44 protein-coding genes, 1 tRNA gene and 1 pseudogene (1 of these 46 running past the window's edge) are annotated in these 56,115 nt (G+C 39.5%); 18 read left to right on the forward strand and 28 right to left on the reverse strand.

Going from position 1 to position 56,115, the window contains the following annotated elements:
• The 3 genes in view from D0T50_RS01440 to D0T50_RS01450 are tightly spaced (each overlapping or abutting the next) and all read left to right on the forward strand, a layout consistent with a single transcriptional unit that may run on beyond the window.
• Positions 1-409, forward strand: partial view of a DUF3805 domain-containing protein gene (locus D0T50_RS01440; protein ID WP_370520851.1) — the final stretch only. Its footprint begins 419 nt before the window's first position; only the last 409 of its 828 coding nucleotides appear in the window; its start codon lies off the left edge, out of view; its stop codon occupies positions 407-409.
• Positions 409-2,271 carry an ABC-F family ATP-binding cassette domain-containing protein gene (locus D0T50_RS01445; protein WP_163221203.1) on the forward strand — a complete coding sequence of 621 codons (1,863 nt, stop codon included), beginning with the start codon at positions 409-411 and terminating at the stop codon, positions 2,269-2,271. Before D0T50_RS01440 ends, D0T50_RS01445 begins: the two co-directional genes overlap by 1 nt.
• The gene (locus D0T50_RS01450) at positions 2,268-3,119 is read left to right on the forward strand and encodes a histidinol-phosphatase (RefSeq protein WP_163221204.1); all 852 of its coding nucleotides are present in this window, start codon (positions 2,268-2,270) and stop codon (positions 3,117-3,119) included. Before D0T50_RS01445 ends, D0T50_RS01450 begins: the two co-directional genes overlap by 4 nt.
• A 12-nt stretch (positions 3,120-3,131) precedes the next feature.
• Here the strand turns inward: D0T50_RS01450 and D0T50_RS01455 are convergent, their stop codons facing one another.
• Positions 3,132-3,893 carry a glycerophosphodiester phosphodiesterase family protein gene (locus tag D0T50_RS01455; RefSeq protein WP_163221205.1) on the reverse strand — a complete coding sequence of 254 codons (762 nt, stop codon included), beginning with the start codon at positions 3,891-3,893 and terminating at the stop codon, positions 3,132-3,134.
• 170 nt (positions 3,894-4,063) lie between these two features.
• Between D0T50_RS01455 and D0T50_RS13710 the strand changes: the two are divergent.
• Positions 4,064-4,180: pseudogene (locus tag D0T50_RS13710) on the forward strand (cysteine synthase A); the annotation flags it as partial.
• A gap of 321 nt (positions 4,181-4,501) precedes the next feature.
• Here the strand turns inward: D0T50_RS13710 and D0T50_RS01460 are convergent.
• The 4 genes from D0T50_RS01460 to uxaC all read right to left on the reverse strand — a co-directional run bounded on the left by D0T50_RS01460 (position 4,502) and on the right by uxaC (position 8,500).
• Positions 4,502-4,574, reverse strand: a tRNA-Lys gene (locus D0T50_RS01460).
• Positions 4,575-4,685: 111 nt separating this feature from the next.
• On the reverse strand, positions 4,686-5,525 hold the full coding sequence (locus D0T50_RS01465) for an MBL fold metallo-hydrolase (protein ID WP_163221206.1): 840 nt from the start codon (positions 5,523-5,525) through the stop codon (positions 4,686-4,688).
• 90 nt (positions 5,526-5,615) lie between these two features.
• Positions 5,616-6,983, reverse strand: coding sequence for an MFS transporter (locus tag D0T50_RS01470; RefSeq protein WP_163221207.1), 1,368 nt, complete (start codon positions 6,981-6,983; stop codon positions 5,616-5,618).
• 110 nt (positions 6,984-7,093) lie between these two features.
• A complete protein-coding gene (uxaC, locus tag D0T50_RS01475) occupies positions 7,094-8,500 on the reverse strand; it encodes a glucuronate isomerase (RefSeq protein ID WP_163221208.1) in 1,407 nt (468 codons plus the stop codon).
• Positions 8,501-8,706: 206 nt separating this feature from the next.
• On the opposite strand from uxaC, the gene D0T50_RS01480 reads away from it, so the two are divergent.
• The 5 genes from D0T50_RS01480 (at position 8,707) to D0T50_RS01495 (ending at position 16,467) form a co-directional block, all read left to right on the forward strand.
• On the forward strand, positions 8,707-10,146 hold the full coding sequence (locus D0T50_RS01480) for a tagaturonate reductase (RefSeq protein WP_163221210.1): 1,440 nt from the start codon (positions 8,707-8,709) through the stop codon (positions 10,144-10,146).
• A 242-nt stretch (positions 10,147-10,388) separates the two neighbouring features.
• Positions 10,389-10,646 carry a hypothetical protein gene (locus D0T50_RS13600; RefSeq protein WP_203558156.1) on the forward strand — a complete coding sequence of 86 codons (258 nt, stop codon included), beginning with the start codon at positions 10,389-10,391 and terminating at the stop codon, positions 10,644-10,646.
• A gap of 171 nt (positions 10,647-10,817) precedes the next feature.
• Complete coding sequence (locus D0T50_RS01485) at positions 10,818-12,419, forward strand: CTP synthase (protein ID WP_163221212.1); 1,602 nt, start codon at positions 10,818-10,820, stop codon at positions 12,417-12,419.
• Positions 12,420-12,459: 40 nt separating this feature from the next.
• On the forward strand, positions 12,460-14,307 hold the full coding sequence (yidC, locus tag D0T50_RS01490; RefSeq protein WP_163221318.1) for a membrane protein insertase YidC: 1,848 nt from the start codon (positions 12,460-12,462) through the stop codon (positions 14,305-14,307).
• Between the two features lie 96 nt (positions 14,308-14,403).
• Positions 14,404-16,467, forward strand: coding sequence for a prolyl oligopeptidase family serine peptidase (locus D0T50_RS01495; RefSeq protein WP_370520852.1), 2,064 nt, complete (start codon positions 14,404-14,406; stop codon positions 16,465-16,467).
• Here the strand turns inward: D0T50_RS01495 and D0T50_RS01500 are convergent.
• The 6 genes from D0T50_RS01500 to D0T50_RS01525 form a co-directional block, all read right to left on the reverse strand.
• A complete protein-coding gene (locus tag D0T50_RS01500) occupies positions 16,464-17,222 on the reverse strand; it encodes a creatininase family protein (protein ID WP_163221221.1) in 759 nt (252 codons plus the stop codon). The two genes, D0T50_RS01495 and D0T50_RS01500, sit on opposite strands and share 4 nt — an antisense overlap.
• 64 nt (positions 17,223-17,286) lie before the next feature.
• On the reverse strand, positions 17,287-18,168 hold the full coding sequence (locus tag D0T50_RS01505) for a helix-turn-helix domain-containing protein (protein ID WP_163221223.1): 882 nt from the start codon (positions 18,166-18,168) through the stop codon (positions 17,287-17,289).
• A 366-nt stretch (positions 18,169-18,534) separates the two neighbouring features.
• Complete coding sequence (locus D0T50_RS01510; protein WP_163221225.1) at positions 18,535-20,862, reverse strand: TonB-dependent receptor; 2,328 nt, start codon at positions 20,860-20,862, stop codon at positions 18,535-18,537.
• A gap of 72 nt (positions 20,863-20,934) precedes the next feature.
• Positions 20,935-21,405 carry a GAF domain-containing protein gene (locus D0T50_RS01515; RefSeq protein WP_163221227.1) on the reverse strand — a complete coding sequence of 157 codons (471 nt, stop codon included), beginning with the start codon at positions 21,403-21,405 and terminating at the stop codon, positions 20,935-20,937.
• 6 nt (positions 21,406-21,411) lie between these two features.
• The gene (locus D0T50_RS01520) at positions 21,412-23,139 is read right to left on the reverse strand and encodes a bifunctional UDP-sugar hydrolase/5'-nucleotidase (protein ID WP_163221229.1); all 1,728 of its coding nucleotides are present in this window, start codon (positions 23,137-23,139) and stop codon (positions 21,412-21,414) included.
• Between the two features lie 12 nt (positions 23,140-23,151).
• Positions 23,152-25,113, reverse strand: coding sequence for a HAMP domain-containing sensor histidine kinase (locus tag D0T50_RS01525; protein WP_163221231.1), 1,962 nt, complete (start codon positions 25,111-25,113; stop codon positions 23,152-23,154).
• A 119-nt stretch (positions 25,114-25,232) separates the two neighbouring features.
• Between D0T50_RS01525 and D0T50_RS01530 the strand changes: the two genes are divergently transcribed.
• Complete coding sequence (locus tag D0T50_RS01530) at positions 25,233-27,365, forward strand: Tex family protein (protein WP_163221233.1); 2,133 nt, start codon at positions 25,233-25,235, stop codon at positions 27,363-27,365.
• Here D0T50_RS01530 and D0T50_RS01535 read toward each other — a convergent pair.
• Positions 27,337-28,272, reverse strand: coding sequence for a CPBP family intramembrane glutamic endopeptidase (locus tag D0T50_RS01535; RefSeq protein ID WP_163221235.1), 936 nt, complete (start codon positions 28,270-28,272; stop codon positions 27,337-27,339). The two genes, D0T50_RS01530 and D0T50_RS01535, sit on opposite strands and share 29 nt — an antisense overlap.
• 94 nt (positions 28,273-28,366) lie before the next feature.
• On the opposite strand from D0T50_RS01535, the gene D0T50_RS01540 reads away from it, so the two are divergent.
• Complete coding sequence (locus tag D0T50_RS01540) at positions 28,367-29,407, forward strand: leucine-rich repeat protein (RefSeq protein WP_163221237.1); 1,041 nt, start codon at positions 28,367-28,369, stop codon at positions 29,405-29,407.
• Between the two features lie 213 nt (positions 29,408-29,620).
• Here D0T50_RS01540 and galK read toward each other — a convergent pair whose 3' ends face one another.
• The 3 genes from galK to D0T50_RS01555 are packed head-to-tail and all read right to left on the reverse strand — an operon-like array spanning position 29,621 to position 33,442.
• Positions 29,621-30,778 carry a galactokinase gene (gene galK / locus D0T50_RS01545; RefSeq protein ID WP_163221239.1) on the reverse strand — a complete coding sequence of 386 codons (1,158 nt, stop codon included), beginning with the start codon at positions 30,776-30,778 and terminating at the stop codon, positions 29,621-29,623.
• Positions 30,779-30,809: 31 nt separating this feature from the next.
• Complete coding sequence (locus D0T50_RS01550; RefSeq protein WP_163221241.1) at positions 30,810-32,300, reverse strand: MFS transporter; 1,491 nt, start codon at positions 32,298-32,300, stop codon at positions 30,810-30,812.
• Positions 32,301-32,344: 44 nt separating this feature from the next.
• Entirely contained in the window at positions 32,345-33,442 is a 1,098-nt protein-coding gene (locus D0T50_RS01555; RefSeq protein ID WP_163221243.1) for an aldose epimerase family protein, read from the reverse strand.
• Positions 33,443-33,694: 252 nt separating this feature from the next.
• On the opposite strand from D0T50_RS01555, the gene D0T50_RS01560 reads away from it, so the two are divergent.
• Positions 33,695-34,663 carry a type I phosphomannose isomerase catalytic subunit gene (locus D0T50_RS01560; RefSeq protein WP_163221245.1) on the forward strand — a complete coding sequence of 323 codons (969 nt, stop codon included), beginning with the start codon at positions 33,695-33,697 and terminating at the stop codon, positions 34,661-34,663.
• Positions 34,664-34,669: 6 nt separating this feature from the next.
• On the opposite strand, the gene D0T50_RS01565 is transcribed toward D0T50_RS01560, so the two are convergent.
• From D0T50_RS01565 to D0T50_RS01575, 3 genes are read right to left on the reverse strand one after another with little or no spacing between them, the layout of a single operon-like run.
• A complete protein-coding gene (locus tag D0T50_RS01565; protein ID WP_163221247.1) occupies positions 34,670-34,927 on the reverse strand; it encodes a hypothetical protein in 258 nt (85 codons plus the stop codon).
• A gap of 3 nt (positions 34,928-34,930) precedes the next feature.
• Entirely contained in the window at positions 34,931-35,287 is a 357-nt protein-coding gene (locus D0T50_RS01570; RefSeq protein ID WP_163221249.1) for a phage holin family protein, read from the reverse strand.
• Positions 35,288-35,322: 35 nt separating this feature from the next.
• The gene (locus tag D0T50_RS01575; RefSeq protein WP_163221252.1) at positions 35,323-35,553 is read right to left on the reverse strand and encodes a YtxH domain-containing protein; all 231 of its coding nucleotides are present in this window, start codon (positions 35,551-35,553) and stop codon (positions 35,323-35,325) included.
• Positions 35,554-35,790: 237 nt separating this feature from the next.
• Here D0T50_RS01575 and D0T50_RS01580 point away from each other — a divergent pair, with 237 nt between their 5' ends.
• Positions 35,791-36,630: a patatin-like phospholipase family protein gene (locus D0T50_RS01580; protein ID WP_239058178.1), complete on the forward strand. Its 840-nt coding sequence runs from the start codon at positions 35,791-35,793 to the stop codon at positions 36,628-36,630.
• 127 nt (positions 36,631-36,757) lie between these two features.
• On the opposite strand, the gene D0T50_RS01585 is transcribed toward D0T50_RS01580, so the two are convergent.
• The 6 genes from D0T50_RS01585 to D0T50_RS01610 all read right to left on the reverse strand — a co-directional run bounded on the left by D0T50_RS01585 (position 36,758) and on the right by D0T50_RS01610 (position 43,495).
• Positions 36,758-37,540, reverse strand: a complete 783-nt coding sequence (locus D0T50_RS01585) for an N-acetylmuramoyl-L-alanine amidase-like domain-containing protein (RefSeq protein WP_163221254.1) — start codon at positions 37,538-37,540, stop codon at positions 36,758-36,760.
• Positions 37,541-37,564: 24 nt separating this feature from the next.
• Positions 37,565-38,422 (reverse strand): alpha/beta hydrolase, encoded by an 858-nt coding sequence (locus tag D0T50_RS01590; protein ID WP_163221256.1) that lies wholly within the window; start codon positions 38,420-38,422, stop codon positions 37,565-37,567.
• Between the two features lie 10 nt (positions 38,423-38,432).
• A complete protein-coding gene (locus tag D0T50_RS01595; protein WP_163221258.1) occupies positions 38,433-40,421 on the reverse strand; it encodes an OPT family oligopeptide transporter in 1,989 nt (662 codons plus the stop codon).
• Positions 40,422-40,970: 549 nt separating this feature from the next.
• The gene (locus D0T50_RS01600; RefSeq protein WP_163221260.1) at positions 40,971-41,366 is read right to left on the reverse strand and encodes a DUF1573 domain-containing protein; all 396 of its coding nucleotides are present in this window, start codon (positions 41,364-41,366) and stop codon (positions 40,971-40,973) included.
• A 66-nt stretch (positions 41,367-41,432) separates the two neighbouring features.
• Positions 41,433-42,032, reverse strand: a complete 600-nt coding sequence (gene yihA / locus D0T50_RS01605) for a ribosome biogenesis GTP-binding protein YihA/YsxC (RefSeq protein WP_163221262.1) — start codon at positions 42,030-42,032, stop codon at positions 41,433-41,435.
• Between the two features lie 5 nt (positions 42,033-42,037).
• Positions 42,038-43,495, reverse strand: coding sequence for a sodium:solute symporter (locus D0T50_RS01610; RefSeq protein WP_163221322.1), 1,458 nt, complete (start codon positions 43,493-43,495; stop codon positions 42,038-42,040).
• Positions 43,496-43,579: 84 nt separating this feature from the next.
• Between D0T50_RS01610 and recR the strand changes: the two genes are divergently transcribed.
• From recR to D0T50_RS01625, 3 genes are read left to right on the forward strand one after another with little or no spacing between them, the layout of a single operon-like run.
• On the forward strand, positions 43,580-44,197 hold the full coding sequence (gene recR / locus D0T50_RS01615) for a recombination mediator RecR (RefSeq protein ID WP_163221264.1): 618 nt from the start codon (positions 43,580-43,582) through the stop codon (positions 44,195-44,197).
• A 15-nt stretch (positions 44,198-44,212) separates the two neighbouring features.
• Positions 44,213-44,665 carry a hypothetical protein gene (locus D0T50_RS01620; protein ID WP_163221266.1) on the forward strand — a complete coding sequence of 151 codons (453 nt, stop codon included), beginning with the start codon at positions 44,213-44,215 and terminating at the stop codon, positions 44,663-44,665.
• Positions 44,666-44,676: 11 nt separating this feature from the next.
• Positions 44,677-45,204, forward strand: coding sequence for a GNAT family N-acetyltransferase (locus D0T50_RS01625; protein WP_163221268.1), 528 nt, complete (start codon positions 44,677-44,679; stop codon positions 45,202-45,204).
• 23 nt (positions 45,205-45,227) lie between these two features.
• Here D0T50_RS01625 and D0T50_RS01630 read toward each other — a convergent pair whose 3' ends face one another.
• Positions 45,228-45,815: a YqgE/AlgH family protein gene (locus tag D0T50_RS01630; protein ID WP_163221270.1), complete on the reverse strand. Its 588-nt coding sequence runs from the start codon at positions 45,813-45,815 to the stop codon at positions 45,228-45,230.
• Between the two features lie 84 nt (positions 45,816-45,899).
• The gene (locus tag D0T50_RS01635; protein ID WP_163221272.1) at positions 45,900-47,216 is read right to left on the reverse strand and encodes a pyridoxal phosphate-dependent aminotransferase; all 1,317 of its coding nucleotides are present in this window, start codon (positions 47,214-47,216) and stop codon (positions 45,900-45,902) included.
• A 153-nt stretch (positions 47,217-47,369) separates the two neighbouring features.
• Here D0T50_RS01635 and D0T50_RS01640 point away from each other — a divergent pair, with 153 nt between their 5' ends.
• Together D0T50_RS01640 and D0T50_RS01645 are read left to right on the forward strand one after the other, a co-directional pair.
• Entirely contained in the window at positions 47,370-48,305 is a 936-nt protein-coding gene (locus tag D0T50_RS01640) for a UDP-glucuronic acid decarboxylase family protein (protein WP_163221274.1), read from the forward strand.
• Between the two features lie 14 nt (positions 48,306-48,319).
• Positions 48,320-49,447, forward strand: coding sequence for a response regulator (locus D0T50_RS01645; RefSeq protein ID WP_163221275.1), 1,128 nt, complete (start codon positions 48,320-48,322; stop codon positions 49,445-49,447).
• Positions 49,448-49,798: 351 nt separating this feature from the next.
• Here the strand turns inward: D0T50_RS01645 and D0T50_RS01650 are convergent, their stop codons facing one another.
• Positions 49,799-52,666, reverse strand: coding sequence for a PD-(D/E)XK nuclease family protein (locus D0T50_RS01650; protein ID WP_163221277.1), 2,868 nt, complete (start codon positions 52,664-52,666; stop codon positions 49,799-49,801).
• A 12-nt stretch (positions 52,667-52,678) separates the two neighbouring features.
• Positions 52,679-55,861, reverse strand: coding sequence for an exodeoxyribonuclease V subunit beta (locus D0T50_RS01655; RefSeq protein ID WP_163221279.1), 3,183 nt, complete (start codon positions 55,859-55,861; stop codon positions 52,679-52,681).
• Positions 55,862-56,115: the final 254 nt, after the last annotated feature.

Raw genomic sequence — 56,115 nt, forward strand, 5'->3', positions numbered from 1 at the left:
TGGGGTTAAGTATCCTGCTGAGACTATTCCTGTGCGAATAGCCGAAATCTCTCTTATTGATGAAAGCTATCGGTGGACAACTGAGTTGGTGAAAGCTACTTTGAAGAAAGATTTTCAAGGAGCGGAAGAAGATCTACCCAAATTGCAATCTGTCATTGATAACGGCAACATAAATACTAAAAAACGCGATGCCTGGAATGCCATCGGTATTACCCTGTGTGTTATTATCGCTAATGAAATAGAAGGAATGGAGTGGGTAACTCTCATTGACGGAAATCGTGAAGCTCCTGTGTTGTGTTATAAAAACGAACAACAAATAGACCCCATGAAATTGGTGTGGAGCAAGGTTAAAGCAGGTGAAATATGCGATGTGGTTGAAGCATACAAAAACGTAATAGCTAATCTGTAATGGTAAACCTGCAAATAGATAGCCTTACTAAATCTTTTGGCGATCATATACTTTTTGAGAATATTACATTTAGTATTCTCGAAGGACAACGCATCGGACTCATAGCGAAGAACGGAGCAGGTAAAACTACTCTCCTTAATATTATAGCTGGCAAGGAAGGATACGACAGCGGAGAAGTTGTCTTTCGTCGCGATATCACCGTGGGGTACTTGGAGCAAGACCCTGTTTATCCCGAAAATCTGAACGTACTCGAAGCATGTTTCTATCATGGTAACCACCTTATTGAGCTGATTAAAGAGTACGAACTTGCCATGGCAACCGAAGGTAATCCCGGGCTGGAAGCATTGCTCACCCGCATGGAATACGAAAAGGCGTGGGATTACGAAAGAAAGGCGAAACAAATCCTCACGCAACTTAAGATAACAGATTTTACACAACCTGTCAACCAACTATCGGGTGGGCAGCTCAAGCGCATTGCTTTGGCAAACGCATTGATTACTGAGCCCGATTTATTAATACTTGACGAACCTACCAACCATCTCGATTTAGATATGATTGAATGGTTGGAGGGATATTTGCAAAAGTCAAACCTTAGTCTGCTTATGGTAACGCACGACCGTTATTTCCTCGATAGGGTTTGTTCCGAAATTCTTGAGATAGACAATAAACAGATATACAGTTATAAAGGGAACTACAGCTATTATTTGGAGAAACGCGAAGAACGTGTGGATGCCAAAAATCAAGAGATAGCTCGTGCCACAAATCTGTATCGCACGGAACTGGAGTGGATGCGTCGTATGCCACAAGCACGTGCACATAAAGCAAAATATCGCGAAGACGCTTTTTATGATTTGGAGAAGGTTGCCAAACAGCGTCAAAACAACGATACCATTCAGTTGAATGTGAAGTCTTCGTACATTGGTTCTAAAATATTCGAAGCCGAACACGTATATAAAAGCTATGACAATGTAAAAATACTCGAAGACTTTTCGTACATCTTTGCCCGTTACGAGAAAATGGGAATTGTGGGCAATAACGGAACTGGAAAATCTACTTTTATCAAGATACTGCAAGGTGAAGTTAAGCCGGATAGTGGAACGATTGAGGTTGGTGAAACGGTTCGTTTCGGATATTATTCGCAATCGGGTTTGCAGTTTAATGAAGAGATGAAGGTGATTGATGTGGTACAAGATATTGCTGAAGTAATAGAACTGGGTAATGGAAAGCAACTATCGGCTTCGCAATTTCTACAGCATTTCCTCTTTACGCCCGAAACGCAGCACAATTACGTGTATAAGTTGAGTGGAGGTGAGCGTCGCAGACTTTATCTCTGTACAATCCTCATGCGCAACCCCAATTTCTTGGTGCTGGATGAGCCTACCAACGACTTGGATATCATTACATTAAATATTCTCGAAGAGTATTTGCAAAACTTCAAAGGCTGCTTAATTGTTGTGTCGCACGACCGCTATTTTATGGACAAGGTGGTAGATCATCTTTTAGTCTTTAATGGGCAGGGCGATGTACGCGATTTTCCAGGTAACTACTCTGATTACCGCGCTTGGAAAGCTCTGCAGGAGCAAAAAAAGAAAGAAGAAGAGAAGCCTGTTGAGGAGAAAAAACAACGCGTACGTACTACCGAGAAACAAAAATTAAGCTTCAAGGAAAAGCGGGAGTTTGAACAATTGGAACAGGAGATAGCTACCCTTGAAGAAGAAAAAAAAGTTATTGAATCAGCTCTTTGCAGTGGAACTTTATCTGTCGATGAACTTACGGAGAAGTCTAAGCGACTACCCATACTTACCGATCTGATTGATGAGAAAACCATGCGATGGCTGGAATTAAGCGAAATAGAATCATGAATCTAACCAATTATCATACACATTGCTCTTTTTGTGATGGCAAAGCGCCACTCGAAGAGTTTGTTCAGGAAGCCATTGCGCAAAAGTTCACCTCCTACGGTGTTTCTTCACATGCTCCATTACCTTTTTCCACAGCTTGGACAATCAATAGCGAAGCTGCTTTGAATGATTACTTTCAGGAGTTTTATCGTTTGAAAGAAAAATACAGTGGGGAAATAGAACTGTATCTTGGTTTGGAAATTGATTATATGAATGACGAAAGCAATCCTGCGTCAGCATATTTCCAGGCACTTCCATTAGATTATCGTATCGGATCACTGCACATGATTTACAATCTGAAAGGCGAGGTTGTAGATGTAGATTGCGGACCGGAGAAGTTCCGGGAAATTGTAGACAACCACTTTGATGGCGATCTTGTGCATGTTATTAATGTGTATTATCAACGACTCACACGAATGGTTGAATTGGGTGGCTTCGATATTTTGGGACATCCTGACAAGATACACCACAACGCCATGTGCTATCGTCCTGGTATTCTGGATGAATCATGGTACGAAAATATTATGAACAACTATTTTCAACGAATAGCCGCTGCAGGTTGTATGCTTGAGGTAAATACTAAAGCCTATTTTCAGCGTGGTGTGTTCTTTCCCAATGAACGCTATTTTTCACAGATAAAGCAGTTGGGTATTCCTGTAGTGGTAAATAGCGATGCGCACTTACCTAAGAATATAAACGATGCGCGCCCCGAAGCATTGGCAGCTCTGTTGAAAGCTGGCTATACCGAGGTTATGGAACTGCACGGTGGCGAGTGGAAAAGCGTAAAAATAGGAGAGTGTAAGGAGTAAAAAAATCCTTGATTAATTTCCTCCTTTTAGTATACGGTGCAACAATAGTGGCTCGTCGGTGGTTATGAAATCAATGCCTTGATCGATAGCCCATCTCATGTCAGCTTCTTTGTTGACTGTCCACACATTAACCTTCATGCCAAGTTCGTGCGATTCTTTTATCCAACCGGGATTCTTTTTGAGTACACTAAGGTTGTAGTCGGGTCCTGTGCATCCTATCTCTTTCAACTCTTTCGGCGAGAGATTACCGTTTAAATAATAAACTGGGGTGCTTGGGGATGCTAAACGGATAAATTCCTTGGTGGCATGTAGCGAAAAACTTATGTATTCCACTCTCTCCTCCAAGTTATACTTTTTTATTAATCCAATGATTTCTTCTACAGCACGAGTTTCCCGTTTGGCAGATGAATGTTTCTTTAATTCGATGATTAAACGCACATTTAGCTTTCGTGCTTCGGATAGATATTCTTTTAGTGTAGGGAGCTTTTCGCCATTTGCCAGTTTCAGTTTTTTGATAGCGCTCGATTTATCATTTTCCATTGACACCCCCTTATAGAACGGGTCGTGGTTTACAAACAATACATTGTCTTTACTAAGCCATACATCCAATTCGCTGCCATAACACTTGGCAGAATCAGCTTTTTGCATAGCGGCAATACAGTTTTGAGTAGCGCCTTCCGTTTTCCAAAATCCCCGGTGAGCAATAACCTGTGTTTGTGTACAAACCTTATCAACAAACACAGACAGCAATAGTAGTACTAATATTTTTTTCATAATGAGCTGATTTCGTTTCTTACAAAAGTATCGAAAAATATTTTAATACAAAGAAACTGTCCTGAATAATAAAATACCACAAATGTGTTATTTCTAATTTATAATATACTTTTGTAGAAAATACAATTGATATAATTATGGAAAAGATTGCAGAAAAATAAACCGATCTCATTGGTAACACTCCATTGTTAGAACTGAAATCTTTTGAGAAACATTTATCTATAGATGCGCATTTGATTGGAAAGTTAGAGTATTTTAACCCATTAGGAAGTATGAAAGACCGTATAAAACGAATAAAGTATGAAACAAGGTATTGTAGTAGAAAACGGCTCAATTCGAAATCTTTGTTGGTGCTTGTCTTCCCTTTACATTTCTGCTTATTCCCCCAAAATACAACGTGCTCTAAGACGCTTCTGAGAGGGGTATTTCAGCCCCAAATACTTGACGCGTCAACTCTTTATACTTGACGCGTGTACTCTTTATACTTGACGCTTCAAGTATTTGGAGCACACGGCTATACTATTTTCCCTATAACTTTAAGTTGTGCAAGTGGCATAAAGAAAAAACGCTAAAAGTCTATAATTTAGACGATTAGCGTTTCCTTTTTGTACACCCTCAGGGACTCGAACCCTGGACCCATTGATTAAGAGTCAATTGCTCTACCAGCTGAGCTAAGAGTGCATCTCTTTTAGCGTGTGCAAATTTACGTTTTTTGTTTTATTAGCCAAAACTTTTCAAATTATTTTCTACAAAAAATGTCATAAAAACAAGAACGGTAGTGGTGTGGAATGCTTATTCCCACTCATACAGTTCCGACGCAGTATTTCGTTTTAGTGCAACGAGCTGTACATCCTTTCCGGGAATGATGCCTTTTGCACGCAGTTTATATTCTACAGTTTTGTAGGCAAGCTCAGGGTGGTTGTTGTCTTTACTCAAGTGACACAACCAGATGTGTTGCAGATGTTCGTTGATGTTTTCGGCAAGAAAATCGGCAGTAGCATTGTTGCTTAAATGCCCGTTACTACCTGTGATGCGTTGTTTTAAGTATTCGGGGTAGGTGCCCATTCGAAGCATTTCGTCATCGTAGTTGGCTTCCAAAATGAGGTAATGGGCTTTATTGATGTAGTGTGCTGCTAATGGGGTTATTTCACCTAAGTCGGTTAAAAACGAAAAATTCTTTCCGCCAACCTCTATATAATAACCTACATTATCTGTTCCGTCGTGAGGAACTTCAAAAGCAGTGATGTTAAAAGCAGCTATTTGAGTTGGCTCTTCTTTTTTGATGTATCGTACGCAACTGTATAGTTTTTCGGTAACACAGTAACTTTTATTAATCCCTTCGTGAATATGCGCGGTAGTATAAATCGGTATATGTAGTTTCTCGCCTAAATTGCCAACAGACTTGATGTGGTCGGCATGGTCGTGTGTAACGAGTACACCAAGAATTGACTCCATAGCAATGTTTACATCTTTCAGTCTTTTCTTAATAGTGCGCACACCAATACCAGCATCTATGAGTATGCCGTGCTTGCCGTAGCCTAAGTAGTAACAGTTGCCGCTACTTCCGCTTGCCAGACTTAAAAATTTCACTGTGGGGGTATTCTGAATGGGGTAATCTATTTCTAATTGCATCTTTATTTGTTTATTCATTCGCAGTGGGACGAACAAAAAAGCCGTCACTTCGGAAAAGTGACGGCAAATATAGCGAAAAAAGGAGTATGCCTATGCTAGCTTCTCTTTCTTTTTGTCAATTCCTCGGGTGATTTTTCCAAATATCAGCAATGCAAAAGCGGCAATTAATCCAATAGCGGCAAAATAGAACCAGATATAGTGTGCGTTGGCGCTAGCTGCTTGCCATGCCTCGTGAGAATCGAACAGTGCGGGATCCGGACAATACTTAGTAAGCAGCCAACCAGCCAGTCCAAAACCGAAAATAGAAGATAGAAATGAATGTAAATGACTGAAGCCTAAATACATACCTTCTTCTCCTTTGGGCGCTTGCAGAGAGAAATACTCCAGATAGCGTGGCGAAATGAAACACTCTGATAATCCTTGTACAACAATCCCAACAATCATCATTAATGTAATATTGCTAACACCAGCAATTACTTCGTTCTCCAAAATATTGCCGCAAGCCATTAGTATAGCAGAAAATGGAATCAAAAACATACCAATATTCATGGAGGTTATGGCGGTTCTCTTGGACAATAGTTTCGTTATGAAACCTACGCAGCACACCACCACTAATGGATTCACATTAGCAATCCAACCTGGCCGGGCAGCTTCGCCTGCTAAGCGGATAACGTATTTGGGCATGGTTGCATACAATTGGTGTTGCACCATCCAGAAGCCGGTAACAATTATAATTAGTACCACCAAACGCCAGTTGCTAAGTAGCCGTTTAAAACCCTCCCAAATATCTAGCATGCTTTTGCCTTCTCCAGCTGTTTCGGCAGATTTGTACAGGAAGTAAACAGCAATAAGGGCAATGAGGGTCATAGTCCCCGAGAAATAATTAATAAAGATATACGCTTCGTCACCTACGATACCTCGTAGCGGATCAATAATAGTTTTTCCGGTAAAGGCACCAATATTTACCATCATATAGAAAATGGAATAGCCTTTTGCGCGATTGGCCTCGGTGGTTTCTTTGGCAACCGATGCGGATATAACAGATTTAATGAAAGAACCACCTACTACTATACAGAGCAAAACCGGTACAATAACCCAACGATAGGCACTATTGTGTAGCCCGTTGAAGGTGGTTGTTTGTCCGTATGAAACCAGTCCGGTGCTTTCGAGGAGGGTGGGGAATATGGCTAACCCGAAGTATCCGATAGTCAGCAATGTAAATGCAGTAAGCATGGATTTGCGAAAACCAATTTTGTCGGCATAGGCACCCGAGAAAATGGGTAATAGATACAAACCGCCCGAGAATAATCCGGAGATGATACTTGCTTCGAAGTCATTGAAACCAAGAATATTCGATAAGTAGAGTGTTAAAACTATAAAAACGGCATAATATGCCATTCGCTCGAACAACTCTACGGTATTGCTCACCCAAAATGCTTTGGTAAATCCTTTTTTCATAGCATTGAATTAGTTGATGAATTTATTTTTCGCGGACAAAGTTATAAAAAAAGGGCACTTCGCAAAGTACCCTTTATTGTATTATCGGTTCTGTTTAACCTCATTTCTCTTTAGAACTGGAAGAATTTCTTCGCATTGTAGTAACTGATATCTTCAATCATCTGATTAACACGTTCCATTTCTGAGTATGGAATCTCGCCGTTTTCTACATCACGACCCACCAAGTTACAAAGTGTGCGACGGAAATACTCATGTCTTGGATATGACAGGAATGAACGAGAGTCAGTCAACATTCCAACAAAGCGGCTCAACAAACCAAGTACCGAAAGCGCGTTCATTTGTTTTTCCATGCCATCTTTTTGATCCAGGAACCACCAGCCCGAACCAAACTGCATTTTACCTGCAACGGTTCCATCTTGGAAGTTACCAATCATGGTGGCAATAACTTCGTTTGCACAAGGGTTAAGGTTGTACAGGATTGTTTTTGCCAATTTGTTTTGTGAGTTCAAGCGGTCGAGCAACTTACTCATTGCCTTAGCAGTTGTAAATTCGCCTATTGAATCGAAACCTGTATCGGGTCCTAATTGTGAGAACATACGGCTATTATTATTACGAATAGCACCATAGTGGAATTGTTGTGTCCAACCTTTTTCGTAATCCATAATACCAAATTCAACCAACATGGCCGATTTGAACTTCAGAATTTCTTCTTTGGTTAGTTGAGTGCCACCATACACCTTATTAAATATAGCACTGATTTCGGCGTTGGTGTAATCTTCTGCGTAAAACTCTTCGATACCGTGGTCGGACAATTTACAGCCTTGTGCCGCGAAGAAGTCGTGACGATTGTTTAATGCTGCAATCAGGTCGTTGTAGTTGGAGATATTCACACCGCTAACTTCGGCAAGTTTCTCTACATACGCACGGAAGTCGGCAGGAACTTCTACTGCCATAGCTTTGTCTGGACGCCATGTTGGAAGCATTTTTATTTCAAATCCGCTTTCGCGTGTTTTAATGTGGTATTCCAAGCTATCAATTGGGTCGTCGGTTGTACACACTACCTCAACGTTGTAGCGGCGCATCATGCCACGAGCGCTATAGTCGGCAGTAGCTAACTTCTCGTTACATTCGTCATATATTTCGCGGGCAGTTTTAGGACTCAATATTTTATTGATACCAAAAGCTGTCTTTAATTCCAAGTGTGTCCAGTGGTAAAGTGGGTTACGCATGGTATAGGGTACTGTTTCTGCCCATTTTTCGAATTTTTCCCAATCGCTGGTGTCTTTGCCTGTACAGTATTTTTCGTCAATACCGTTAGTTCTCATGGCGCGCCATTTGTAGTGGTCGCCTCCCAACCAGATTTCAGTTAGTGATTTGAACTTATGATCATCTGCAACCATTTGTGGAATCAGGTGGCAGTGGTAATCAATGATAGGCATTTTGGCTGCGTGTTCGTGATATAACTTTTGTGCGGTTTCTGTCTGCAACAAGAAGTTTTCATCCATAAAGTTTTTCATGATAACTTGAATTAAATTGTTTATATTATTGCTTATTGGTATTTTTGTTTTATTAACCGTTATCGCACACAAAAATAGTTGTTTCTATTGTTAAGCCAAAATTACTCACTATATTTGCCACCCTGATTTGTGTTATTTAACTCTTTATTACACCAATCATAGATATAAACAAACAAGATACATAGAACAAATAAATCAAACAAATTATGAGAGCATTGAATAAAGAAACAGCTCCGAAAAAGAGCTATCCAGAACGTATAATCCAGTTTGGCGAAGGTAATTTTCTACGCGCATTTGTAGATTGGATTGTATATAACATGAACCAAAAGGCAGACTTCGATGGTAGTGTTGTAGTAGTTCAACCAATTGATAAAGGTATGGTTGACATGTTGAATGCACAAGACTGTCTCTATCATGTGAACTTGCAAGGACTTGATAAAGGTAAGGTGGTGAACGACTTGACTTTGATTGATGTTATTAGTCGGGCAATGAACCCTTACTCACAAAACGAAGAGTTTATGAAACTTGCCGACCAACCCGAAATGAGATTTGTTATCTCTAACACTACTGAGGCTGGTATTGCTTTTGATCCTTCGTGCAAACTGACTGATGCTCCTGCTTCTTCGTATCCTGGTAAATTGACACAATTACTTTATCGTCGTTTCCAAACATTTAATGGTGACAAGAGCAAAGGATTGCATATTATTCCTTGTGAATTGATTTTCCATAACGGTGCCAAATTAAAAGAAGCAATCTATCAATATATTGATTTGTGGAACCTTGGCGCAGAATTCAAAACATGGTTTGAAGAAGCTTGTGGTGTGTATTCTACATTGGTAGACCGCATCGTACCAGGATTCCCACGTAAAGATATTGCCGAAATCAAAGAAAAATTACAGTATGATGATAATCTGGTGGTACAAGCCGAGATTTTCCACCTATGGGTAATCGAAGCTCCACAAGAGCTTTCAAAAGAATTCCCTGCAGACAAAGCCGGACTGAACGTATTGTTTGTACCTTCTGAAGCTCCTTACCACGAACGTAAGGTTACTTTATTGAATGGTCCTCATACAGTGCTTTCTCCTGTTGCTTTCTTGTCGGGTATCAATATTGTTCGCGATGCTTGCCAAGATGAAGTAGTAGGTAAATTCATCAAAAAAGTAATGTATGATGAATTAATGGAAACTCTAAACTTACCAAAAGACGAGTTGATGGAGTATGCAGGCGATGTATTGGAGCGTTTCAATAACCCATTCGTAGAGCATGCTGTAACCAGCATTATGCTTAATTCATTTCCTAAATACGAAACACGCGATCTTCCGGGTTTGAAAACCTATTTGCAACGCAAAGGTGAACTACCTAAAGGTTTGGTGTTGGGTCTTGCTGCTATCATTACTTACTATAAAGGAGGCAAACGTGCTGATGGTGCAGAAATTGCTCCGAATGACTCGCAAGAAATCATGGACTTATTGACAAAACTTTGGGCAAGCAACGATTATGCTACAGTTGCCAAAGGTGTACTTGCCGCTAGTTTTATTTGGGGTGAAGATTTGAATGATATTCCAGGATTGACCGATGCTATTGTTGCTAACTTGAAATCAATTCAAGAAAAAGGCATGGTTGAGACAGTGAAGTCTATACTCTAAGATACCATAATATAATAACACTGAAGCATCCTGCGGACTTTTAGTCTGTGGGATGCTTTTTTTTGAACTCATTTGAGATTTCAGCCATAGGCGCGCGAGTCGAATGCTTATGGCAAACGAGTCGAATGCTTATGGTATTTGCACCAAATGCTTATGGCATTCGACTTGATTGCTTATAGCTCTTGCACCAGCAGCCTATGCTTTATTAGTTCAATGAAGACTACAATATTACTCAGTGAGAAATGATTGCTTTCTCACTGTTTTTTACTCAAAACACACTGAAAAACCATCCATTTCTCACTGAACTTTTACAACCATCCTTCACCCTTCATTTTAATGAAAAATCAATTGATAATCAACTTGTTAAGGGTGAATCCTATCTCTCCTTCACCAATCTTTATAAGAAACAGCGTATCTATCACCCAAATAATAATGAGAATCAACCTGTTGAGTTGAAAAATGAAGAGGTGAATAGTAAAAACTTGTTTTCCTGGTGGTAAATGAAAAAGAGAAAAAACAGGCGAAAAGAGTGCTAAAGAAAAAACAAAAGCATCCTATAATAACTATTCTGTGGAAATTCAAAACAGTTTCTTACTTTTTTTGTATTTTTGCGTCTTTTAGTACGCAGACGAAATCAAAATACAGGAAATAAATAATAAATAGCATAAGTTGTGAAAGAGACTAAGTACATTTTTGTAACCGGTGGGGTTGCTTCTTCATTAGGGAAAGGCATTATATCATCATCTATCGCTAAGCTTTTACAAGCAAGAGGTTATAAAGTAACCATACAAAAGTTTGACCCATACATCAACATTGATCCGGGTACTATGAATCCATATGAACATGGAGAATGTTATGTAACAGTAGACGGGCACGAGGCAGATCTCGACCTGGGACATTACGAACGCTTCCTTAGCATTCAGACTACCAAGGAAAATAACATTACTACCGGACGAATCTACAAAAGTGTTATCGATAAAGAACGTCGTGGCGATTATTTGGGTAAAACCATTCAGGTAGTTCCTCATATTACCGACGAAATAAAACGTAACATAAAGCAACTCGGAAGTAAATATAAATTTGATTTTGTTATTACCGAAATTGGTGGAACAGTGGGCGATATTGAATCTCTTCCTTATATGGAGAGTATCCGTCAGCTTAAGTGGGAATTGGGTAATAATGCGCTTTGCGTACACCTCACTTATGTTCCTTTCCTTGCTGCCGCCAAAGAGCTAAAAACAAAACCTACACAACATTCAGTAAAAGAACTTCAGTCGCTCGGAATACAGCCCGATGTATTGGTGCTTCGCTCAGAACATCATTTAGATGCCAATTTAAGAAAGAAAGTAGCTCTTTTCTGTAATGTACAAGAAGAGGCGGTGGTACAATCTATTGATGTGCCAACTATCTACGAAGTACCATTGAAAATGCAGGAGCAAAACCTCGATAAGACCATCCTTCGTAAAATGGGACAGCCTGTTGAAGCCGATCCGGATTTGTTGCCATGGAGAACTTTCCTCGCGCGTCGTAATAGTGCTACCGAAGAAATTACTATTGCCCTTGTTGGTAAATACGTGGAACTGCAGGATGCGTACAAATCTATCTTGGAATCGCTTTTGCAAGCAGCAACATACAACGATCGTAAACTGAAAATTGAATATGTTCAATCCGAAACGCTTACTGCCGACAATGTGGAAGAGAAACTTGCTCATGTAGATGGTGTGGTAATCTGTCCGGGATTTGGTGCAAGAGGTATTGAAGGTAAATTCATTGCTGCCCGCTATACTCGTGAAAACGATATACCTACATTGGGTATCTGTCTTGGTATGCAGTGTATGTCAATAGAATTTGCACGCAACGTATTAGGTTATGCCGATGCTAACTCTGTAGAGATAAATGAAAAGACACCATACAACATCATAGATATTATGGAAGAACAAAAGTCCATAACAAATATGGGTGGTACTATGCGCTTGGGTGCCTTTGAGTGTGTGCTAACTAAAGGTTCAAAAGCCTTTGATGCATACAAAGAAGAACATATTCAGGAACGCCATCGTCATCGCTACGAGTTTAATAATCAGTATCGTGATGCGTTTGAAAAAGCTGGTATGAAGTGTGTGGGTATAAATCCTGAGTCAGATTTGGTTGAGATAGTTGAAATACCTACATTGAAATGGTATATGGGTGTACAGTTCCACCCCGAATACAGCAGTACGGTACTGAAACCGCATCCGTTATTTTTGGCGTTTATCAAAGCGGCCATTGATAAATAAACGAATTACTTATTATTAATATAGATATAGAAAACGAATGATGGATAAAAATACCATAACAGGACTTGTCTTGATTGTACTACTGCTGATAGGATTTAGCTACTTTAGCCGTCCCTCGCAAGAACAACAAGAAGCCTTTAAACGATACAATGACTCAATTACCATCGTTAAGCAAAAGGAAGAGGCTCTTAGAGAAAAAACAGCTGCTGCCCTTGCCAACGAAAAAGAAATCGTAACAATTGATTCAACCTCTACTTTCTTTAATGCGATTGAGGGTGTAGAAGGTACAGTAGTGATTGAAAATGAACTGCTAACAGCCGTAATCGACAATAAAGGCGGTAGGGTTACAAAAGTTACACTAAAGGAGTACAATGACCAGGAAAAGCAACCGTTGGTGTTGTTTGACGGTAACGAGATGATGATGAACTTTTACTTCTATAATAAGAAGGAAGCAATTCAGACTAAAGATTACTACTTTATACCGGTTAACCAATCGGAGATGGGTGTAACCATGCGTTTGGTAGCAGGAGAGGAGAGTTACATTGACTTCATTTACCAACTCAAACCGGATAATTATCTGTTGGATTTTACCATACAGGCAGTTGGAATGGAAAACTTGTTGGCACATAGTGTAGATTATCTTAATATAGAATGGTCACAACGTGCTCGCCAATTAGAACGTGGTTCGGTTTTTGAAAAAAGATTATCCAACCTTACATATAAGTATGTAGCCGACAAAACTGATAACCTTGCCGAAGCCAAAGATGATGAAGAAACTATTGACAGACGATTGAATTGGATTGCTTACAAAAATCAGTTCTTTTCATCGGTGTTTATTGCCGACCAAAGCTTTAGCGAGAATATCCTAAAATCACGTGTTGGAAAAGAAGGTAATGATTACATTAAGGATTATTCTTCAGAGATGCGTACCTCTTTTGACCCTAAAGGAGAAGCGCCCACTACAATGCATTTCTATTTTGGCCCTAACCACTACAAAACCCTCAAGGCTTATGATAAAGGAAAGAGCGGTGACAGTAAGTGGAAACTTAATGACTTGGTTTACTTGGGCTGGCCGGTAGTAAAACAAATCAACCAATGGTTTACTGTAAATATCTTCGACTGGTTATCAAGTTGGGGGTTAGGTATGGGATTGGTTCTTTTCTTGATGACAGTTTTGGTAAAAATTGTGGTGTTTCCTGCAACATGGAAAACATATATGTCTTCGGCCAAGATGCGTGTGTTGCGTCCTGAGATTGAAAAGATTAACGCTAAATATCCCAAGCAGGAAGATGCAATGAAGAAGCAACAAGAAACCATGGCGCTGTATAGTAAATATGGTGTAAGTCCTATGGGTGGTTGTTTGCCGATGCTGTTGCAGTTCCCTATATTAATGGCTTTGTTTATGTTTGTGCCTAGTGCGATTGAGTTGCGTCAGGAAAGTTTCTTGTGGGCAAACGACTTGTCGACCTATGATGCAATACTTAAATTACCGTTCAATATTCCTTTCATGGGTAGTCACATCAGCTTGTTCTGTTTGTTAATGACGGTAACAACCATCCTTAACACCAAGTACACTATGTCTCAACAAGATACCGGACAACAACAGATGCCGGGTATGAAGTGGATGATGTACCTCATGCCGGTAATGTTCCTCTTTATATTGAATAGCTATCCTGCCGGGTTGAACTATTACTATTTTATCTCTACTTTGATAAGTGTAGTTACAATGATTGTTCTGCGCAAAACAACCAATGAAGAAAAACTGTTGGCAGGACTTGAAGCAAATAAGACAAAGAATAAAACCAAGAAGAAATCAGGATTCGCTGCACGTCTGGAAGCAATGCAGAAAGAGCAGGAGCGGATGTTGAAAGAGAGACAAAAGAAGTAAATGAATAGATAATTCAAAAAAAGGTACAGGAGCATAACTTGTGCCTTTTTTTAGCCAATAATCAAAACGTCTATGAAACATGTAAGTTTATTAATGATGTCAGCAGCTATGATGTTAGCTTCTTGTGCCACTGAGAAGGTACAGAAAGAAAATCCGGTACTTATCGGAAAGTCAACCATACAAGTGAGTGATAAACGAATGACCCCCGAAGCACTGTGGGCATTCGGTAGAATAGGAGAGGTAGCTGTTTCGCCTGATGAAAAGCAGATAGCTTATACGGTTGCCTATTACAGCATTCCCGAGAATAAAAGCAATCGCGAAGTATTTGTGATGAATGCCGACGGCAGTCAAAACAGGCAAATAACGCAAACTCCATACAGTGAAAACCAGGTTGTCTGGATTAAGGGTGGTAGTAAACTAGCCTTCTTGAGTAGCGAAAGTGGTAGCAGTCAGGTTTGGGAAATGAATCCTGATGGAACCGGACGTAAACAACTTACTGCTTATGATGGTGATATTGAGGGTTTTGCCTTCTCGCCCGACGAAAAGAAACTACTCTTTATCTCTTCCATAAATGTCATTCCAAGTACAGCCGATCTGTATCCCGACTTGGCAAAAGCCAGTGGTTTGCTTCGTTCCGACCTGATGTATAAGCATTGGGATGAATGGGTAACAACTGCGCCACATCCTTTTATTGCCGATTTCGATGGAAATAGTATCGCTAATGTTATGGATATACTACAAGGAGAGCCATACGAAAGTCCGATGAAGCCTTTTGGTGGTATTGAACAATTGGCATGGAACACTACCTCTGATAAGGTTGCATATACTTGTAAGAAAAAAACAGGTAGAGCGTATGCACTTTCTACTAACTCGGATATCTATATCTATGACCTCAAGACCAAGCAACACACAAATATTACTGAAGGGAATATGGGGTATGATACCAATCCTACGTACTCACCCGATGGTAAGAGCATTGCATGGTTGAGTATGGAGCGAGATGGTTACGAGTCGGACTGGAATCGCTTGTTTGTGATGAATTTAGAAACCGGCGAGAAACGTTTTGTGAGCAAATCGCTAGATTCAAATGTAGATACGTATAGTTGGAGCAAAGATGCACAGACAATCTATTTTACCAGTGTGTGGCATGGTAAGACACAGATTTATGCTGTAACCTTAGCCGATGAACAATTAAAAGTAATAACCGAAGGTGTGCACGACTATGCTTCTGTTGCTTTGTGTGGTGACAAGTTAATAGCTAAAAGACACTCCATGAGTATGGCAGACGAGATTTATGCCGTAGCTCTGAATGGTGAAGCTACTCAGCTAACCTTTGAGAATAAACATCTCTATGATCAGTTGGAAATGGGTAGGGTAGAGGAACGTTGGATGAAAACAACCGATGGTAAGGAGATGCTTACATGGGTAATTTATCCGCCTAACTTTGATCCTAACAAAAAATACCCTGCAATTTTGTACTGTACCGGTGGTCCTCAAAATGCGGTAAGCCAGTTCTTTTCCTATCGTTGGAACATGCAAATGATGGCGGCAAACGACTATATAATTGTTGCGCCCAATCGTCGTGGACTTCCCGGATTCGGACTGGAGTGGAACGAACAAATTAGTGGAGACTATGGTGGTCAGTGCATGAAAGATTTATTTACTGCTATTGATGTCATGGCAAAAGAGCCGTTCATTGATGAAGAGCGTTTAGGTTGTGTAGGTGCCAGCTTTGGTGGATATACTGTTTATTGGATGGCTGGTCATCACGAAAAGCGTTTCAAAGCATTCATTTCACATTGTGGTATATTTAACATGGAAGTGCAGTACATTGATACAGAAGAAATATTCTTTGCGAATTGGGATATGGCTGGCCCTTACTGGGATAAGAATAACCCTAAGGTAAAGAATACATATAAACATTCTCCGCACTTGTTTGTAGAAAAATGGGATACACCGATACTTTGTATTCATGGAGAGAAAGACCTACGTGTACCGGTTACACAAGGAACGATGGCGTTCAATGCGGCTCGTGTTCAAAATATTCCGGCGGAGTTATTGATATTCCCGGATGAAAACCATTGGGTTTTGAAGCCACAGAACGGAATCTTGTGGCAACGAACATTCTTTAGCTGGCTGGATAAATGGCTAAAGAATTAATATAAATCGTGTAGACCAACCTCGCCAAAGAGTTTTGCAATTTTCTCTACTACAGCATGGATATAAGCGGCACCTTTTTCGGGTGTCGCTTTTTTCGGATTACCCACACCGCTATCAATGGTTGTTTTATCCCAGTGGCGTGGTGCCCAACCCAATTTTTCATTTAAAGCAGGTATAGCAAATGGCTTGGAGTCACCGTCGCCTGCTTCTTCCAAATGAACTAATTCGGGATGATAATGCATCATCACCGATGTTTCCATCTCACCAGCATGGTCATCAATAGCTGCTTCAAAATATCCTTTGGGCGAAACCACACTAAACCATTCGGCAGAGACAATCAGAAAATCGGGGTAAACAAAAGCCAAATCACGAATCATTCCTTTAAAATGATTGCCACCGTGTCCACTAAGAATTATTAGTTTTCTTACTCCCTGCACATAGAGTGAAGCTACAATATCTTCCAAAATGGCTTGCTGGGTAGAATAACGCGTATGTATGCAGAAGGGAAGTTCGCGCTGACCGGGGTTGTGTGCGCCAAATGCAACAGGCGGCAACACCATACAGCGCATTCCATATTGCTTAAGAGTTAACTCAGCGGCTTCTACGGCAATATCATGAGGAAGAATGCAGTCGGTCAGATAGGGCAAGTGTAAGTTATGAGGTTCGGTTGCTCCCCAAGGAAGTACTACGACATCGTATTTAACTCCTCTTACTTTGCCATAAGAGGAGAGTGATAGGTCAAATTCTTTATTCATTTCATTGAGTTGATTCAGATTGCTATTTGCTCTAAGCTAAAATACAAAGATAAGAATGTTTTTCTTATTGCTTTCTGAATTCTTTGGGAGAAACTCCGGTGCAGTTCTTAAAATATTTGCCAAAGAAAGACTGGTTAGCGAAATTCAAGTCATCGGCAATTTCTTGAATATTCTTTTTGGAACCACTTAGCAAACTTTTGGCTTCATTAATAACAAAATTGTCAATCCACTCACCGGCAGTTCGCCCGCTAACTTCTTTTACCACACAAGAAAGGTGTTTGGGGGTAACACATAACTCATAGGCATAGAAATTTACACTTCTTTCTTTCTTGAAATTAGAAGATAGGCTACGCATAAAATAATCAAACAATGACTCCTGTCTTGTTTTGTGGGGAATGTTGATTTTCCTTTTGTTATTGTACACATCATATATCTCATAGTACAACGAGACAATCAGGTTACAAATAATATCTCGTAAAAATTCACCATGTTCTTCGTTTGTTTTCTTCCAGATAAGGTTAAAATAGTCGAGTATTCGTTCCAACTGCCTTTGACTTAGAGAGATACACGGATAGTCTTTGGTATAAAAGAAGAAAGGTAACATTATCTTAATGCGAGCATAGGTTTCGTCAGAGAACTCTCGAGACATAGCTATACACACACTTTGATAATCGGGGCTAACTTCGATAGATTGCAAAACTTGATCGGGCAAGCTAATAAGTAGGGTGCCCGGAGTAATATAGTACTCTTGCATATTTATTCCAACACGTGTAAAGCCATTCAGGCAAATAGAAATAACAGTCGTATCTATTCTTGTTGGCTTATCATAAGAAGGCATTAACCGCAAATCATTAAAGATATAAAAATCGCTATCAATGTGGTTTACTTTTCTTTCATCAGTGCAAATGGGAAAAGTCTCTAAATTGTATATGGAAATTGCATTCATAAGGCTCTCTTTTTACAAATCTAACAATTAAAACTGTTAGATTATTCGCAAATAGAACACAAATCAGAGAAATAGAACAAAATAAGAGTTTTACAGAAGAGGGTAAAACTTAAAATGCGAAGTAATTGTTACAAACAGTTTACAAAAACGAGGTTGTTTTCTTGCTTTTATGATGAACAAGTCGCTAAATCCGTTGGGTTATTTTTTGGATTATACCTGACGAAGCGCATTTTTGCACCTTGTCTTATGGCAAAAAAAGACACTGACTTTTGAAATAAAACTCAGTGTCTTTTGAGGTGTTTCTCAGTGCTTTTTGATTCAAAAAACACTGAGAAATTTTAGTTACTTGAATATATCTACAGCAGCTTATTTTGTAAGCTTAAAGCCAAAGAAGAAAGTACGAGGTTGGGTGGGACCATAAAAATAGCCCGAGTCTCTATACTTACCACTGTCTAAGTCTTTTTGGAAACTATCGAAGATGTTTTGAACACCCGCATTAAGTTGTAGTTTGATGTGGTCGCGTAGTGTAAATGTATAATTTAGCTTTACGTTCATATCCCAGAAATCGGGTGTTTTCTTCATCACAGGGTCTGCTTCGTGTGGAAAGTGCGGAACAAGCATTTCGCCAGTATAGATACTTGATATGGAAAAATCGAATTTGCTTGTTGGCGCTGCTGTAAAAGTAAAGTACCCATAGTAGTTTGGCGTACGTGGCATACGTTTAGTGAATTGCTGGTTGTCGTCATCATCATCCGTCCATGCTTCTGCCTTTTTGTACTGGCTGCGCTGTGCAGTAAAACCAACCTGAAACTGTACATTACGTCCGTGTGCTATTTTTGCATCAATATTTGCACCATACACACGAGCACCACTACCATTTCTTCTCTCTTTGATGGGGTCACCGTATTCATTTTCGCCGATAGGTTCCAATACGAATACATTTTTCAAATCTGTATAGAAACCTTCTACCAGTATATTGGCTTGCCAATGGTGTCCAAGTGGAGTTGTCCAGTCGAGCGAACCACTGAATGTTTTGGAACGTTCTTCTTTCAAATCATCAGCAAGTACAATTTGCATACCTTCACCATTTACAGCAGTGATGTGTAAGTCTTCGTCGAAAGCTTGTGGAGCACGAAAACCGGTAGAGTAGGTAAGGCGTCCTTGCAAGTTATCGATAGGAGTCCACAATAAATTTAAGCGAGGACTGAAAATTAGATTGCTAATCAAATTGTGTTTATCCAAACGTGCACCAGCCAATAGGGTGAGGTACTTCATTTTCCATTCACTTTGCACAAATCCTCCACCAATACGTACATCTTGTTTCATATCTCTGTGATAGCCGGTCATAACATCATGCAGGGAGTTGTCCTGATATTCAAGACCAGTAGTAAGTGTTGCGCGAGCAAAAATGAACTGATCAATGTTTCCGGTATACATGCCACCCACAACCCATGTAAGGTCGTCTGTCTTGCCATAAGCATTTAAATCTTGGAGTGCACCGTAGTAACTACTTCTTTCAATGTGTTGTACAGAAGCATAGAGAGACATTTTATGTTTGTATTCACTCCAAAACTTGTCATAACTTACTCCTCCGCTATTGATGATATGCTTGGTTTGTTCGGTAATATCACTTTCGTGTGGTTGTTGGTCGAATGCGTTTCCACCACGGCGAAACTCATTTGTTGTGTGATACTCAATATTTAGCTTACTGAAGTGAGTGGGGCGATAGTAAGCACGCATACCAAAAGTGTTCATATTCAACTTTCCTACTTCCGAGAAACCATCTCCGTCTCTATCGTATGGATTGCGGTTGCGATACGATTCGTACAATGAAATACCGTATGAATTGTCTTTAGAAACCAAAGAGACATTTGCGCCCATGTATTGTTCCCATGATTGCCCATCGGCATTAGACATAGTAGTTGTTACCTGGAAAGAGTTGTCAATAGGATCTTTCGTAATGATATTTATTGTTCCAGCAACAGCATTTGCACCAAACAAAGCCGAACCTCCTCCACGAACTATTTCCACACGCTCAATCATATTTACTGGTATTTGTTCCAGTGCGTACACACCCGACAAGGCACTTACAACCGGACGGCTGTTTATGAGTATCTGTGAGTAAGGACCTTCCAAACCATTGATGCGCACTTGTGGAAAAGCACAGTTTTGACAATTGTTCTCAACGCGTAATCCTGATTGATAATTTAACGATTTCGCTAAATCAGTGGAGTTGACAGTCTCAAACAGTTTTTGCGAGATAACGTTTACCACTACCGGAGCTTCTTTGCGGCTTACTTCGTTACGATTTGCCGAAACGACTACTTCATTGAGCAATAGGTTGTCTTCCGATAGCTTGAAGTGTATAACAGTTGTAAATTCGCTACTTACGGTTACCTTTTTCTCTTGCGTTTTATAACCTAGCATCTGTACGCGAAGTGTGTATTCGCCTGCAGGGATTTTACGGAATTCAAACTGTCCGCGTTCATTGGAAGTTGCACCTTGTCCGGTTTCAATAATTAAAATACTTGCATACGGAATGTCTTCTTCGGTTCCGTTGACGATAATGTGACCTGAAATATGGTTCCCATCTTTTATGGGGTTTGCTGCTTGTACATTTAAGTAGAGACAAGCTGCGACGATAAGGAATACAAAACGATTGATTTTTGTGTTTATTCTTCTTACAGTTATCATACCTTTGTTTTTTTAATTGGGGGGCAAAGGTATGTTTTTTATTTTGAATGATTATAAATAGAGAGTGTTTTTTTATTGAATGTTGCTACATAATTCTTCTAAGAAGTGTTTATCTATTTCATCAAAATGATTGATTTTATCGCTGTCAATATCTAAAACTCCCCATGTCTTCTCATTGATAATGAGTGGAATAACTATCTCTGATTGCGAAAGCGAACTACAGGCAATGTGCCCGGGAAAGTCATTTACATCTGCCACTATAATTGTTTCATTTTTCTGCCATGCAGTTCCACATACTCCCTTCCCTTTTTTGATACGGGTACATGCGATTGGCCCTTGAAAAGGTCCTAATACTAGCTCTTCGCCTTTTACTAAATAGAATCCGACCCAAAAGAAGTCAAATGCTTCTTTGAGTGCTGCAGCAATATTTGCTAAGTTGGCAATGCGGTCTTCTTCGCCTCCTATTAAGGCCTTGATTTGTGGTAATAAAGATTCGTACTTCTCTTTTTTATTACCTTCTATAAGGAATAAACTTTCGGACATTGCAAGTTACTCTTGTGGAAAAAGAATGTGATAATCACGTTCTGCTGCTTTTGCAGCCCAGTCTTCAGGAATGAACTTCCATTGGTTGAATGGTTGTGGGTTGAGCTCTTTTACTTTCCTGAGGTGTTGTATGAGGTAGTAACGTATATCCTTGTTGGTTGATGTTATGATACGTTCCTTTAGTTTTTCTTGTGGAATACCTGCACCTTTTGTCAACAGTTCTCCGCCACCATTTCCACGATGAGAGTTTACAACAACAGTGTATTCTTTGTTTTCATCAAATGGGCTACCATCCGCCATACTGATGATATTGATTTTTTTACCTTTTCTCTTGGTTACATCTACCGTGTAAATAAGCCCTGCTGCTGAATCAAAATTATAACTGAAGTATTTCAGTGCATAGTTGTTTTTATTCTTCTCAGGATCCTTAAGATTTAATAGATGATCTTTAGGAGATTTCATTCGGTTTGTCCACATATCATAGGAAAATTCTAAGTATTTCTTAATCTCTTTTCCTGATAAGCGGATGGTGTATAACAGGTTTTCGTATTTATATAGTTTAAACATGTCGGCAACAGTAATACTTCCTTTCTTGATATGGGTGTCATAAGCAAGAGGAGATGTAAAAGAAATTTCAGCTCCTGTAATCTGCAATTGCAACATGTGAATAAAATCAATGAACGCAGAGGAACCAAAATAGGCATCGCGAGTGGAAAGTGTTTCTTGAAAAGTACCAATTTCTTCATCGAGGAATGCTTCAACACCTTTTTTTGCTTGGTTAAATTGGTGTAAGAAAGCTTCACTAGGGTGGTATTGATCGGCTGAGATGATAGCACCGGTAATTGTTTTTTGCTCTACTTTACCATATCTCATATTTAATTTAATATCTACTTCAGCTAAAGCTGTTCCATTGTTACCGGGATTTACTACCATAATGGTATCACCCATGTCGCTAACAATTTTCTTACATTCGATAGTATGGTCATGCCCCATTAAAATTACATCAAAGCCCGGTACTCTACGAGCTACGGAAAGCGATGCATTATCCTTGTATCCTCCTAAAATAGTATCAAACTGTCCAGCATGAAACAATCCGATAACAATATCGGGGTTTTCTTCTTTCTTTATAATTCGCATCCACTTCTTTGCGGACTTTTCCATGTCCTCAAAATCTAAATCTTGCCACAAATTAGATGGTAGCCATACTGGCACTGCGGGAGTTATCAACCCTAATACTGCAATTTTTACACCTTCACGTTCAATAATAATGTAGGGTTTGTACGTAGGTTTTCCGGTTTCTTTATTGAGAATATTTGCGCCAAGTACAGGGAAGCTGCAGTTACTTATCCATCTATCCATAACTTTTTTGCTTGGCTCAATGTCGTGGTTACCTATGTTTGCTACGTCATACTTCATATAATTCATTATGGCAGCACAAAGGTGTGTTGAAGTTGTGTCAATGAAATTATAGTAATAAACAGTGGGATCTCCTTGAATAATATCCCCATTGTCAATCAATATAAGGTTATCTTTATAAATCTTTCGTTTTTCTTCAACATAGGAATATACACGCGCCAAACTTCCCGAAGCTTCTTTTTTCTCCAAGAAATTATATGGGTATAACCGCCCATGTATATCACTCGTTTCCACCAGTTTTAACGAAATCTCTTTCTCTTGTGCCAATATAGGATGCACTCCTAACAGCAGTAAGAGAATGCATAATGTTTTCTTCATCTGTATAATTAATTAATGCGTTTGTTGCACGAGCTTGCTCGGCAACTCAATGGGGTGAGTAAATATAAATTTCGCTCCATTGTTATATTGAGGATCAACCCAAATTTTACCTCCCCATCGTTCTACTATTAACTCACAAATGGCAAGGCCTAAACCCGTACCTTGTGTATATTCATTTGTTTTCTCGAATCGTTCAAAAATAAGTCGTTGTTTTTCAATAGGAATACCAATTCCTGTATCTGCAATTGCAAATGTAACATTGTTATTTGGTTTATCAACAATAATTTCTACAGTAATAGTTCCGTTTTCTGTAAATTTAATAGCATTTAAAAGTAAGTTTATGATAACTTGTTGCAAGCGTCGCACATCTGTAACTAATTCCAAACGCTCGAACTCTGATTTGAAAATAATCTCATTAGTACTTTTCTTTGTTTGCTTAATTAAGATAATTACTTGTTTAGTAAGCTCTATAATATCGCTTTTTTCGAAAGAGAAAAAGAATTTGTCTGTTTCCATGCGCGATATGTCCAATACATCGTTAATGATTCGAAGCAACAATTCAGAGTTTGTATTAATGATATCGAAGAATGTTTGTTGTTCTTCTTTTTCCATCTCTTCGGTAATTAATACATTCGAAAAACCCACAATAGCATTGAGTGGCGTACGTATTTCATGACTTATATTAGCTAAGAAAGCGCTTTTCAGCCTATCAGATTCCTCTGCTCTCTCTTTGGCTTCCCGTAAGTTAACCTCCGAGAGTTCTAATGCTGTGTTTAATTTTTTTGCTCGGTGGTAGAAATATAGCAACACTAAATACGCTGTAATTATTACAAAAATAAAAAAGACAGCCCCCCAGAGCCAATACTTATATAGTTCGTATAAGGATGGTCTTTTGTTAACAAAGATGGTTCCGTCTGGGAAATCTGATTTATGCAAATTTAATTGCTGTAGCTTGCTATAATCAAATCTTAGTACATTGTTTATTAGTGTTACTAGATTTTCTTTGCAAGCAGAATTTTTATCAACTTGTAAGCGTCTGACTTGTCTGGCTAGATTTTTGCCAAAATCTTGATAATTAGGTGTAACACCACCAATAGCCCAATATCCTAATCCAATTGTGCTCAGTGTGAAAGCAGGGATATGTGCTGTAGCTCCCATCATGGCATAGATTGCGTTTCTCAAAAAATAACTGTCGCTCTCGTCTATACGCCATGTAGCAATAAGTATAGCGGTTTGTTCGGGAAGTTGTGTCAGCTCCTTTATGATTGAATAAAAGGTGTGGTGTCGTCCATCCAATAAAATGAGGTTCAAATCAGGATATTTTTCACTGATTTCTTTTCTAGCGAATGCTTGGATAGAAACACCACCATAAGTGTTGTCGGATATAAAAGCAATATTTTTGGTTTCGGGGTATAGCTCGAGTATCAGCTTGATGTTACTATCAATATCATAGTCAAAAACAAAACCACCATTTAAATGTTTTGCTATTTGGGGAGAAAGAAAATCTACAGACTCGGGCATCCAATTTTTAAGAGAATATTTGGTGGAATTATCGGGTAGAATAACTCCGTTCCGGCTTCCCATTGCGCTTAATACTGTAATATCGCTACTTACATAATCTTGTTGCGAGAAATATGTAGCCCATGCTTCTTGGCCCAATAAAATGATAAATTCCGGTTTTTTCTCTCCCTTGTATTTATTCAAAATGGTACGCATTCTACCTTTCCAAAGATGTGCTTCGGAAAAGCTTCGACAATTCATATTCTCAATAACAATATGGTTTTTACCATCCAAAGCACTGTATTCATCCATGAATGCAGTTATGTTGGTGGCTGTAATGTGTGAGTCGGGATTGTAAGAACTGATAATCAATATCTGTTTTTCACTTTCTGAAGCCCAAATTTTATTATAGAAAGCATCAAAACAAGTAAAGAATATCAAAAGGAAGATGCAATATTTATTGGTCTTAAACATGGGGCAAAAGTAAATAAGAACAATTATAAGCATTAATTCAAAGCAAATATACAATTTTGTTGCTTAATTATAACAACGGAATTCCTACATTTGTTCTTAATAAAACAGATAACAGAAATATGAAACAGTTTTCAGGTATTATAGAACAGGAATTAAAGATCTCACAAAAGCAAGTAGAGAACACTTTGAAACTACTCTCCGAAGGAGCAACAATCCCGTTCATTTCTCGCTATAGAAAAGAACTCACAGGAAATTTAGATGAAATTCAGATAGAAACAATCAATAGTAGATATCTAAAATTGTGTGAAATAGTCAAAAGGAAGGAAACGATTCTTTCTACTATTGAGGAACAAGGAAAATTAACAGATGAATTGCGAAAAAGGATTACTGATACTTGGGATTTGACTGTTCTTGAGGATTTATATTTACCTTATAAGCCAAAGCGAAAAACCCGTGCCGAGCTAGCTCGGCAAAAAGGACTTGAACCGCTAGCTAATATTATTTTGTTGCAACAAGAAAGAGACCTGAATGCTCGAGTTAAAATGTTCTTAAGTAAGGAAGTTGAAACAGTAGACGAGGCATTGAAAGGTGCAAAAGATATTATTGCTGAACAAATCAATGAGAATGAGCGAGCCCGGAATCTTGTTCGCAACCAATTTGAACGTGGTGCGATTATTACTTCCAAAGTAATTAAAGGTAAAGAGGAAGAAGCCGATAAGTATCGTGATTACTTTGATTATACCTCGTCTCTGAAACGAGCTTCCTCACATCGTATATTGGCTATACGGCGTGCCGAATCAGAGGGCTTTCTCCGGGTTGGTATTTCGCCTGATGATATTGAATGTATAGAAAGACTTGAAAAGCAATTTGTTCGTAGCCAAAATACATGTGGACAATTAGTGTCAGAGACTGTTTCTGATTCGTACAAACGCTTGCTGAAACCTTCCATCGAAACCGAATATGCCCATCTCTCTAAAGAAAAAGCCGATGATGAAGCCATTCGAGTGTTTGCGGAAAATTTGCGACAGTTATTACTCGCACCTCCATTAGGACAAAAACGAGTACTAGCAATAGATCCAGGCTATCGCACCGGTTGCAAAGTGGTATGCTTGGATGCGCAAGGAAACTTGTTGCATAATGAGAATATATATCCACACCAACCAGTAAACAAACGATCAGATGCAGCTTCGCGGGTGCGTAAAATGCTAGAGTCGTATAAAATAGAGGCAATTGCTATAGGTAATGGTACGGCAAGTCGCGAAACGGAAGAATTTATTACTTCTATGAGGTTTCCACAAGAAGTGCAAGTCTTTGTAGTAAGTGAGCAAGGTGCTTCCATCTACTCTGCTTCAAAGATTGCGCGTGATGAGTTTCCCGATTACGATGTCACTGTGCGTGGGGCGGTTTCTATTGGTAGAAGATTAATGGATCCACTTGCCGAGTTAGTAAAGATAGACCCAAAATCTATTGGTGTAGGGCAGTATCAACATGATGTGGACCAGAACAAGCTCAAAAAAACATTAGACCAAACCGTAGTAAGTTGTGTAAATTCCGTTGGTGTTAATCTGAATACGGCAAGTGGGCATCTACTGACGTATGTTTCAGGATTAGGTCCTCAATTAGCCCAAAACATTATTGATTATCGCACAGAGAATGGTGCTTTTGTTTCGCGTAAGGAACTCATGAAGGTTACACGTATGGGAGCTAAAGCATTTGAACAATGTGCGGGATTCTTGAGGATTCCCGAAGCGAAAAATCCACTGGATGCTACAGCTGTTCACCCCGAAAGTTACCATATTGTGGAACAAATGGCAAAAGATATCAAATGTACGGTTGCAGAACTAATTACAGATAAGAACCTGCGTAGTAGTATTGATATAAACAAATACGTAACAGCTACTATTGGTATTCCTACGTTGCAAGATATTATGCAGGAGTTAGATAAACCAGGCAGAGATCCACGTAAAACGATTCGTGCATTTGAGTTTGACAAGAGCATTCGTACAATAACCGACCTCAAAGTTGGTATGATACTTCCCGGTATTGTGGGAAACATAACCAACTTTGGTGCTTTTGTAAATATCGGTATTAAAGAGAATGGATTAATACACCTGTCGCAGATGGCCGCGAAATATATTTCAGACCCCAACGAAGTAGTTTCTATTCATCAACAAGTGTACGTAAAGGTGCTCGAAGTAGATACAAATCGCAAACGAATATCTCTTACGATGATTGATGTTCCGCAGTTCTAATAGTTTCTTGCTTTTTTTGTTTTATACACCAAAGAGTAATGAATGTTGCTGCTGCAAGCGAGATAATCGAACAAAGTATAGACCCCTCAAAACCAAATAATCCTCCGTTTAAGATGTTTTCTTCAGGACGTGAAATTGTAAGGAGAGGGGAGAACATATTGGTTCCGCTTACTTCAAATCCTAACACCGGACCTTGTATCCAATTCCAGAATACGTGCAACGAAATGGGAAACCATAAGTTGCGCGTATATATATAGGAAGCTCCAAGCATAACACCCGCCAGAAAAAGGTTAATGTAAGGCAGTGTACCCAAATTGGGGTTTCCCGCATGCATAACTGAGAAGAGTACGGATGACAGCACCAGTGCCAGAAACTTATTCATCTTACTCATCAGTCGATTGAGTATATACCCGCGAGTCATAACTTCTTCGATCATAGCGGCAGGAAGAAAAAAGACAAAGGAGGTGGCAAGCGTAGAAAGACTTGGATTAATACCCTCTATGACAATATTTCCCGTTGCCAGTAGTACGCCAAACCCTATGACATAAAGTACAATTGCCATTAATAAGCCATATAGAATATCCTTTCCCCGGCCATGAATGCTCATACCAATTTCCTGGGTAGGCTGCTGATCCATGTATTTCATTACCAACCAGGCACTCAGCCATACGGAGAAGAACATAACCCATTGTTCCACCACCTTAAATAATGTGGTTTCCTTGTAAGTTTCTTCAGCCAATAAAGAATAAATAAGATCTAAGATGTCAGAGACTAAACCAAGAATGATAATCATTGTCAGAAAAAAGAGAGGAATAGTTAGCCATATTGCCAATCCTTTGGGCTCTTTTGGGGGAATAACTTGTTCTTTTGTTATCTCTATTTCTTCTTTTCCTGTTTGTTCTATCATGATGATAATACGTTATTAAGCTACAAAAGTATTTATTAAATAAGACATACCCTAAAAGTTTGTTATATTTGTAGCAATAAAAAAGTAAATTATAATGAAAGCAACAGGGTTATTTATAGCTGTTTTAATGTTTACAGCAAATGTTATTCAGGCACAAGTCAGTAAAACGATTTTTGTGAATAAAGCAGGTACGTTGATTTCTCAACTTACGGAAGATGAGGCAAATAGCATTACACATCTTACGCTTACAGGAAAAATTAACGCTATTGATTTCAAACATTTGCGAAATGAATTCGAAAGCTTACAGGTATTAGATATTTCCAATGCGGATATTCGCTTGTATAGTGGAAAAGAAGGTACACATGCAGATAAATTTTACATATATCCGCCTAATTGTATTCCAGCGTATGCCTTTTGCCGAGTAGTAAACGGAGATACTATAGGGAAGTCTTCGTTAATCAAAGTTATCCTCTCTGAAAAATTAAAGAATATAGAGGATGGCGCTTTCAAGAAATGCAATAACCTTCAGGTGTGTCAGATTAATAAAAAAACAGCTCCCAATTTGTTGGAGGATGGATTGTCGGATGCGGTTACTGCTGTTTTTGTACCCTATGGAACACGAGATGACTATCGCTTGAAGAAACGTTGGGAAAATTTTGCAGTGCTTGAGGGAGATCCTATTACCATTCATCTACAAATTGGTCAGGGAGAAACACTGCGTGATGGCATCCTCAAAGCAGGATTACAACCCAAAGAGATTAATTTTCTCACAATAGAGGGAAAGTTAGATAATGAAGATATGAAACTTATTCGTGATTATATGCCCAATTTAGTATCAGTAGATATTACTAAAACAACTGTTACGGATATTCCTGATTTTATTTTTGCACAGAAAAAATACCTGATACGTATTGTGCTACCTGAACAACTACGCTCATTGGGACAACGTGTGTTTAGTGGCTGTGGGCGACTAAGTGGTGTGTTGGAGCTTCCAGAAACTGTAACAACTATAGGTTATGGCACTTTTATGAATTGCGATAACTTAACTAAAGTAGTAGCAAAAGGAGATAAACTGACAGCTATTGGTTCTAACCTGTTTGGAGATGCAAATAGTCGGTTGGTTATTGAACGCTAAACGAGGTTGTGCCAACGCGTTGGCACTGTCGTGCCACCGTTGATGCACAGTAGTGCCAATGCGTTGGCACAACTTTGCCAATGCACTGGCAAAAAATCTCGAAAGACAGGTTGACTTATACAAAAGGATGCGCTTCGAACCATCCAAGAAAAACAAAAAGGCCATCTCACATTCTGCAAGAAAGCCTTTTTGTTTTTTATTATGTTCTAGCGTTTAATCCGCCAGTTTTCTCGAACCATCCGAGATTACTACTTCATATACTTTTGGAGATTTACCAAACTTCGCTTTGAAAGCTTCTTGTGCTTTTTCAACGAAAGCATCGTGTAGTTCATTTTTTACCAAGTTTATGGTGCAGCCGCCGAAGCCACCACCCATAACGCGTGAACCAGTAACTCCACATTCTTTAGCAATATCATTGAGGAAATCGAGCTCTTCGCAACTAACTTCGTAAAGTTTGCTCATACCGTGATGTGTTTCATACATTTTTTGTCCAACAGTTTCGTAATCACCTCTTTCAAGAGCATCCGAAACATCGAGTACGCGTTGAATTTCTTCAATCACATATTCGGCGCGCATGTAATCTTCAGCACTAACTTGCTCCTTTACTTCTTCGAGCATAGCCATGTTAGCATCGCGAAGGAACTGTACATGAGGATGATTCTTTTGCATAGCAGCAACTACAGTTTCGCACGATTGACGACGCTTGTTGTAAGCAGAAGAAGCCAATTCGTGTTTTACAACCGAGTCGAGAAGTACCAAGCTGTAGCCTTCGGGGTTGAATGGGAAGTACTGATACTCCAATGAGCGGCAATCTAAACGGATTAAGCTGCCTGCCTTACCAAATACAGAAGCAAACTGGTCCATAATACCACAGTTTACACCTACGTAATTGTGTTCTGTAGCTTGTCCTACTTTCGCTAATTCAAATTTATCAATCTTATTCTCGCCAAAGATTTCATTCAGTGCAAAAGCATACGTACTTTCAATTGCAGCCGATGAAGACATTCCAGCTCCAAGAGGCACATCGCCTGCGAAAGCAGTGTCGAATCCTTGAACATCTACTCCACGTTTAATCATTTCGCGGCATACCCCGAAGATGTACTTTGCCCAACTGGTGCGTGGCTTATCTTCTTCGTTCAATCCAAACTCTATTTTATCTTTCAAATCGATGGCATACGCACGAACTTTATTAGTACCATTGGGCTTGATTTCGGCAATGATGCCTTTATCTACAGCTCCGGGAAATACAAATCCACCATTATAATCGGTGTGTTCGCCAATCAGGTTAATACGTCCCGGAGAAGCATAAACAGCTCCGGTTTTTCCTTCAAAATGTTTTGAAAAACGTGTTCTTACATGGTTTATATCCATAATTTCAGTATTAATTAGTTTGTGTTTAATATTATTCTACAGGAATATCCTTGTTTACATTTTTACAACCTACCAAGCCGTAATATAATAGATAAGCAAGTGCTATGATGATGAGCCAGTAACTTGTCATGTAGCCAAAAGCATCTGAAAGGCCTTGTTGCATCAATGGCAATACGCCACCTCCTACAACCATCATCATAAAGATGCCCGAAGCTTGTGCTGTGTATTTACCCAAGCCTTCTACAGCAAGATTAAAGATACCACCCCACATTACAGAAGTACAAAGGCCACAAAGAATGAGGAAGAATGCACTAATAGGTACTTTAGGGGCATTTAGTGAGTTAGGCACGTCTTCTGGTTTCAAATTACCTTCTGACATCAAGCCATCAGCATAAGGCGAAAAATCCACAGAAGTAGGATTGGCGATAAATGCTTCTATTTGGTCAGCAGGAACACCCGCATTGGTTAAAATGCTAGTGGTTTTTGATATTGGATTGTAGATGAAAGATGGAACTTCCATTCCCACATTTTTAGGAGTGAAGATGGCGATAAGCACAAAAAGAATAGCTGCAGTAGATACCACGATTAACTGGGTACGGCTGGATACTTTTCCACTGATAGCACTACTTACTGTACGACCAACGAGCATTAATAGCCAATAGATAGCAGCAATTGCACCACCAATGGCAGCGCCATTAACCAATATACCTGCACCTTTTTCTGAAGCATCAGCTAGATAGAAGTTCAAAGTACCAGGAATACCAATTTCGATACCCACATAAATAAAGATACCTATTACCCCCATTACCGTATGGCGGAAACTCCAAGGGCTATGAGCAAACTTTTCTTTTTTAATACCACCTTTCTGAAGATGTGGTTCGGGGATAGATACAAATGAAATAATAATGAAAGCAGTAGCAAACACACCCATAGCAATGAAGAGCAACGGAGCTACATCTGTCATGGATGTTTTTGTAGTTACTGTGCCAATCAACGCTCCTACAAAGAAAGGAGTCAGTGTGCCGGATAATGAGTTAATCGCGCCACCGGATTGAATTAACTGATTACCTTTGTTACCTCCGCCACCAAGCAAATTCAACATCGGATTTACTACCGTATTTAACATACATACGCAAATACCGCAAATGAATGCTCCAAGCAAGTAAACAACGAAGTTTAGCATGATGGTGTATTCGCCAAATGAGAAAATACCGGTTTCAACTCCGAACAAACTGGAGGAATACTGTGTAAATAATCCGAGAACACCTACTGCCATTGCAACTAAGGCTGTCTTTTTGTAGCCGATTCTTACGAGCATGTTACCGGCAGGAATACCCATAAATAAATAAGCAAGAAAGTTCATCATATTTCCCATCATACCTAATGTATTCGACCCTGCGTATTGACCCTTCCAGATTGTGCCGAAAGGAGCTGCCAGATTGGTTACAAAAGAGATCATACCAAAGATGAAAAACATCGTAATAATAGCTACGAGATTACTGTTCTTTTTTTCTTGTGTCATGGTTTTAATTGTTTGATATTATAATTAGGTTAGTAAATAAAAGACTATTGTTCTACACCAAACTGATAAATTGTAACTTGTTGATATTCGTCACCGGGCATCAGTGTTGCTGAAGGGAAATGAGGTTTGTTGGGTGTATCGGGGAAGCATTGAGCTTCGAAGCAAAGAGCGCTTCTTGCAGGGAATGTAGCTCCATGCGCACCGGTAAAACCGCCTAACCAGTTGCCTGTATAAAGTTGCACTCCAGCTTCGGTGGTGTACACCGTTAGCTTACGACCGCTTACTTTGTCTTTGCATGTGGCTGCAAGGGATATTTCACCTGCTTCAAATTTGTTTAGAACATAACAATGGTCGTATCCTGCACCATTAATGAGTTGTTGGTAAGGTTCGTTGATACGTTCGCCTATAGTATGCGGTGAGCGAAAATCCATAGGCGTTCCTTCTACTTTCAATATTTCACCGGTTGGTATGGATACATCATTAATAGGAACAAAAAAGTCCGCGTTGATTGTTACTTCGTTCGACTCAATGGAAGAAGTCGGATTATCGATACCTGCTAAATTAAAGAAAGCATGATTGGTAAGGTTTACCACAGTAGGTTTATCCGTTTCTGCGCGATACTCTATAATTAAGGAATTATCCTCATCTTCGAGACGATAGGTCATGGTTACCTCTAGATTTCCGGGAAATCCTTCTTCACCATCCTCGGATAGGTAAGAGAATTGAACGGTTGCCTCATTAATTTGTACGGCATCCCATACACGGGCATGAAAGCCAGTGGGACCACCGTGCAAGGAGTTAGGACCGTTGTTTACAGTTAGTTTATAATCTTCTCCATGAAGAATGAATCTGCCGTCGGCTATGCGATTTCCATAACGTCCGATGACAGTATTGAGAAAGGGTTCGGGACTGTTGATAACGTGATCTATACTATCATGTCCTAAAACGACGTTGGCGTACGTACCGTTTTTGTCAGGAACAATAATAGAAAGGATGGCACATCCGTAATTCGTTACGGCAACTTCCATACCCTTCTTGTTTTTTAGGATAAATAAATCTGTGTTTTTACCATTAATACCTTTTTGAAAATTTCGTGGTTCTAAACCAGATAAATTTCCTTCGCCAGGAAATGAACTTATCATGTTGTTTTTTTTATTTTAATTCAATGCAAATAAAAAGAAATTCTTTCTGAATAGCAAACAAAAGAAGGTAAATATAAAATCTACTTTAGTAAACGATAATACTTCGATTCCTTGTAGCTATTTAAAAGTATAAAGATGATTTTTACAAATGATTGCTACAAAAAACACCTCGAAGAGTTATTGATTATAAGTTTTTTCACTAAGTTTGCCCAGAGTTTTTAACTAATATGTTACAAATAAAAAAGAATCAAAATGTATCCGCTGAAGTTTAACCCCATCTTAAAACAAACATTGTGGGGAGGTAACAAAATCATTCCATTCAAGCAAATAAATGACGAAGTAATTGGAGTGGGAGAGAGTTGGGAAATCTCTGGTGTAGAAGGAGACGAATCTGTTGTAGCAAATGGATCCGACAAAGGGCTAACACTAACCGAGATGGTCGCTAAATACAAGAGTGAACTTGTAGGTGAGGCCAATTATGCGCGATTTGGGAATAAGTTTCCACTACTCATAAAGTTTATTGATGCCAATAAAGACCTTTCCATACAGGTTCATCCCAATGATTCGTTGGCACAGAAAAGGCATAATACGTTTGGTAAAACCGAAATGTGGTATGTTATTGACGCAGATCCGGGAGCCAAACTTATTTCGGGATTCTCTTCAGAAATAACCCCAAAAGAATATAAGGAACGTGTCTATAACAATACGATTGTAGATGTATTACAAACTTATGAGGTGAAAAAGGAGGATGTTTTCTTTTTACCTGCCGGACGAATACATAGCATTGGAGCAGGAATCTTCCTTGCCGAAATACAACAAACGTCGGATATAACCTATCGCATATATGATTTTAATCGTACTGATAGCAATGGGAAACCACGTCAATTGCATGTTGAACAAGCCAAAGAAGCTATTGATTATGATGTATTGAATGATTATCAAACAGAATACGAATCCATAGAGAATGAACCCGTAGAACTTGCTGCTTGTCCGTACTTCACGACCTCGCTTTATAATATGACCGAAGAAATTACCGGCGATTATTCCGAGTTAGATTCCTTCGTGATATTTATCTGCGTGGAAGGTGCGTGTCAACTTATTGATGACGAGAAAAACGAGATTAATCTTAAAGCAGGCGAAACAGTGTTGTTTCCGGCAACCACTCAAGAAGTTGTGATTATTCCCAATGGATCGGTGAAGTTACTGGAAACATACGTGTGATGCTCGTCAGAAGATATTGCGTATCTTTTTGAATATTCGATACCCAATCATTACTCCGTCAAAAAGAGCCATCCCCGTATTGAAACGCTTGAATAGACTGAGTGGATTGAATGAGTTTTGCACAAAAGGAGCGATAACATCATTACCTCTTTCTATAATTACCATTTGTTGAGCCCTAATTTTTATTAGGGCTTCTTCTTTGGCTTTAGTGATATCATTCAACGTTAATTTATCGCTTTTAGCTAATAAAATTCTTTTGTTCATAGCCTATTTGTTTGAGTCGTTTAGAAATAAATTAGCCAAAAAACGCACGAGGTTATTCATAATTAACCGTCCGCGTAGCAAATAAAACAGTAACATCAACAAAGCGATGATGCCTGCCACAATAAGATAGCTATTGGTTATTCCGCCCACGTGAGGTTCTAAGAATGAAGCAAAAGCCAACGAAAGATAAAATAGAACAACAACGCCTAGTATAATAAGTACCATGGCCAGTATGAAAGTCGAAAAGAAAATAGTTAGTTTCTCGGTGAGTTCTAACTTGATGTAATCCTTTTGAAGTTCAAGATACTTCTTGGTTTCTTGAAGTAATTGTTGAAAATTACTGTTGTTATCCGTAGTCATTGTTGTTCTATCTTAATTAATAATCGTTCTGGTTCTTATAGGTCGGATGTATCTTCAATGTGCTTAACTTTGCCTCTGATTTTGGCAGTAATGTCGTCAATAAGCTTGTCCATTTCCGATTTATTTAGCTTAATACCCTTTTCTTCGAGCATTTCGGCTATTCTTTTACGGGTGTCTTCTCCCTTTTCGGGAGCAAATAACAAACCGAGCGTTGCACCTACGGCAGCTCCGCCTAAGAAGGCAAACAATAAATTCAATGATTTCATAATTATATGGTTTTAGTTGGTAATATTTAATACATAACATATCGTTTCTCTTTTTTGTTCTCAGTTAGATTTGCTTTTTTCTGTTTAGATGTGGTTTGCTAGGTTGTTTTTTGTCGTTTTCTTGCTTGCAATGTGCATTGCAGGGTTGATTTTAGCTATATTCTTACTTGCAATGCGCATTGCAAGTAAGAATTGAGAAAAAATGTTGCATCTTTGTTGTAGAAAAAAAATGCTGTTATGATGGCTAAAGGAAAATCTTATTCATACAATTTTGGAATAGCGCTTAGTGGTGGCGGCGCGCGTGGTTTTGCCCACTTAGGGGTTTTGAAAGCGTTGGAAGAACAAAATTTCAAACCAGAAATCATATCGGGAACCAGTGTGGGCTCGCTCATTGCCGTGCTTTATGCCGATGGTTATACTGCGGACGAGATAAGAGAGATAGGAAGCAACCTTTCGTTTACCTCCATTGTTGAGGGCATTATTCCCAGAGGGGGATTCTTCAAAACTTCGCGCATAGAGCATTTGTTGAAGACGTATCTTCATGCCACGAACTTTGAAGACTTGAAAATTCCGGTTGAGGTGGTAGCCTCAGATATTGAGAGTGGTAAGCTGCGTGTGTTCTCCAAAGGACCGATAGCGCAGGCTGTTATGGCTTCGTGTACTGTTCCGGTAATTTTTTCGCCGGTTCGTATTGATGAACACTACTATGTGGATGGTGGCTTACTAATGAATTTTCCTGTTTCTATCATTCGTAAGAAATGCAAGCGGGTATTGGGTGTAAATATTAGCCCTATTACTTCAATGAAGTATACTGAGTCTATAAAATATGTCATTGAACGTAGCATGAACTACATGGTGGGTGCAAACTCTACGGCCGAAGCAGAACTTTGTGATTATTTAATTGAATCGGAGGAGTTTTCGAGGTATTCTATTTTTGATTTTAAGCATGCTGCCAAAATCCATCATTTAGGGTATGAGCTAACTTGCCAATATCTGGAAAAGCATAAAGAAAAGATGCTAAGAGATTTGTATGGGAAGGAACCCAAAAAGGGTTTGGGGAAATGGTTTCGTCGATAAAAACCAGGGGCTTCACTTCTGATGAAAAAGAGCCTTGTTCTTAAGAAAAGAGAACCCCATTTTCAATGAAAATGGGGTTCGAAACAGCATGTTTTGCGTAAAAACATCCGTTTCTTCACACTTGGGTTCAAGGTGTAATTTTCATTCTTAAAACTCTAATGCCGGTAGTAACTTTGTTTTCCTTTAGTTGCTCCTTCAATGGCATCCTTTCTACCACTACCTGCATTTCGGTTGATGAGGCATGCAACAAATGCAATTTGCCTTGTATGTAAATAGCAATTCCCATGTGGCAAACATCCAAACCATTTATGTTTGTTGTAATAGCAATGATGTCTCCGTTCTTAATCCAAGATAAACCATTGGTTGGAATATCATCTTTGGGTAACCAATTCACGGTTTTCCCGGTAAGCTCTTTCTCGTAACTTGCCATAACAGCAACATCTGCCGGAGAATTTTTTAACTGTTTGTATTTATCTGCGTGAGTAGACATGTAAGAAATGGCCAAAGTTATTTTCTTTGGGCTTTTTTGTGCGGTAATGTCCTCAATAAAGCCTTGTTTCACGGCATTGTTAATCCAGTCGGCTACGTAGTGCAGGCGAGAGGTGTATCCGTTTATTATACCATTGCGATAGCGGATTTTTTGCAGGTTTTGTGCAAATTCGCTTTCTTGCATATCGTCGCCTTGGTCTTCGCAGAGCGACATGGCAAGCACATATTCCACAAACGTAGTACAATCTACTTCGTCGCAGTTAACGACCAAATCTTCTTCATCGTTAACCTCGAGGGTATGAGCCACATAAGGTGTCTCTAAGAAACCTAGCCCGTTTTTCAGCATCTTGTTTGCTTCTTGTGCATAGATAGAAAGCGGCAAACAGACTATTATTAATGAAAGTAAACTGAATTTTCTCATCTTTTGAATAATTATTGTTTTAAGTTATTGTACTTCTTCTCTTAACCACTTTTCTAATTCTTCCGTCCACTGGCGTTTGTAAACGAAGCTATCGCGGAATCCCCATCCATGACTACCTATAGGATAGGAGTGTAGTGATGCTGAAACTCCTTTGTTCTTCAATGCCAGAAAGTATTGGGTACTGTTTTCGGCTGGCACTGTTTTATCATTGGAAGAAAGCATAATGAATGCTTTGGGCGTATCTTCGGTTACTTGCTTTTCGTTAGAATACTTATCTACAAGTTCTTGCGAAGGATTTTTTCCAAGTAGATTATCTCGCGAACCGCCGTGGCAATACTTGAGGTCGAGTGTAATAACAGGATAAAACAAGATTTGAAAATCAGGACGTGTTTCTTTGCTGCTGTAATGCGTAGCAAGTGTAGAGGCAAGGTGTCCTCCTGCCGAAGCGCCCATAATTCCTATCTTATTAGGGTTTGTATTGTACTCTTCCGCATGTTGGCGCATGTAGCGGATAGCTTGCTCGGCATCCGAGAGTGGAACTTCGTGATTGCCATTAGGCATTCGATATTTCAAAACAACATAAGTGATGTGTTGCGAGAGCATCCACGGAGCCATATCAAATCCTTCGTGATTCATTGCCAAACGTGCATATCCTCCACCCGGACACATTATTATAGCGATGCTATTGGGTGTATCGGATTTATAAATAGTAATGCTTGGCTCGGTAATATTGCTAACACGGTTTCCTTCGGCTCGTTTCTCTTCACCCTTTAGTTCGTTGCTATTGGGTGCTCCATTTGGCCATAAAAGAATCTCTACCGGTTGTTGCGCGCACAAATTGACAGAAGCAAAGAGAGCGCAGAAGATTATAAATTTTCTCATGTTGTTGTCTTTATTTTGTTTTCATACTTGCCTTAATGAAATAGAGAATAAGCAACGCATAAAGCGCTAATGCCAATACCTCCGACCAGCTATTAGCCAACCAACCCTCGTTTACAAAATTGTATCCCGCAAAGCGGATACCTGCACTAACAACACCCATTAAAGCACCACCGGCTATGAATCCGGAAGCTATAAGTGTTCCTTTCTCTCCACGTGCTGTGTTGATTTCCGGGTTTTTGCTACGTGTAGTTACATACCAATTGATAGCGCCACCCACAACCAACGGAATATTTAGTTCCAATGGAATAAACATACCCAACGCAAATGCTAAAGCGGGAACTTTGAAGAATGTAAGTATAATGGCCAATGCTGCACCAATGCCGTAAAGCAACCAAGGCGCACCCACACCACTCATCAGCGGTTCTATAACCGCAGCCATTGCGTTTGCTTGTGGGGCAGCCAGTTCGCCGCTGGTAAATCCGTACACTTTGTTGAGGATAATCATTACACCTCCTACGGTTGCAGCAGATACCAATGTGCCAAGGAACTTCCAACCTTCTTGCTTGGCAGGTGTGCTACCGAGCCAATAACCAATTTTCAAGTCGGTAATGAAACCACCCGCCATAGAGAGTGCCGTACAAACAACCCCACCCATGATGAGTGCAGCTACCATACCTTCGGGACCTTTCAATCCGGCAGCAACCATTACTACAGAAGCAAGAATTAGCGTCATTAGCGTCATACCCGAAACAGGGTTTGTACCTACGATTGCAATAGCATTGGCTGCTACGGTCGTAAATAAAAAAGTGATAACTGCTACGAGTAATATACCAACGATGGTATGAAGTATATTGCCTTGCATCACATCAAAATAGAAGAATAGTGTGATAGCAATAATAGTCAGTATGGAACCAATAGCGATAATCTTCATCGGAAGATCGCGTTGTGTGCGAACTACATTTGCAGTACCGCTCGATTTACCTCCTAATTCTTTAGAGGCCAATCCTACAGCACTCTTTATAATGCCCCACGAACGGATAATACCAATAACACCTGCCATAGCAATGCCACCAATACCAATACTCTTGGCGTAGTTTGAGAATATTTGTTCGGGAGACATACTGCCTACAGTAGCTGTGATAGACGGATTCCACATATTCAACACCGTGTCACTAAACAGCATAGACATTCCGGGAATGATAATCCACCAAACAGCCAATGAACCAGCGCATATAATAGCAGCATACTTAAGCCCTACGATATAGCCAAGTCCAAGAACAGCGGCTCCGGTATTTACTTTGAATACAAGTTTTGCTTTATCGGCAAGCATTTCGCCGAATGCGCAAACGCGGGTGGTAAATACTTCGTTCCACCAGCCAAAGGTGGCAGTGATGAAGTCGTACAAACCACCAACTAAGCCAGCCATTAATAAAGGTAGAGCCTGACTGCCTCCTTTTTCGCCCGAAACAAGTACCTGTGTAGTTGCCGTAGCTTCGGGGAAAGGATATTTACCGTGCATATCTTGCACGAAATATTTTCTGAATGGTATAAGGAAAAGAATACCTAAAACACCTCCAAGCAATGAACTGATAAATACTTGTGGAAAAGTAACTGTAATTTCTTGAGGATAGGTTTCTTGAAGAATATAAAGAGCAGGTAGTGTAAAGATAGCACCTGCCACAATTACCCCCGAGCTAGCTCCAATAGATTGAATAATAACATTCTCGCCCAATGCGTTTTTGCGTTTTGCTGCCGATGAAACCCCAACGGCAATGATGGCGATAGGAATAGCCGCTTCAAAAACTTGTCCTACTTTCAACCCCAGGTAAGCAGCAGCAGCCGAAAATAGTACCGCCATGGCTAACCCCCATAATACGGACCATGAATTTACTTCCGAATATTCTTTGTCGCTACTCATTAGTGGGTTGTACACTTCGCCCGGTTTTAGTTCTCTGAATGCATTTTCGGGTAGTCCCGTGATTTTCTCTTCTTCTTTCATGTTGAAGTGATTTTATTTTTCTATATGACTTATAATAGTTAGCACTTTGGGATTTCTCGTTTTCTACGTGTAAAAGTGCTGGACGAAGATACAATAAAAAATAATATATACTCTTATTTACCACCAGGAAAACAAGTTTTTACCATTCACCCCTTCATTTTTCAACTCAACAAGTTGATTATCATTACTTTTTGGGTGATAGATACACTGTTTCTTGCAAAGATTGGTGAAGGAGGGATAGGGTTCACCCTTAATAGCTTGATTGTCAATTGATTCCTCGTTAAAGTGAAGAGTGAAGGATGGTTGTAAAAGCTCAGTGAGAAATGGGTGGTTTTTCAGTGTGTTTTGAGTAAAAAGCACTGAGAAAGCAATCATTTCTCACTGAGTAATATTGTAGGTTTCTTTGAGCTAAAAAAGCATAGGCTGCTGGTGCAAGAGCCATAAGCAATCAAGGCGAATGCTATAAGCAATTAGGCTAAATGCTATAAGCAAATAGGGTGAATGCCATAAGCAATCAAGACGAATGCTATAAGCAAAAAGGCGGGTTTCTTATTCGGCGCTTTTAGCTTTCATATCTCCGTCTATATACAATCGTATCATCTCTGTTTTGGAGTTAGTACGCAATGTAATAGACTTCTTAAAATAGCCCGGATATCTACCGGTTCCGTTATAAGTTACTTTAATAATGCCTGTTTCGCCGGGAGCAATAGGCTCTTTGGTATATTCGGGTACGGTGCATCCGCAAGATGCAATGGCTTGGTGGATAACCAAAGGAGCGTCGCCTACATTGGTGAATTTGAACTCGGCACTAACAATAGGTGTGCTTTCGGAAAATTCGCCGAAGCTATAGGTTGTTTTTTCAAACTTAATCTCAGCTTTAGCTTGGGCGGTAGCATACGATGCAAAGCTTACTATAAGCGCGAATATTACTAATAATCTTTTCATGTTTCTTTGTTTTTTAATAGATAACTAAATACAAAAGTAAATATTTCTCAGTAATTACATGTTTAATTAAAGACAATTTTTGTTTATCTCTTCAATGTAGTTAAGAATTTCCTCTCTACCGAGCTTATTTTCGGCAGAGGAAATGAAGTAGGGAGGAAGCTCTTCCCACTGTTGGCGGAGCTTCTTGAGATAGGCTTGTACATTATTTCCTAATCTGCCTGATTTTAACTTATCGGCTTTTGTAAAGACGATAGCAAATGGTACTCCATTTTCGCCCAGCCATTCCATAAACTCTAAATCTACTTTCTGTGGCTCCAACCGGCTATCTATTAAGAGGAAGAGATTTGTCATCTGTTCACGTCGCAAGATGTAGTTGTTAATAACCTTCTGGATTTGCTCCTGTCCGCTATGTCCACGACGTGCATATCCATATCCGGGAAGGTCAACTATATACCAGTTTTCGTTTATCAGAAAGTGATTAATAAGCATAGTCTTTCCTGGTGTACTCGATGTCATGGCAAGGCTTTTTCTATTCGTCAGCATATTAATCAAACTAGACTTGCCTACATTAGAGCGACCTATGAAAGCATATTCGGGTAACGTCCCCGAAGGGCATTTTGTAACATCGGTATTGCTTATAACAAACTCGGCGCTTTTAATTTCCATTCTCTTTATTTATTTGGTTGAAACTCTTTTCTCGTTTTAGACATCATCATCATTCCCGCAAAAGTAAGCATTCCATTTAACATGAGTATTTCATAGCCAAAACGGTAGCTTGTATAAGTTGTTATCAACAGGTTTATGAAGTAGCAAACAATAGGTGATGCGATAGCGATATACGGTACATAAGTGTCGTTGGTGTTTCTTCTGGTAAAAAGACCAAAGCAAAACATACCCAAGAGTGGCCCGTAGGTATAGGATGCAATGATATAGATGGCGTCAATTACGCTTTTGTTATTAACTATTCGAAAAAGGCAAATGAAAAGCACCAATACAATAGCCATTATAAGATGTACTTTTCGACGTTTATCGTGTGCTACTTTTTCACTGTCCTGGTCTATGTTAAGAATATCAATGCAGAAGCTAGTAGTCATAGAAGTCAACGCTGAATCTGAATTGCTAAATGCCGCGGCGATAATTCCAATACTGAACAGTACAACTACCGTTTGCCCCAGATATCCACCCGAAACAAGCATTGGAAGAATATCGTCGTTACTATCGGGAAGTGTCAACTGCATACTATTTGCTAACACCAACAACAATATACCCAAACAAAGAAATAACAAATTGAGTGGGATAAACGCAAAACCATAACAATACATGTTTTTCTGTGCCTCCTTTAAGTTGCGGCACGTGAGGTTTTTTTGCATCATATCTTGATCAAGACCGGTCATAACAATCACAATAAATATCCCACTAAAGAATTGCTTGAAGAAATTTTGCCCCGATGCCCAATCATCAAATACAAAAATACGGCTATTTTTATTTTGTAGAATCACTTGCGTCATACCCGAGAAATCTAAGTTGAGTATTCGCGCAACTGTCAATATAATAAGCAACAAGGCAACAATCAAACAAAGTGTTTGCAATGTGTCTGTCCATACAATTGTTTTAATTCCACTCTTTTGTGTGTATATCCACACAAGTGTTACTGCTCCTGTGGCAATAACCCAAAAGGGGAGTTGAAAGTCAAGAAAGACATAGTGATGCAGAATGAGACACACCAGATAGAGTTTTGCTGCGGTACCTAACATGCGGGATAGTAGAAAGAAAAGAGACCCCGTGCGATAGCTACGTTGCCCAAGGCGTGTTCCCAAATAGGTGTAAATGCTGGTTAGATTTAGTTTGTAGTAGAGTGGTAAAAGTATCTGTGCCACAAAAATATAACCAAAAAAGAAACCTAAAACAGTTTGCATATAGGTCATATCCATGCTACGTACCATGCCCGGCACAGAAACAAACGTAACTCCCGATATGGAAGCGCCAATCATACCAAAAGCTACCAAGTACCAAGGTGACTTGTTGTTTGCCTTAAAAAAAGTAGCATTGGAACCTCCTTTTCTTCCGGTAAGGTAAGCGATAAGCAGCAATACCGCGAAATAGACAATGATTGTTAGCAGGATAGTCATGGCGGCAAAGGTACTCATTTTTAACGATTTTACCCGAATCTCATTATTTTTCTATACATTTGCGTCCATATATCAGAACTGTCTATGAACCAACAATACCCTTCGGCTTTGCTCGAGAAAGCTGTGAATGAATTTGCCAAACTACCTGGCATTGGGAAGAAAACAGCAATGCGCTTAGTGTTGCATTTGTTGCGACAAGATGTAACTGCGTCCGAATTGTTTGGCAATGCCATCATCACGCTTCGTAAGGAAGTGAAGTACTGTAAGGTATGTCACAATATATCCGATACAGATGTATGCCGGATATGTGGCAATCCACAACGAGATGCTTCGGTGGTTTGTGTAGTTGAGAGTATTCGAGATGTAATGGCTATTGAGGCAACACAGCAGTATCGTGGCTTGTACCATGTCTTAGGTGGGGTTATTTCACCTATGGATGGAATTGGTCCGGGCGATTTGCAGATAGAAAGCTTGATAAACAGAATAGAAACCGAGCAGGTAAAAGAAATTATTCTTGCTTTGAGTACAACAATGGAAGGAGATACAACCAATTTTTATATATATCGGAAACTGGAGAATAAGGATGTGAAATTGAGCGTCATAGCTCGTGGCGTATCCATTGGCGACGAGTTGGAATATACCGATGAAATTACTTTAGGTAGAAGTATTGTAAATCGCACACAGTTTTCGGGTACTATTTAATAAATAAACAAGGAAATGGAGAGACAAATTAAGCGTATCGCACGGATTTTACGAATTCAGTTTTATATTTTTTGGATGCTTCCTGCACTGCTGGTGCTGCTGTTTGAAGCGAACCTTTTTGGTATGGGAATGTTCGCCGAAGATGGTCGTATGCAGTATATATTAGAAACTCTGGGTGTACTGCTTGTTATAGCTGAGGTTCCTTTGTCGCTGAAACTCTTTAACATAATGCTTAAAAAAATGAGTGCTATGGAGAATATATCAGATAGATTAGAAACGTATAAAACATGGAGTGCTGTGCGGCTTGCTATGTTGGAAACAGCAGCTGTTTTGAATATCATTATCTACTATCTGACAATGAATAATATTGGTGGTTTTTGTGCAGTGATAGCACTTGCAGCTTCTATTTTCTGCTTTCCGAGCGATAGCCGTTTGCGCACAGAGCTTCAGCTTAGTATTGAGGAGTAATTTTACTGTCAATGAGTACCGCTTACTTATCTAACGAACAAATCTTGCTTCGTGCGGCAGATCCCGAAGATCTGGATGTGATGTATCGCATGGAGAACTCCCCTTTGTTATGGGAGGTAAGTAACAGTGTCTCACCGTATTCTCGTTTTGTGTTGAAGCAATACCTTGAAAACACAACAAATGATATCTATACCGACAAACAACTCCGATTAATGATTGTACGTCAATCAGACAAAGAGGTGCTTGGAGTCATCGATTTAACCGACTATGTTCCTTTACATGAACGAGCTGCCATAGGTATTGCATTATTTGATGAGTATCGTAAACAAGGTTTTGCGTCACAAGCGCTTCAGTTATTGATTGATTATGCGTTCGGGCACCTTGCTATGAAGCAGCTATATGTTCATATTCCTGTGGATAATGAAGCAAGCCTGCAACTGTTCCAGCAGTTTAGCTTTTGCCAATCCGGCATATTAAAAAAATGGATTCGTTCGGGAGATAGCTATAAGGATGTTGTGATTATGCAGCGCTTTAGATAAAACTTAGATATATCAAGTGTGTGTTAGTTCAGAGATGGAACCTGAGGAAAACGTGACCACGCTTCATACTTCTGCCCTAATTTACCTAATGATTTTTTCCATAAGCCAGTTGTTTCGTAGCTAAGCAAAGCATTCGGTTCTTCTTTGCCTATAATCCATGTGTTTTCCTTGATTTCTTGTTTTAGCTGTTCGTTTTCCCAACCTGAATAACCCAAAAAGAATCTGATGTTTCCTTCAGCAGAGTTTCCTTGCAGAATGTATTTTTTTACTGCGTTGAAGTCTCCATTTAGAAACAAACCTTTACTTATGGGGAGCGCTCCTGCTATGTTGGGTATTTTATGGATGTAAAAGAGTGTGTCCGTGTAAAGTGGTCCACCCTTGTATAAAGGTATATCGTCAAGGTATTTAAACTCGGGGATGATTTCGTTCAAGAAAAGAGGAAGGCGCTTGTTCATCACAACACCCATGCTTCCATCATTGCCATGATCTACAAGGAGTATTACAGACCTACCAAATATGTTATCCCTAAGGAAAGGTTCCGAAATCAGCACCTTTCCTCGAGAGGGAATCACATTATTTGTTTTAATCTTATAGAGATCTGCATTGTTCATGCAACTAATGTAAAGAGAAAAAAGGCAAAAACAAAGCGTTTAAGTGTTTTTTCTTTCTACAAGTTATATTTTTAACAAAACAGATTACGTGTAAGGATTGTTTTTAGCAAAAATGGACATTCTTTCTTCCAGTTGGTCGTACTGGTGTTCTTTAATAAATGAAGTACATGCGCGCAAACCTTGTTGTTGACTTCCTGTTGTAACAAGAGAAATAGCGCTAACTCCATAGTACATCAACTCTTTAGCTAATTCCCCGCTTGTCATTCCCGGATAACCAATGGTAAAATAGAATCCATCGGCAACAGGGTTGTCTAAATCTTTGTCGTATACCAGATGAAAGCCATAACGTATGAAAATTTCTTTGAGTCGAGCAGCTCTTTCACCATATATTTTCACATCATTAAGGAAGTTGTATTCCCCTTTGTTAGCAGCTTTCAGCATTGCCGCCATCGCATATTGTGCCGAATGACTGGTTCCCGAAGAAAGTGCATATAGTACACGATGAATAAATACGGTACCGAACGTACCACCACCATATCGTTTATCAAATCCCGGATAGTGTTTGTGATATAATTTATTAGAGATACAAGCTACACCAATGCGTTGTCCTGCATAGCTAAAAGCTTTAGAGGCAGAAATAAGTAACACATAGTTGTCGGTATAGTGTGCCACTGATGGTTGGAAGGGTGCTTGACCGGGTTTGCTTAAATCATGACGAAAATCCATAGCAAAATAAGCAAGGTCCTCTAAAATAATCGTATCGTACTTTGTAGCGAGTTCGCCAATCGTTTTGAGCTCTGAGTCATTAAGGCATATCCAGCTTGGATTATTAGGGTTGGAGTAAATGATAGCAGAGATATTTCCTTTTTCCAAATAGCTTTCCAATTTCTCTTTTAGTTTGCTACCTCGGTATTCATATACATCAAATGTTTCATATTTCTGTCCCATAACAACCAGTTGTTGCTTTTGCACGGGGAATCCCGGATCAATAAATAAAATAGTATCCTTTTTTTCATCGCATTGACTACATGTTAGAAATGAAGCATATGTTCCTTGCATTGATCCAGTCACTGGAACACAACCTTCTGCCGAAAGTTCTACATTTATAAAGGCCTTAACAAAACCCGAAGCTGCTTCTTTTAGTTCGGGAAGCCCATTGATGTCCGGATATAATCCTGCGATGCCCTTCTTTAATGCATTAATTTCAGCTTCTACACCTATAGAGGATGGCGGAAGTCCTGGAACACCCATCTCCATTTTTATAAATTCAACACCCGATGCAGCTTCTGCATTAGCTGCAATAGCTTTAACTTCGCGAATGGTAGCTTTAGAAAAGTCCGTAATATGGAAATCTTCGATGGCTTTATCAATCAATTGCCGGCTGATAGGAGTATCTTTCATAACTTTTTTATATTAATTAGATGATTGTTTTTGCAAATGTACATCAAAATATCGGATTATTATTTCTATAATTCTTGTGTATCTTAACGAAAACTTCTACATTTGCCTGATTCTTAAAAAGAATTGATTGAAATTAACACCAACAAATAAATAATGAAAAGAATCCTGGTAACAGGCGGAGCTGGTTTTATTGGTTCTCATCTATGCACCAGACTGGTAAATGAAGGGAACGAAGTAATATGCTTGGATAATTTTTTTACAGGTTCCAAGAAAAACATATTACACTTATTAGACTGTCATAATTTTGAAGTGGCTCGGCATGATGTGATTCAGCCTTATTATGCTGAAGTTGACGAAATTTATAATTTAGCTTGTCCGGCATCCCCTGTAAAATATCAAATAGACCCCATCCAAACGATTAAAACATCGGTAATGGGAGCTATTAATATGTTGGGTTTAGCTCAGCGACTTAAAGCGAAAGTTCTTCAAACTTCTACAAGCGAAGTTTATGGAGACCCATTTGTGCATCCTCAACCCGAAGATTATTGGGGAAATGTAAATCCAGTTGGTTATAGATCGTGTTATGATGAAGGAAAACGGTGTGCAGAAACACTTTTTATGGATTATCATCGCCAGAACAATGTGCGTATTAAAATAATTCGTATCTTTAACACCTATGGGCCGAGAATGCTTCCACATGATGGACGAGTAGTGTCGAATTTTATTATTCAAGCATTAAACAACGAAGACATTACAATATATGGAGACGGAACACAAACTCGTAGTTTCCAATATGTAGATGATTTGATTGAGGCCATGATTCGTATGATGGCTACAGAAGATAGCTTCACTGGTCCGGTTAATATTGGTAATCCAAGAGAGTTTACCATTTTGCAGTTGGCGGAGAAAGTGATTAATTGTGTTGGCTCTAAGTCGAAAATTGTTTTCAAGCCATTACCACACGATGACCCCAAACAGCGCAAGCCTGATATCACGCTGGCGAAAGAAAAATTGAATTGGGAACCTACGGTTTTATTAGATCAGGGTTTGCCCAAGATGGTAGAATATTTTAAAGAGTTTGTTTTATAGCATTAAAATAATTATTGAATATGGAAATCAATCCTTCTAATTATAAAATCCTCATTGTTGATGACGTAGTAGCAAATGTGTTGTTGCTAAAGGTTCTTTTAACTAATGAGAAATTCAATATTGCTACTGCAAGCAATGGGATTCAAGCTCTTGAGCAAGTCAAAAATGAAAAGCCCGACTTAATCTTGTTAGATGTTATGATGCCAGATATGGATGGGTTTGAAGTGGCTCATCACTTAAAAAAAGACCCTGAGCATAAAGATATTCCAATCATATTCCTTACAGCCCTTAACAGTACAGCAGACATTGTAAAGGGATTCCAGGCTGGTGCTAACGACTTTATATCCAAACCTTTTAATAAGGAAGAGTTAATTATTCGTGTAACCCACCAGATTTCATTGATTGAAGCCAAGCGCATTATTCTCTCGCAAACAGAAGAGTTAAAGCGTACTATTGTTGGACGTGATAAACTCTATTCGGTAATAGCACATGACCTTCGTTCGCCAATGGGTTCCATTAAAATGGTATTGAATATGCTCATTATTAATTTGCCTGAAGATAAAATAGGTGAAGAAATGTATGAGTTGCTCACAATGGCAAATCAAACTACAGAAGATGTGTTTGCGCTACTTGATAACTTGCTGAAATGGACAAAGAGTCAGATTGGTAAATTGAAAGTGGTTCACCAAGATGTAGATATGGTTGAGGTGGTGCAAGGTGTAATAGAAATCTTCACCATGGTAGCAAGTTTGAAGAAGATTAATGTTCGTTTGGTAGCACCCGAAGAGGTTGCTGTGTATGCGGATATTGATATGATTAAAACTGTTGTACGTAACTTGTTGAGCAATGCAATTAAGTTTAGCAATGAAAATTCAGAAGTGTTAGTAACGGTAGAGAATAGGGAAGGTATGGTGTTTGTAAGTGTGCAAGACCATGGTTGTGGTATTGCTGATGAAAATCAGACTAAATTATTGCATACTGATACACACTTCAGTACATTTGGAACGAACAATGAAGAAGGTTCGGGTCTTGGACTACTCCTTTGCAAAGACTTTGTTCAGAAAAATGGTGGAGAGCTTTGGTTTACCTCAAAGAAAGGCGAAGGTTCTATCTTTGGATTCAACATCCCATTGAAGAAATAATAACTGTATTATATATAAAACGAAGAGGGTGTGTCAAAACGAAGAGGTTGGCACACCCTCTTCGTTTTATATAATTATATCTGCAAGCAGAAGGCTGAAAGCCTGACATATTTTGCCTGGGGTAAAACCCCAGGACAGTGACTACAACAAGCAAAAAGTTCTGAAAGAACGGCACTAAAAAGCCAATAGTGTGCTGCTCTTACAGAGCTTGAATTCACGTTGTCGATTCCAAGACCCAGGGCTGCACTCGCTTCGCTCCCTGACCCTGGGTTAAATATGTCGCGCTGTCAGCGCTTCGACGTTTGATACACCCCCTGTAACGAAGCCTGATATTGAGATCGTTCAGACTAGTCACTTGTTACAAATACTCTTGTAGTCGCAATACTCGCAATTTTGTTTTACCTCTGTTTGTGTAAACGGTACTTGCGGATTAAAAATCTCCTCCAGCAGCTCGCACAGGTATTTACGGAACTCTTCTTCGTAAAGCGAAAAATCAGTTACCGGTATTTTGGGTTTGCGTGGCTCGCCCATTTCAATAACAGGAGAGTATTCATCGGAAGAGGCACGATGTATATAGAGCAGAGATGGTGCTACTTTCAGTGGTTGTTGTTTGCTCATAATAGCGGCATAGAGGAATGTCTGAAATACATATCCCGGTCTATTTTCGCCAGGAGTGAATAGTTGCTCGATATTGGCAGGTATTTTAGGCGAACCACCAGTCTTGTAATCTACAATACGTAGTGTGTTATCCTTGCTGTCTACTCTGTCTATATATCCACCAATTTGCACGTTTATGTTGCCTTTGGAGGTTTCTATATCTATATTTTCATACACACTCTTTTCCATGTCAACCATGTTGAATGGCGTATAAAGCATATCGTTACGGAGCAACTGTTTGACGTATGTAACAATAACCTTCGAATTTATTAGTTGCGTGCCGTTGTATTCGGGCTTTTCGTTCTCGGCAATATGGAAAAATTCTTTCCTGAACGCAGCATCTACATAGTCCTGTATTTTTCGATTATCTTTCAGTAATTGCTCCAAATCTTCTTTCCGAATAAGTGAACCTGCTTCTGTTAGCTTCTTGTAAATCAATTCGACAGCGAGGTGAAAAATACTTCCAAAGGTTGAAGAATCTATTTCCGTATTGATTTCTTTGCGTGCTTTAAGGCGTGCCACATAACGAAAATAGAAACGTAGCGAACAATCCAAATAACAATTAAGTGCGGAAGGAGTAAATCGACCTTTGTTGTTTCGCTTAGTGTTGTAAGACTCGTGTAGCTTTTCCAGTACTTCATTGTTCTTTTCAATACTAATCTCTGTCGTGGTAAGTGGAGATTGCGCTGCCTCCAAAAACTCTTGTTTAATAGGGTGTTCCCACTCTACCAACAACTGTAAGATGTAGCGAGAGGGTTCTCCACGATTTAGCCCATCGGCCGAAGTATTGTAAAGTATCGTTATGTTTTCTGCCCGCTGTATCAATCGATAGAAGTAGTAAGCATAGATTGCGTCTTGATGCTCTACGGTTTTCATACCAAATGCCTTGCGAAGTGTATAAGGTATAAACGAAGAATCTCCACCACTCTTGGGAACCATTCCTTCATTGAACGACATCAGAATCAGGTTTTTAAAGTCAAGATTACGAGTTTCAAGTACACCCATAACCTGCATTCCAATAGCCGGTTCGCCATGAAATGGGATGTTTGTTGCCGTGAGCAGTCTGTGAATAAGTCTTTTGAAAGTTTCTTCTTTTACATTCAGCTTACCGCTCTCCAACAAACTAGTCATGCGGTTTACGATAGTGAAGCTTTTAAATAACGACTCCTTATATAATTGGTTGAATAAATTTTCTTCTCCTTCTTCTTCCTCTTTACGATACAACAAAGTAACCTCTTTTAGTAGATCGGCGATATAATTGCATAAAGAAATCATAGACACTGTTGGTGTAAACAGCTTTTCCAATAGCTCATCTCTCTTCAGTTCTGATGGGAGCGGGTAGAAGCGGTTGTTCTCCGTAAGCTCATGTTCCAACGGCTCTGCAAGGATGGATAAGTTGCGTGTGTAGGGATGTTTCAATACCGCCTGTACTGCATTGTAGGTATATCTGCCAGTCTCCTTGTTGTAACCGGTAGTTTGTAATTCAATTAATGCATTGACAAATGTGTATGTTGGCGTTTGCGAAAGGGGGAATCCCATTGTTACATTTAGGTTTTCCACACTTGGAGGGATGGAGTGAAGTAGGGGAAATAGCAACGATTCGTTGCACAGCACAACTGCATTCTCCTTTTCTTGTTTGTATTCAATGCCTTTCAGCCATTGTGGTAAATACCGCGCTTGAGCGTTCTCTGTAGGCGAAGCTATGAACTGAATTTGTTTAGGCTTTCGCAAATTATCAAACGCATCGACTTCCAGCGAAGAGGGGAAATGTTCCAGGTTCTTTTGCATATAGATACCTGCTTCGTGCTTTCGTTGCAGCGATTGTGTGTAAAATACATCGTAATCCCAATAGAACATGGCTTTGTTTGCTTGTTTTAATGTATTCAGTAGTTGAAACTCTACTTTATTCAACATATTAAAGCCAACAAATACGTATTTCTCATAAGGTAACTCGCTAGGATTTAAACGTGCAATCGCATCGCGATAAATCATACCTTCGTATCCAATGCCTTGTTCGAGAAGGTTACTTCGGAAATCATTATAAATACTTCCTAACTTGTCCCATAAGGAGATGAACCGCTCTTTTAATACAGTTCGCCTTTCGATGGAGAAGTTCTGGAAGAATTGTTGGATAGCTGCTTCCTGTTCTTCATCAAGGAAATCAAAGCTATCCATAATCCCTTTCAAGTCTTTGAGGTTGGCAAAGAGCTTGTCGGCATCTACCAAGTTCTTGTCTATATCATCAAAGTCATTAAGCAGAAGTTCGCCCCAGAAGTAAAAATCATCCAGCGATTCATCGTTTTGCATCTCTGTGCGGAATACACTATACAATTCGCAAATCAACCCAATGTTGTCTCCACTACGCAAGGGCGACAATTGCTGGAATAATTCACTGATACTAATGTATGCAGGCGACCAAATCGGTTTGTCCGATTGATGAGCAAGGTATTCGTTAAAAAACAACCCCGCGCGTTTATTAGGGAAAACAACTACTGTGCGCGAAAGGTCGTTTCCTACCTTATTATATAAGTCTTTGGCAACTATCTTGAGGAATGCATCCATAGGTTTGCTTGTTTAATCGGTAATTGATTCTATTGTATCTTCTTCTACATACCAGATGTAACCTTCAACATCTGTATGTCCCATCTGCTTTAGCAGCGCAATATATTCTTTCACTTGTTTGGCATATTTTTTTTGTTGCTTACCAAACTTAAAGTCTACCACCACTACCCGGTTGTTTTGCATCATAACACGATCTGGCCGACGAATTTGCACTGTTCCGTTCTTCTCCTTATATATAATGGCACATTCATTAAACAACTTCCAAGACCCCGAATACCACTCTTTTACTTGTTCGGCTGAGAAAGCTTTTGCAGTTAGCTTGCGTATTTGCATCTCTTGTTCTTTGTTGCCAATAACTCCTTCGAACACTAGTTGTTGGATGGATGGCTCAATGTCTTTTTCGGTTTCAATGGCAGCAAAGAGCGTGTGGAGTAGGCGTCCTTTGTTAATCAAGCTGTATGAATCGTCATTTTCGTCAATTCCCTGAATGAAATCTGCCGATCGGTTAGATTGTCGGAAGGCTACCTGTGGTCGAATAGACTCCATTTTGATAGATCTTTTATCTGGTTTCTGTAGCAATCGGTTCGTATTATTCGTTGCTTTGGTATCTTCCGAGAGGCAAACTTCACCATATTCGTAGGGCATATCCTCATTCCAGTCTACTCCGGCTTTAGCGGTAATGGTAGTCAGCGCGTTCAGCAAAATTTCAGAAACAGTTCCTTTTTGTGCTTTTTTGCTGAGGATAATCATGTTCTTCTCGGCACGGGTAAAGGCAACGTATAGTAGGTTTAGATGGTCTACCCATAGCTGAAGCCGTTCGTGCAGATAGCTTTCGCGATAGGCAGACTCTGACATTTGCGATGAATACGTAATCGGCACTAAATCTATCTCATTGTAAGGAGCCTCTTTGGGTTCACCCCAAACCAGTTGCATGTTTGTTTCGCCCTCCAACTTCCAATCGCAGAAGGGTATGATAACCGTGTGGAATTCCAACCCTTTGGATTTGTGAATAGAGAAAATGCGTATGCCGTCCAATTCGCCACCAGGAATTGTTTTAGCACAAAGTTTCTCGTCCCAAAAACGGATAAAACTATCTAAGTCTGCCGAATTGTTTTGTAAAAACTCCATTACTGCATCGAAAAAAGCAAAGATATAAGCATCTTGCTCATCGATACGATCCATGTTAAACAGTACAAATAGCTCCTCCAGTAGTTCGTAGAGCGGCATAAGTTGCAGCGAAGCCATATTATCGACAAAGGCTTGCGGCAAGAATTGTTTTTCGGGGTGGAGTAGTAGTTCATTTAAACTACAGTTGTTTTTCAGTACTTCGTTTTGATAAGCAATGGTTAGTTGTGCTTTAGCAACAGCATCTGTGGGATCGGATAGTATGCGCAGTGCATTCATCATCATTTGTATAGCGAGTGAAGCATCCAGGCGGAAAGCTTCATTGGATACTATTTTGCATTGCATCTCCTTATCGAAATATTCGGCAATGCGGGGAATAGCCTTGTTCTTTCGTACCAATATGGCTATATCATTTAGTGCCACGCCTTTGCTTAAAAGAGTGTTTACTTCTGCCCCAAGTGCTTGTAGGGTAGCTTCCGTATAGTCTTTTTCCTCATCTTTATCGAGAAAATTCACCTTTACATATCCTTTTGCTATTGGTCGGGGAGACTCCTGTACCACATCCTGGTAAGCTTTTAACAGTGCTTCGCACGGTTCGTCAAGCTCGGCAATATGTTTTTGATTAAGATACTCTACGGCTTCGGTGAAGAATAAATTATTGAAACCAATGATGTTCGATTCGCTTCGACGATTGGTTTTCAGTGTTTGCACGTTGATGGGGAAATGCCCGAGCTTATCATTCAATCCATTCAATATTCCCCAATCTCCGTTTCTCCACCGATAGATAGATTGTTTTACATCGCCCACAATAAGACTGTCTGATCCTTGCGAGAGCCCTTCGAGCAACAGCAATTTGAAATTGCCCCACTGCATACGACTCGTGTCTTGAAACTCGTCAATCATTACATGTCGTATGCTGGAGCCTATTTTTTCAAAAACAAACGAAGAATCGTCATCTTTAATAAGGCGATGCAGTAATGCGTTAGTATCCGAAAGTAGGAAACGATTGTTTTCCTTATTTAATAACCTAACCTCCTCGTCAATATTGGTAAGTAATTGCAGCTTATTGAGGTGTTGCAACGACAGGCGACAGCTATTTATCGTTCTGTTGCATATAACACGTGCTTTTTCGGCCGTTTGCAGTAATGGAATAAGAGTGGACGAAGCGACTGAGGCAATTTCTCCTCGCAATTTAGAGGTCTTTGTCGTCCAGTTTTCCGCGTTTTCCAGACATTCCTCTACCGTTGCATTTCGTACTTTTTCGGTTAGTTCTCCTTTCTGTAGCTTACGAAAGTAGCTGCTAATGCCTTTATCGCCTCTTTTGAAATCGGTAGCAAGAAGTCCATGACTTTCTAAGCTTTGCTCAAACTGCTCGGCATAACCAGCCATTTCTTTGAATGCTTCCTCTTGTAGTGTATTCAATTTCTTGCGGTATTCCTTAATTACCGCAGGGTTTTTCAACCGTTCGCGCAGATTTCCACCTTTTTCTATATATTCTTCGTCAAAGATGTTGTTTCCGAATTTCTTTATTTCGTCCGATACATTCCACCGTTTATCACTATCTATACGCTCTTGGATGTAATCCAGCAACCAAAGTAATACAGGCGAGTTAGCTTGCAGCTTCTCAATCATAGAATCTACAGCTTCACTAAGCACATCTTCGCGGTTGAGCTCAATGTTCAGGTTAGGGCTTAACTCCAGTTCCCTTGCCAGATTTCGCATCACAGACTGAAAGAAGGAATCTATCGTTTCTACACGAAAGTAACTATAGTCGTGTAGCATATTCATCAAAGCTTCTCCGGCAGCGGTGCGAATATGTTGTTCTGTCAGTCCGGTATCTTCTACAATACGATTGAGGTAAGGAGTAGAGCCTTTGTCGCCCATCCAAATACCATATAGCTGACTCAGGATGCGCTCTTTCATCTCGGCTGTTGCTTTGTTGGTAAAGGTAACGGCCAAAATGTTTCTATACGCGCGCGAGTATAGAATAAGGTGTTTGATATACTCCACCGCCAGTGTAAAGGTTTTACCAGAGCCGGCAGAGGCTTTATAAATTAGGAGTTGGCTCATGTAGCAAATTATTGATTCTTATACTTCTTATTGTTGTGGTGAGATGAACAACGACCAAAAGTATAAAAATAAAGTTTCGCAGGCAAAGAAAACCATAGTAAAAGTAGTCATAATGAACAGACATTCTCTCCAAATTCAAATAACATTTTTATCTCTTTGTCTTATACGGGATTTGGTTGTCACCTTTTTGCTGCATAATATTTTCTTATTTATGCATAAAACCGTACAACATCGCTACAGTGAAACTTTTAAGT

The sequence above is a fragment of the Bacteroides sp. 214 genome (assembly GCF_010501015.1).
Taxonomy (GTDB): Bacteria; Bacteroidota; Bacteroidia; order Bacteroidales; family Bacteroidaceae; genus Bacteroides.

Bases quoted from the DNA above. Each gene is read 5' to 3' on its own strand.
- D0T50_RS01445 (WP_163221203.1), top strand. From the start codon at position 409: ATGGTAAACCTGCAAATAGATAGCCTTACTAAATCTTTTGGCGATCAT.
- D0T50_RS01450 (WP_163221204.1), top strand. From the start codon at position 2,268: ATGAATCTAACCAATTATCATACACATTGCTCTTTTTGTGATGGCAAA.
- D0T50_RS01500 (WP_163221221.1), bottom strand. From the start codon at position 17,222: ATGAATAAAGAATTTGACCTATCACTCTCCTCTTATGGCAAAGTAAGA.
- D0T50_RS01465 (WP_163221206.1), bottom strand. From the start codon at position 5,525: ATGCAATTAGAAATAGATTACCCCATTCAGAATACCCCCACAGTGAAA.
- D0T50_RS01655 (WP_163221279.1), bottom strand. From the start codon at position 55,861: ATGAGCCAACTCCTAATTTATAAAGCCTCTGCCGGCTCTGGTAAAACC.
- D0T50_RS01585 (WP_163221254.1), bottom strand. From the start codon at position 37,540: ATGAGAAAATTCAGTTTACTTTCATTAATAATAGTCTGTTTGCCGCTT.
- D0T50_RS01635 (WP_163221272.1), bottom strand. From the start codon at position 47,216: ATGAAAGATACTCCTATCAGCCGGCAATTGATTGATAAAGCCATCGAA.
- yihA (WP_163221262.1), bottom strand. From the start codon at position 42,032: ATGGAAATTAAAAGCGCCGAGTTTGTTATAAGCAATACCGATGTTACA.
- D0T50_RS01515 (WP_163221227.1), bottom strand. From the start codon at position 21,405: ATGTCCGAAAGTTTATTCCTTATAGAAGGTAATAAAAAAGAGAAGTAC.
- D0T50_RS01470 (WP_163221207.1), bottom strand. From the start codon at position 6,983: ATGAAAAAAGGATTTACCAAAGCATTTTGGGTGAGCAATACCGTAGAG.
- D0T50_RS01540 (WP_163221237.1), top strand. From the start codon at position 28,367: ATGAAAGCAACAGGGTTATTTATAGCTGTTTTAATGTTTACAGCAAAT.
- galK (WP_163221239.1), bottom strand. From the start codon at position 30,778: ATGGATATAAACCATGTAAGAACACGTTTTTCAAAACATTTTGAAGGA.
- D0T50_RS01650 (WP_163221277.1), bottom strand. From the start codon at position 52,666: ATGGATGCATTCCTCAAGATAGTTGCCAAAGACTTATATAATAAGGTA.
- uxaC (WP_163221208.1), bottom strand. From the start codon at position 8,500: ATGAAAAACTTTATGGATGAAAACTTCTTGTTGCAGACAGAAACCGCA.
- D0T50_RS01555 (WP_163221243.1), bottom strand. From the start codon at position 33,442: ATGATAAGTTCATTTCCTGGCGAAGGAAATTTATCTGGTTTAGAACCA.
- D0T50_RS01550 (WP_163221241.1), bottom strand. From the start codon at position 32,300: ATGACACAAGAAAAAAAGAACAGTAATCTCGTAGCTATTATTACGATG.
- D0T50_RS01510 (WP_163221225.1), bottom strand. From the start codon at position 20,862: ATGATAACTGTAAGAAGAATAAACACAAAAATCAATCGTTTTGTATTC.
- D0T50_RS01455 (WP_163221205.1), bottom strand. From the start codon at position 3,893: ATGAAAAAAATATTAGTACTACTATTGCTGTCTGTGTTTGTTGATAAG.
- D0T50_RS01480 (WP_163221210.1), top strand. From the start codon at position 8,707: ATGAGAGCATTGAATAAAGAAACAGCTCCGAAAAAGAGCTATCCAGAA.
- D0T50_RS13600 (WP_203558156.1), top strand. From the start codon at position 10,389: ATGATTGCTTTCTCACTGTTTTTTACTCAAAACACACTGAAAAACCAT.
- D0T50_RS01570 (WP_163221249.1), bottom strand. From the start codon at position 35,287: ATGACTACGGATAACAACAGTAATTTTCAACAATTACTTCAAGAAACC.
- D0T50_RS01620 (WP_163221266.1), top strand. From the start codon at position 44,213: ATGGAGAGACAAATTAAGCGTATCGCACGGATTTTACGAATTCAGTTT.
- D0T50_RS01520 (WP_163221229.1), bottom strand. From the start codon at position 23,139: ATGAAGAAAACATTATGCATTCTCTTACTGCTGTTAGGAGTGCATCCT.
- recR (WP_163221264.1), top strand. From the start codon at position 43,580: ATGAACCAACAATACCCTTCGGCTTTGCTCGAGAAAGCTGTGAATGAA.
- D0T50_RS01575 (WP_163221252.1), bottom strand. From the start codon at position 35,553: ATGAAATCATTGAATTTATTGTTTGCCTTCTTAGGCGGAGCTGCCGTA.
- D0T50_RS01595 (WP_163221258.1), bottom strand. From the start codon at position 40,421: ATGAAAGAAGAAGAGAAAATCACGGGACTACCCGAAAATGCATTCAGA.
- D0T50_RS01600 (WP_163221260.1), bottom strand. From the start codon at position 41,366: ATGAAAAGATTATTAGTAATATTCGCGCTTATAGTAAGCTTTGCATCG.
- D0T50_RS01535 (WP_163221235.1), bottom strand. From the start codon at position 28,272: ATGATAGAACAAACAGGAAAAGAAGAAATAGAGATAACAAAAGAACAA.
- D0T50_RS01565 (WP_163221247.1), bottom strand. From the start codon at position 34,927: ATGAACAAAAGAATTTTATTAGCTAAAAGCGATAAATTAACGTTGAAT.
- D0T50_RS01625 (WP_163221268.1), top strand. From the start codon at position 44,677: ATGAGTACCGCTTACTTATCTAACGAACAAATCTTGCTTCGTGCGGCA.
- D0T50_RS01525 (WP_163221231.1), bottom strand. From the start codon at position 25,113: ATGTTTAAGACCAATAAATATTGCATCTTCCTTTTGATATTCTTTACT.
- D0T50_RS01580 (WP_239058178.1), top strand. From the start codon at position 35,791: ATGATGGCTAAAGGAAAATCTTATTCATACAATTTTGGAATAGCGCTT.
- D0T50_RS01530 (WP_163221233.1), top strand. From the start codon at position 25,233: ATGAAACAGTTTTCAGGTATTATAGAACAGGAATTAAAGATCTCACAA.
- yidC (WP_163221318.1), top strand. From the start codon at position 12,460: ATGGATAAAAATACCATAACAGGACTTGTCTTGATTGTACTACTGCTG.
- D0T50_RS01590 (WP_163221256.1), bottom strand. From the start codon at position 38,422: ATGAGAAAATTTATAATCTTCTGCGCTCTCTTTGCTTCTGTCAATTTG.
- D0T50_RS01610 (WP_163221322.1), bottom strand. From the start codon at position 43,495: ATGACTATCCTGCTAACAATCATTGTCTATTTCGCGGTATTGCTGCTT.
- D0T50_RS01640 (WP_163221274.1), top strand. From the start codon at position 47,370: ATGAAAAGAATCCTGGTAACAGGCGGAGCTGGTTTTATTGGTTCTCAT.
- D0T50_RS01505 (WP_163221223.1), bottom strand. From the start codon at position 18,168: ATGAATGCAATTTCCATATACAATTTAGAGACTTTTCCCATTTGCACT.
- D0T50_RS01630 (WP_163221270.1), bottom strand. From the start codon at position 45,815: ATGAACAATGCAGATCTCTATAAGATTAAAACAAATAATGTGATTCCC.
- D0T50_RS01560 (WP_163221245.1), top strand. From the start codon at position 33,695: ATGTATCCGCTGAAGTTTAACCCCATCTTAAAACAAACATTGTGGGGA.
- D0T50_RS01495 (WP_370520852.1), top strand. From the start codon at position 14,404: ATGTCAGCAGCTATGATGTTAGCTTCTTGTGCCACTGAGAAGGTACAG.